Genomic DNA, 57,671 nt, shown 5'->3' with positions numbered 1-57,671 from the left:
CCGGCATCGACCAGCGCAGCCAGATGACGTCGCAAGGTCGCATCCGCCATGCCATGGGCGCGCAATGCCAGTTGCTTGTTGGAGGGAAACACGATCAGGCTGCTCTGCGTATTCAGTTCCGTTTCCGGATAGAATGACAGGAGCGCCGAAAGAACCGCCAGAGAGCGATCATTCAGGCCGAACAGCGTCTTTGCCTCACACAGCCAGCGATGCAGCTGCCACTTGTCGGCAACCGTTCCAGGCGCAATTTGCCGTGTGTTCTGTTGACTTGCCAGCAAGGCAAGCGTCATCCTTCGACTGCCAAACGGCGTCGAGGCCAATTGAATCTCCATTTTCTTTCACCTTCCACAAGGCAAAAGAAATCCACCCGCCGAAATGACGCTAATAGCACTTGACAGTGATTCGTGGATTTGCGATTCTCTAGCTGCTAAACCAATGAGAAGGGCTTCCACACGGCGACGTTTGGGGGCCTTTTTCTTTTGCTGTCTCGTTCCTTTTCCTGAACAGTTTCGACGCAAACACTCTTACAAATTCAACTGAGCATGTCCTAATCCGAACCGGTTCCCGTTCCCGTTCCCGTTTCCGTTTCCGGTTTTCGGGAAGACATGCCTTACACAATCAGACCGCAGCAAAGCCGCTGGTCAGTACGCTACTCACTTCTCCTCGTTGCGGAACGACGCATAAAGCTCATCCAGATTGCGAGAAAGCCATTCGGCAAAACGCGGCCCGTTGGCGGCACTGAGCGCCAATGTGGCCGACTTGCCATTCTGTTTGATAACCGCGCTGACGGACTTGTCAGAAGCCGTCCAGCTGGTTCCGGGCCGCAGAGCCGCCTTGGTGACGGGTTTCTTCTGCTTTCCGCCTTTCAGATAGCCATAGAGCTGCTCGAAACGATCGACAGACGACGCCTTTTCAAAGGCCGAAGTCGCCAGAAGTTCTTCCGCAGCATCCTTCTTGCCCGGTATTTCGATCAGCTTGCGCAATTCCAGCCAGCGATCACGCCCGATACCCTTGGCCGGACCCACGGCCAGGAGAATATGCTCCGGAATGGCCTTCGGAATGGTCAGCATCTTCGACAGGGTCTGGTAATCTACCGTCAACGCCGCCTGTATGGCTTCACGTTCGAAGCCCAGCGCCTCAAGACGCGCCGCAAAGAAGACACGCTCGATGAAGCTCAGATTGGCGCGGGCGGAGTTTTCCTGGCCCTGGCTCAGAATATGTTCCAGATCGGCGAGGGGCTTGATGACCGCCTTGACCTTGATACCAAGTTCCCGGGCAACCCGCGCACGGCGGTGGCCGAAGACGATCATATAGCGGCCGCTGGTCTCTGGATGCGGACGCACGAGGATAGGACTGTCCTGCCCACGCTCGCGAATGGCTTCCAGAAGTTCGCGATATTCCTCGTCATCCGTTTCAGGCAGGCGATCCGCCACGAAAGAGACATCCAGCTGTGCGGGATCAAGCTCGACAATGGTTTCGCCATCGAGCTTCTGGGCCGCCTGCTTTGCCAGTTCGTCAATCGATGCGGAAAGGGATTTGGCGGCACCGAACCGGCGCGATACGTTTTCGACCGGCTGAGAGGCCTGTTCAGCCGCCGGTTGGTCCCGCATAACGCTTTCAAATATGTTCTTTCGTGCCATTCCTGTATCCTCAAACCGGTCAGAGACCTGATTTTATTCAATATTCGCCGCTTTAGACGGCAGTCTAACGCCCCCATGCCTCATGAACGAGGCCGCGAATTTCCGAATTGACCGCTTCCATGGCTTCCATGGCGCGATCATAGGTACCGCGATTCATCGATGAACGCTCAACCTCGTAAAGCGTCTGCTTGGTAAGACCGGCATCGGAGATAGCCGTCGATTTCAACATCTGGTGCTTGAGCATATGCGAAGCGAGCATGCTTTGCATGAAGCCGACCATCTGCGCCTGCGGCACGTCGGTCGGTTCGTAACGGGTGATCAGATAGCGGAACCAGTCGAGCTGCACCGCGCCGCCGGCCTGACGGACCGTCTTGAGAATATCGCCGAGCATCAGCAGGAACTGCGACATGGACATCAGGTCGAGCATTTGCGGATGAACGGTAATCAGCACCGAAGTCGCTGCGGAAAGCGCCGTCAGCGTCAGATAGCCAAGTTGGGGAGGGCAATCGATGACCACGACGTCATAATCGCTGTCGACATCGGCGAGAGCTTGCGCGATGCGGTTCCAGAATGTCTTGCCCTCGCCGCCATTCTGCATGGCGAGCGGCGTGTCATATTCATATTCCTGCAGCTCGAGCATGGCGGGAATGATGTCGAGGCCGGGGAAGTTCGTCCGCCGGATAACCTCACGGATGGGTTTCCTTTCGGAATCGTAACGAATGGCTTCATAAAGCGACGGAAACTCGTCGAGTTCCGGCTGGATGCCGTGCAGGGCGGAAAGCGAAGCCTGCGGATCGAGATCGATGGCCAGCACGCGATGGCCGGTCAGCGCCATATGCTGCGCCAGATGCGCAGCCGTCGTCGTCTTCCCGGAACCGCCCTTGAAGTTGACGACGCCGATGACCTGAAGCTTTTCATTGCCGCGACGATGCGGAACGTAGCGCTTCACTTCGGCGCGGCCGTTCTGGTCGAGCCACTGGCGCAGTTCCTGAATCTGCTCGCCACTATAGGCGCGGCGGCCACCTGTTAGAATGGTCGGCTCGACACCCTTGCCTTCAAGATGTAATTTCTTGAGATTGCTGGGAGAGACACCGAGGAAATAGGCAGCCTCGGCCATCGAAAACTGGCGCAGCATGTTCTTGCGCGCATCCGGCGGAAAGTTTTCGTGACGCAGCAGATTGAGCTTGCGAGAAATCTCGCGCCCTTGCGATAATATCATGTCGTCAAACGACAAGGCTGCTGCCGGATTTGCGATATTCATTTGCTTGGTGTCCCTAGTGACGGCATTGGAACTGATACCGCCTAAATACCGTCATTATGTCCGATTCTTATTCTATCGCAAGGGGCAGCCGAATTAACAAAGAGTTAGCGCCGGTATTAAAATTAAGCGAAATTTTATCGATTCGCTGCCGGTTCTGCTATCCTTTTGTTTTTATGATCTTTTATCGGTTTTAGACGGCGGTCTATAAACCGGAACCCTGAACCAGCCTGGAATTTCAATCGAGAAGAGTCCTGTTTCCACACCGGAGCGACATCGCTTTATAGGGGACAAAGCTTGTTCGGCCGATTCTCTGCTAAGTTCCGGCGCCGTGATCATTGCGAAGCCGAAATGATACAAAGCGGCGCGGGGAACTGCCCATTTCGGCGTGTCAAAAGACGCGTGTTAAGGTCGTCTGAGGCCGAGGGGAGGCCGTGGCGTCTCCACTGGTCGGCACCACCTTCATTCTCCGTCGTAGATACGATCGTTCAAGACGGTCTGCGGTGGTCCGCTTGTTAACTGGGCCGCGAATAGCGGTAACCGATATTGGTCCGGGCTGCTGCGGCCAGCGTCGGGAAACGAAGGACTGAAATCCAATATTGAATAATAACCCCTGTGCAGTTCCTCCGATCAATCCAGACGGTGAGGCTGCGTTGCGCGGAAGGTGAAGGGGGCGTTCAGCATGCACCGGTTTTGAGCCGGGTTCACTTCTATGAAGTTCTGCCGCTGGGGCCACGCGCTGTTCTCCGGAAGAGGGGAGCGAGTGGTTTCACCCTTACTGCTTGTCCCGCTTCGTGCTTTCAGGGGGTGGATTTCTTAACCAAATCAGGCTAGCTTGGACAGTATCAGTCAGGTCCTGCCGACCTCCGAAGATTGAGCGCGCAGCGCCGCCTCCCAATCCCTATCGAAAGCCCCCTTGCGATCGTCGCTCGAACAAAACCTAAGGGGGTTTTAGGTTTAATACGGCTTCAAAAGGCGATAATTTTCAGCGGGATATAGAGCGGGATATGAGGTCTCCGAGGCGTGCTTTTTCATGCGCTGGTAAGCCTCTGAAGAACTCTGACAACTGTGCGATAAGCCTGATTGTTTACAGGGTGGCGGTCCTTGAACCGGACCATTCCGCGAGCGGTTCGCTAACACTGTTCGCAAAGCGAAACCGCCGGAATCCTTTTCCGCTCGGAGGCAGATTGTTCAAAGGTGCTGAACTGAGTGGGTTCCGCCTGCTTCGCTACCTTCATTCACGTCGCTTGCTTTATTCTCGTCCGTGTTTTCCCACCAGTCGCCGAGGGCATCGATGAGCGGCACCAGTCTTTCGCCCGCTGGCGTCAGGTCGTACTCGACACGAAGCGGATAACCGCCGAACTCGGTGCGCCGGACAATGCCGGCCTCTTCGAGCTTGCGCAGTTCCAGTGTGAGCATCTTGTGCGAGATCGTGGGATTATCCCGGCGAAGATCGCTGAACCGTTTTGTCCCTTCCTGAAGATAATAAATGAGCAGGGTCGGCCAGCGGCCGCTCAGGACCTGCATGACTTCTTCGATCGGGCAGCGGGAAACAAGGTCTTTCATCGGCAGCTCCTGGTTACAAAAAGGTGCGTAATTTACTTGGCGGAGCGATGTTTTATGGTCCGGCTTCGCTGCGCAGCGTGATCAGAAGACATCACGGAGAACACCAAACATGGAACCGATCCTTATATATGGCTTCCCGGCCGGAAGCTCCATGGGACTTGTCGCAGCTCTGGAATGGCTGGGCAAGCCTTACAGGCTGTGCCGGGTCGACATGCTGACCGAGATGCGGGAGCCTGCTTACAAGCGGATCAACCGCCGGGTCGAGACGCCCGCCTTCGTCACGGATGAGGGGCGGGTCGTGACCGAAAACATGGCTATCGCCGCCTGGTTGGAGGCGCGCGACACCGAGCGGCGGATCAGCTTCGATCCGTTGTCGCGCGAAGCCGACCGGATGCATCAGCTGATGGGGTTCATCAACACCGGCTTTACCGGCATGTTCGGCCCGCTTTGGGCTGCGATGGAAATGCAGTCGCCTGACCCTGCGATGAAATCGGCGCTGACCCGATGGGGTGGCGAACGCGTCATCGAGCGGCACGACCGGCTTGAAGAAATGATCGGTGCCACCCTTTTTCTGGTCGCCGACCGTCCGACGCTGGCGGACGCCCTGCTGGTTGGGGTTGCCCGCTGGCTGGACTTTCACCAGGTGGCAGACGCCGCACGCTGGCCGAAGCTTGCCGCCGTGAGAAGCCGTATCGAAGCCGATCCCGCTGTCATCCATGCAATGGCGCTGGAAAGGGGCGAGGCCTTGCCGGGCAACGGAGCCTTTCAGGGCCATGTCGGTCTGGAAGAACTGATCGAACAGTTTGGCGCGAAATAGCGATCACGATGCGCAGCGACCCCCAGCAACGGCAGCTGCGCATCACCCGGCAGCAGCGGGCGCTTCTCATGGAACCGGGAGTTGGCGGCTGATTGCTGCCATTCCTGTTTTTGAATGACGCCCACTGGAGTAGACGATATTATCCGGATATAGATCGGCCGGTTTTGATAATTTGCGATAGACAAGTCTCCGTTGAAGAGGAATTCTGGCGTTCTTTGGCAGCAGACAACGCAAACAACTTCGAAACGGCCATGACATCGATATTCAACGTCAGCCTATCCGGCAAATCCTGGAATGATGAGCAATAACAGGCCGCGACAAGACCCAGCCCTGTTGCGCCGCCTGCTCAGGGCCAAAGACAGGCTGGATGCCGCCTCGCATGAGCCCTGGCCGGTGCGCCGGCTGGCGCAGGTGAGCGGTGTCTCGGAGGCTCATTTCGCCCGCGCGTTCAAGATCGCATTTGGCGTGCCGCCGCACCGCTATCTCCTCTCGCGGCGCATCGAGCGCGCGAAGGCATTACTGCGTGACACCGACAAACCGGTGATCGAAATCGCGTTTATCACAGGTTGGGCAAGCCTCGGAACGTTCGGGCGCGTTTTCCGCGATATCACGGGCGAAAACCCCTCCGACCTTCGTGCCCGCGAGCGGGCGGGTTCGCACAGGCTGGAGCACGTGCCACATTGCTTTGTCAGTGCAGCGTATCGCCCGGACCTCACAATAGCAGTTTCGGAGAAGCGGCGCCAAGATAAGGCTGATACACAGAACCCATGACAACAGGAGAGCAGTCATGGAGAGAGCAGTGATGGACCAGGGAGTAGGGGTGGCGGGCATTTACGTGCGTGACCAGGATGAGGCCATTGATTTCTATGTAGGAAAACTTGGGTTTGCCGTTCACACCGACGTCAAGAACGGAGACTACCGCTGGCTGACAGTGCAGCACCCGGACCAGCCTCACTTCCAGCTTGGGCTGTTCCGGCCCCAGCCGCCCACTGTAGATGAGACGACCGCGCGATTGCTTGACGAGGTCGTCGCGAAGGGCGCGATGCCGCCGCTGGTGATGGTGGTCAAGGACTGCCACGCTACGCATGAGGCATTCGCGGCAAAAGGCGTCGAATTCATTCAGGAACCGATCAGCCGCTTCGGCAGCGTCGATGCGAGTTTCCGCGATCCCTCCGGCAATGGCTGGAAATTGGTTGAGGCGCGGTGAGGCTGCCTGACCTTGGTCATTTACGGGCATTTGCTGGATTTAATCCGGTGTAGACCGATGCCCTGCGGACCAAGGTGAGCGCGGCACAGGCGTAGCTGGCCGACAACCCGATTGTCGGCCGAACCAAAAACTCATCCAATGCTTAAGTGCCCAACCGGTACGCTGGTCACGAGAGAATGACAGGGATATTGGCTTCCTCGAGTATGCGGGCCAAAATCGGGGCTGGCGTTTCATTCGTTACCAGGGCGCTTACGTCGCGAACCGAACCAAGCTTCACCATGGCGCGCCTGCCGAACTTTGAGCTGTCGACTGCGAGCAATTTGTGTGCAGCTTGTCCAAGCGCTGCGGAAACGACGGCGACTTCGGTATGGTCGTCATCGCATAGATCGCCGTCATCATCGATGCCGCTCACCGAGATGATTGCATAGTCGAATTTGAAACGCCGAATGAATTCCGGTGTGTCTTCCTGAAACATTCCCCCATCGATAGGGCGCACGAAGCCGCCGGGAACAGCGAGCGTGAAATCCGTCTTCTCGCTGATGATGGCGGCGGATCGCAAGCTGTACGTGACGAGGTGCAGCCGCTCCCTGCTGACGAGCGCATTGGCAATCGCTTCACATGTTGTGCCGGTATCGAGGAAAACGGTGGCGCCATCGGGAATGAGCGCGACGACAGCTTCGGCAATTCGCACCTTCTCGTCGGCCCGATCATGTCTGCGCTGACGGTAGGTCACGGGATCGAGCGGCGTCAGTTGCGACACGCCGCCATGCAGTTTCCGGACTTTGCCCCGATGTTCCAGGTCCGCAATGTCGCGCCGCGCCGTCTGGGTGGTGACATGGAACCGTTCTGCGATCTCTTCAAGAGAAACATAATGGCTGTTTTCAATCCATTGCAACAATGCCTGCTGCCGGATTTCCTTCTTCTTGCCACCGGGACCGGAAAGTTCGCTCATGGTAGTCGTTATGTCCTTATGCGCCTGATCACTCTGATCCATCTCTCATTTCCAGGTTGAATGAGGCGAGGAAATCGTGGGGTTAAAATAGCAATATCTGGGTGAATCGATTAGCGAATAAAAATGTAATATTAATGACATTTACTATTAAGGACCGCATGTTTTGGAGTCCTCGCATCCCGGACAGGAGTAAAATGTAATAAAAGTGACATTGAACTCTGTCATTTCAGCATCGATTGAAGTTGGATGATCAATCCGGCTGTCACGTTGATGAAATGGAAGCACCTTCCAGGAAAAGGACCGAGGGATGGTAACGGGGACGACCAAACGCAACGGAAAACTTTTGGCTCTGACTGCGCAGCTTTTATGCGGTGTCGCAGTCGCAGGAATTGCTGCCGCTCCGGCGCGCGCAGCCGATAGCTATGACATTCGCGTCATGACGCTCAATATCTGGAACAAGTTCAAACAGAACCCGGGATTGACAGCGGACTTTATGGCAGCCGCCAATTTCGACGTGCTCGGGATGCAGGAAGTCAACGGTAGTACTTATGTCACGCGCATACCGGATTTCCTTCAAACCGCGGGTCGCGGCACTTACGGTAATGTGCAGGTCGGCGATGTCGGTATCATCTCCCGTTTGCCGGGCAAATTCGGCACGATCAATCTGGGCGGAAATACGCAAGGTCGCTATGTCAGCTATACTCAGCTGGACGCCCAGGGCTCCCGTCCGCAGACACTCGTCGGTACGGTTCATCTCGATTATGCAGATGGATCGACCGGTCGCGTGAATGAAGCCAAAGCCCTCAACACGTGGGCAAAAGGAGCCATCCAGCCGATCATGGTCATGGGCGACTTCAATGCGGGGGATGTTTCCGAGCGCGGCCTTCATCACATCGATGCGCAGATCAGACTGATGCAGCAATCTGACGGCAACACCTTTTATCGCGATCTGACGCGGCAATATGTTCTCAACGCCGATCAGCAGACGATGCGTTCGGTCATTCAGGAAGCATATGTCGGACAGGACATCGACACCCTGTCGTGGAAGCAATGGGGCGACGCTCTTTCCGCCGCCTACAAGGCCGGGAAGAATGTCGGGCTGCAAGACGAAACCTATGCGGTAGCCAACAACACGCCGGTTACGATGAATGTGCTCAAGAAGCAGTACATGCTGCTCCAGACGGATGCGGTCCGCGAAGACTTCAAGCCGCATGATCTCAACGATGGCAGCACCACATGGCCGTCGGCAGGCGAGGACGCAACCAATACCTGGGCGAGCTGGGATCGTGCCAAGATTGATCATTTCCTCGTCTCGCGGCCATTCGGAAAATGGTATGAGATTGTGGATGATCCCAATGATCCCTACACGGGAGTGATCAAGGACGTAAAAGTCACCCGGCCGGGCCGCCAGCCGGAAGCAATCTCCGACCATGAACCCGTTGCGCATGATTTTCGATGGGTTGGCCCGCAGCTCCAGACTTACTCGGAAAATGAAACCAGCAAGACGCGTCTCGTTTGGGGCGCCAATGCTTACGGCTTCGCGGAAAAGAACAAGGAATTTGTTCTAACCCGAAACAATCAACGCAGAGATCTCTATCTGGGCCAGATTTCGGATGCCAATGGCAAACCGATTCTGACCGATCTGACGCTTGACGAAAAGAAGACATTGCTGAACTGCGACAGCACGGATGGGCGCTTCCAGCAGGCCATCAAGGACTATTGCATCGACGATCATTCCTTTATCGGCGAAACGGCTGTCACCGACGGCGGGACGATCCTCGTCAGCGAAGATGCGGCTCTTGGCAATGCCGATGCTCGCCTGCGTCTCATTGATGGCGGTCTGCGTATAACGGGCAGCGACATGAAAACGCTGGATCGTATCGTGTCCCTTGAGGGACTTGGATGGATCGACATCGCGGAGGCAGACAACCGCGTGACGCTGCTGCAGCAAGCCACCGGGGAGGGCGCGCTGCTCAAGCGCGGAGCCGGTACGCTCGTTCTGGGCCAGGCAAACAGCTATACGGGCGGAACCTTGGTGGAAGGCGGAGTGCTTCAGGCTGGCGTGGACGGGGCGTTCGTCGACAATACGGCCTTCTCGGTGAATGGTGGCAAGCTCGATCTCAACAGTTTCAGTGTGAGCATGTCGTCGCTGATGGGCGAGGGCGGGACATTGAGCCTTGGCTCGGCAGCTCTGACCGTAGACCAGTCCGCCAATACCCGTTTCGACGGCAATATTGATGGTACTGGCAGTCTCACGAAGTCCGGCACTGGTGTTCTGGTCCTGAATGGTGCCAACACCTATACAGGCGGCACGACTGTGAAAGAAGGTGGGCTGGTCATTGGCGATGCATCCCATTCAGGTGCATTCCTTGTCGGGACAGCCAGCGTTGAAAACGGCGCATATCTGGCTGGCGCAGGCTCAGTTGGAGGCCTTTATGCCGGCGCTGGCAGTATCATCGCACCGGGCAATTCTATCGGCACGCTGAAGGTCGATGGCAATCTGGCCTTTGATGCGGGAGCCACTTACGTTGCGGAAATTGATGCTTCCGGTAAAAGCGACCGCATCGATGTGAGCGGAACGGCGACGCTTGGTGGCGCGAAGGTCTATATAGAAAAAGCCGCCGGCACCTATATGCCCGGCAAGAGCTACACCATTTTAAGTGCTGAAGGCGGCATTCTGGGTACGTTTGGCGATTTGAGCCAGAACATGCCTTTCGTCGATCTTGGCCTGGCCTATGATCCCAACGCAGTCTACCTCAACATCGCACGCAACGACGTCGACTTCGCTGCTACGGCAAAGACAGGCAATCAGAAATCGGTGGCCGTGGCCGTCGAGGGTCTTGGTGCTGGTAATGCGGTCTACGATACGGTTGTCATGCAGGACAGTGAAGAGGATGCGCGTCGCGCATTCGACGCGCTTTCGGGGGAAATCCATGCTTCGACGCGAACTGCGATCATCAATGACAGCTCGATCATTCGCAATGCCGTCATGGAACGCGTTGACGCGGCGTTTGGCGGTAGTGGGCAGAGTGCTGCCTCATCATCCGTCGCAACAGACATGGTTTCATCGCAGGTTTCGGCACCGCGCGCCGCAATCTGGGGGCAGGCACTTGGCCAATGGAGTGAAACCGGGGCGGATGGAAATGCTGGCAAGCTGAAGCAATCAACCGGCGGCTTTGTTGCAGGCTATGACGCGGAAATCGTCGAGAATTGGAGGCTGGGCGCTCTCGCGGGCTATAGCCGCACCAGTTTCGATGTGAATGATCGCAACTCGTCTGGCCACAGTGACAACTATCATCTGGGAATCTACGGCGGCACCCAGTGGAGCGCGACCACGCTCAAGGGAGGTCTTGCCTATAGCTGGCACAAGATCGAAACTGATCGCCTTGTCGCTTTCCCGGGCTTTTCAGAAAGTCTTGATGCCGATTACAGCGCAGACACCTTTCAGGCATTCGGCGAACTCTCGCATCGTTTTGATGTGAACGGAACGGCGATTGAGCCATTTGCAAATGTTGCGGTGGTACGCCTGCAAACCGGGCGGTTCGATGAACATGGCGGGAATTCCGCGCTCCGGATTGGAAAAGAAACGACGACAACCACGTTTACCACAATTGGTCTTCGGGCTTCTGCCCCAGTCGTATTCGGCAGCATGAATGCAAGGCTTAGCGGTACGGCTGGCTGGCAGCACGCCTATGGCGATACCGTTCCGACGACAGCAGCCTCATTCGATACCGGAACGGTATTTGACGTGGCCGGTGCGCCAATTGCGAAGGAAACCGCGATTATCAAGGCTGGCTTTGATATTGATCTCGGCAATCAGACGACGCTGGGTCTTGAATATACAGGTCAGTATGGTGCGAGCTTCAATCAAAACGCGGGCAAGGCCCGGCTTAGCGTAAAGTTCTAAGTTTATTCAGCACTGTTTCTACCGCCAAGGACATTAACTTGGCGGTAGAAGCCTCTGGCCGTGTCCAATGGAGTTCGGCTTCATGCAACGAGCGCATGATCGGATAGAGGAAATGCAGCATAGATTGCGGCGGTTCAAAGCTCTGTCACATTGCTGAGAGGGGAGCCTATGCTGCCGTTGAAACCGCGATAGCGCTGGTGGCTGCGGGCGAGGTGCGCCTGCATCGCCTCGCGAGCGGCCTCCGCATTCCCGGCACTGATAGCTTCGCAGATTGCACGATGTTCAGTCACGCTATTGCGGATATAGTCGGGTGTAATCAACGAAGGATTGAGATCGCTAGAAAATGCTGGCTGGGGGAGGATCTTCAGGCTCATGACGCTGAAAAACTCGATAAAGGCCTGATTGTTGGTCGCCTCGGCAATCGAACGGTGAAAGATGTAATCCAACTCATCGAGCGCGGCCTCATCGTCCACGGACGCCTCGAATTTTTTGAGCGCTTCCCACATATTGGCCTCCTGCGCCCAGGAGCGCCGCTGCGCGGCCAATCCCGCAGCATGAACCTCAAAGGCCATGCGCAATTCCAGCAGATCCATGAAGGGCAGCGACAACCTTGCCAAAGGTTCAAGCGGCGAAACATCGTCGCCTGAAAAACGCAGCCTTTCGAAATCGCGGATGAAAACTCCGACGCCGTGCTTCACTTCCAGCAGGCCATCAGAGCGAAGTTCTGCAATGGCTTCACGGATGACCGTGCGGCTGACGCCAAGCGTCTCGCCAAGCTCCACCAGCGTAGGCAGCTTGTCCCCGGTTTTAAAATCCCCATCGCGAATGAAGGCCCTAAGATTATCAATCGTCCGTGCGGTAAGCGTCTTCAATGTCCGTCAGTTCCAGTTGGCCGATCAGGTTGTCTGTCATTGATACGATGGCCTGAACAGAATTACAAGATAATATCACTCATATAGAGATATTATCTTATCGGGTTAATATGCAGAATTGTGCCCCTGGGTGTAACCTCTCTTTCGCAGAATGGTATTACTAATTTTCGGCGATGAGGGTCATGGGGCGCAAATTTTCACCATGATTTTTTTGACGGATAATATGCGTATGGCACGGTCGAGTGCTGTTAGATTATTGGAAGTATTATGTTAAATGGCGATCTCGCCGCTGGCTTCGCATCATGTCGTTCCCAAAAATATCCATCTTGACAAGTGATAATATTTTAGCAAACCTATCATCATAACAAAGGGCCAAGTCATAATATCACTTGACGAAACTCTGAGGTTGTCGGTCGGAACGGCGCGTTGGCACCAAGTGCGAGGGCCCAATCCTCCAGCCTCATGGACCGGGTGATAGAACACGTGCTCTCAAATGGTCTTGAACGGACGTATGCGCCCGCCGGTCATATGTGCGTTCCGGCGAGAATAAGGGGAAACAGAATGGGACTGGTTTCAGCCAGACTGAAGGAACTGGGTCTTATCCTGCCTGAAGTGGGGGCGCCGAGTGGCGCCTATGTACCATACAGGCTGAGTGGTCATACGTTGTATATCTCTGGTCAGGTGCCGCGTGTCGATGGCGTTGACTGCTATCTGGGATTGGTTGGCAGCACCATGAATGTCGAGGAGGCTTACCAGGCAGCGCGCGTCTGTGCGCTCAATCTGCTGGCGCGGGCGGCGGCCGCCCTCGATGGCGATCTCGATCGCATTTCCGCCTGTCTGCAACTGCGGGGCTTTGTGAACGCCGTGCCTGATTTCAAGGATCATCCGGCAGTGATCGATGGTGCTTCCGATCTTCTGATCGCGGTGCTTGGGGAGAAGGGGCATCATGCCCGCACAGCCCTTGGCGCAGGTTCCCTGCCGCGCGGTTTTGCCGTCGAGGTGGACGCCATCTTTGAAGTCCAGCCTTGAGCGCCAACTTCCTTTTGCAAATATAGACGAAGCGAGAATGAGATGTCTGACAAAGCCATCACGATGAATGGGGTCAACAAATGGTATGGCCAGCTCCATGTTCTCAAGGATATCAATTTGGAGGTCGACCGCGGTGAGCATATCGTGCTGTGCGGTCCATCCGGATCGGGCAAGTCGACACTGATCCGCTGCATCAATTATCTGGAAGAAATCCAGGACGGTATCATCGATGTAAATGGCACCCGTCTGGGACATACTGGCGCCAATGTCGATCATATTCGCCGCGATGTCGGCATGGTATTCCAGCAGTTCAACTTGTTTCCGCACATGACAGTGCTGGAAAATTGCATGCTGGCGCCGCGCCGCGTGCACAAGAACTCGCTTCCCGAAGCCCGGGAAAAGGCGATGCATTTCCTGAAGCGCGTTCATATCGCCGAGCAGGCCGAAAAATACCCGGCGCAACTCTCCGGCGGTCAGCAGCAACGCGTCGCCATTGCGCGGGCACTCTGCATGGGTCCGAAGATCATGCTGTTCGATGAGCCGACTTCCGCGCTCGATCCTGAAATGGTCAAGGAAGTGCTGGACACAATGATCAGTCTCGCTGACGACGGTATCACCATGATCTGTGTGACCCATGAGATGGGCTTTGCCCGCGCGGTCGCTCATCGCGTCATCTTCATGGATCGCGGCGAGATCATCGAAAGCGCGCCGCCAGCCGAATTCTTCGGCAATCCGAGACACGAGCGCGCCAAGGCGTTTCTAGGCCAGATTCTGAACCACTAAAAAACAAAGGGGAACCGGCCGCGAGCGGGAGAATAATTTGATGCAATACACATTCGACATGGGACCGGTCCTGGCAGCCTGGCCCGCGCTCCTCAACGGTGCGATCCAGACGCTGAAGATTTCATCCATTTCCATGGTCCTCGGCCTCGCGCTGGGCATCGTCTTCATGCTGATGCGGATGAGTTCGGTGCGGGTGATTTCGCTCACGGCCTTCGGCTATATCGAACTGATCCGCAACACACCGTTTCTGGTGCAATTATTCTTCATCTTCTTCGGCATGCCTTCGCTGGGCGTGACCCTTTCCGCTGAACAGGCGGCCATTCTCGCCATGACGCTCAATTGCGCGGCATATGCGGCAGAAATCGTGCGCGGCGGCGTGGAATCGATCAAGGCGGGCCAAATCGAAGCTGGCAAGGCGCTCGGGCTTCATACCTTCGACATCTACCGGTTCATCATCTTCCGCCCGGCCATACGCGCTGTATATCCCGCGCTTTGCAGCCAGTTCATCCTCATGATGCTCAATTCAAGCCTTGTCGCGTCGATCTCCGCGGAAGAACTGACCTATGTCGGACAGATGATAGATTCGGAAACCTTCCGCAGCTTTGAAATCTATTTCGTGCTCGGCGTCATCTACCTGGCCTTGTCGCAATTCTTCTCGATCGTTCTGCAAATCATCGGCAGGACCTATTTTTCCTACCCGTCGAAGTGAGGTCCCAAGATGATCCGCAGTTTTGGTTTCTCCGAATTTCTCTTCATTCTCGACGGCGCTAAATGGACCGTCATTCTCTCCCTCCTTGCCTTCACTTTCGGGGGGATGGGCGGGCTGGTCGTAGCACTGGGACGCACATCCGCGAAAAGATGGCTGCGCTATCTGATGGCGACCTATATCCAGATTTTCCAGGGTACACCGCTGCTGATCCAGCTGTTCTTCGTTTATTTCGGCCTGCCCATCCTGGGTATCCGCGTCGACATCTGGGTGGCGCTGATCATTGGCCTGTCGCTGCATGCCAGTGCTTTTCTGGGAGAGATCTGGCGCGGCAGCATCCAGGCTGTTTCCACCGGACAGGACGAGGCTGCCCGTGCGCTCGGTATCGGTTATTTCCATCGCATGAAGGATGTCGTGCTGCCGCAAGCCTTTCGCATTGGCCTTCCGGCGACGATCGGCTTTCTGGTCAATCTGATCAAGGGAACGGCGCTGGCAGCACTGCTCGGACTGACTGAACTCACCCGTTCAGGACAGTTGATGGCCAACATCACTTTTGAGCCGATGAAGGTCTACGGCACCGTGGGGCTCATCTATTTCATCATCTGTGTGCCACTCACTTACTACAGCGCCCGGATCGAAAAGCGGCTGAACGCCACACGCTAGTCAACGATAAAACAAACCAGAGGTAAGAACATGATCAACGCAGTTTTCAAGAGTTCCGCGATCGCACTCAGCCTTGCAACCAGCCTCGTCGCATCGGCCTTGTCCATTGGTGTGGCTGAAGCGGCAAGCCCGGAGGAAATCAAGGCCAAGGGCGTGGCCGTCATCGGCGTGCAGATGGATCAGTTTCCATGGGGCTTCATCGATGAGAACGGCAAGAATGGTGGCTTTGACATCGATGTGGCCAATCTTATTGCCGAGGAACTGGGAGTGGAGGTCAAGTTCGAGCGCGTGACAGGACAGAACCGCATTCCGCTGCTGACCAACGGCATGGTCGATTTTCTGGTGCCCTCGATGACGATCACGCCCGAGCGCGCAAAGGTTATCCAGTTCGTGCTTCCCTATTCGGCCAATGACATCACGGTCTGGGGGAAGAAGGACGCCGAAATCAACAGCAACGAGGATCTCGCCAAATACACGATCGGCGTCAATCGCGGCAGCGCTTTCGAGCCGATCCTCAAGAAGGCAGCCCCTGCGGGAACAAAAATCAAGGGCTTTGACGACGACGCCGCCACCGTGCAGGCGCTTCTGTCGGGCCAGGTTGATGCGATCCTCGGAAGTCTCACCTACGGCCTTGTGATCGAGAGCACAGGTAATGGTGACAAATATGTTCGCAAATACAAGGCAGCGGACAATATCCAGGCCATGGCAGTGCGCAAGGGCGATCAGGCCATGCTCGATTTTCTCAATGATTTCGTGACGCGCCACAATGCAGATGGTTCGCTGGATACGCTTTATAAGAAGTGGATCGGCGTCGACCGTCCGAAGCTGCCAACCACGCTTGAAGGGGTGGATTTCATCGGCAAGCAATAACGCCAGCACATAAGGTTCCCCGGTGCGGGTGAAACGCACCGGAACATCCAAAGTCTCCAGTATCCAATGACATGAACCCGCAAGGCCTTTTGCGGGAACCGGTAAACACGTGCCTGAACCAAGCCGTGACAGCACGCAACGTACTCGTCCCTTTCCGGGATATCTTTCTGGGAGTTAAGCAGAAAATGACGATAGATGGCAAACTGATCAGGGTGGGTGTCGATATCGGCGGAACCTTCACCGACGTGGCAATGGAAGTGGGTTCCACCCTCCATTCAACCAAGGTGCTGACGGATTATGCATTTCCCGAAAATGCCATCATCAAAGGCATTCGGGAAGTGGCTGAAAATGCTGGAGTGAAGCTTGATCAGATCGACACTGTCATTCACGGAACGACGCTTGCCACCAATGCACTGATTGAGCGACGCGGTGCGAAAACCGCACTCGTGACAACCAGGGGCTTTCGCGATGTGATTGAAATGCGCACGGAAAGCCGTTTCGAGCAATATGATCTCGATATCGTGCTGCCCGCGCCGCTTGTTGCGCGTAACGACCGGCTGGTTGTTAACGAACGCATCGGCGCCCGTGGCGAGGTTTTGAAGCCGCTCGATGAAAAGGAAGTCGATGCGCTTTGCGACCGCATCATCGCGGAAGGCTACGAAAGTGTGGCCGTCGGTTTCATCCATTCCTATCTCAATGGTGAGCATGAGCGCCGTTTCCGCGAGCGTCTTCTCGCCAGAAAGCCCGGTCTTTCCGTATCGATTTCCTCCGAAGTCTCGCCGCAGATGCGCGAATTCCAGCGTTTCAACACTGTCTGCGCCAATGCCTACGTCAAGCCGCTGATGGCATCTTACCTCAACCGGCTTGTCGGACGTCTTCGCGAAGAGGGCCTTGTTGCGCCTGTCTTCATGATTCATTCGGGCGGCGGTATCATCAGCATTGAAAGCGCCATCGAATTTCCTGTTCGCCTGCTCGAATCCGGCCCCGCCGGTGGCGCGATCTTCGCGGCCCACATTGCCGCCAATCACAAGCTCGATCAGGTCGTCTCCTATGATATGGGCGGCACGACCGCAAAAATCTGCCTCATCGAGCAGCAGATGCCCAAAACCTCCAAAACCTTTGAAGTGGCGCGTACCTATCGCTTCAAGAAGGGAAGCGGCATGCCGATCTCCATTCCAGTGATCGAAATGGTGGAGATCGGTGCGGGCGGCGGCTCGATTGCAACCGTCGATTCCATGCGCCAGATCCGCGTCGGACCGCACAGCGCGGGATCGGAACCCGGCCCTGCCTGCTATGATCGCGGCGGCACCCATCCAACCGTTACCGACGCCGATGTCATTCTGGGCCGCCTCGACCCCGATACATTTGCGGGCGGCACGATGCAACTCTCACGCTCTGCGTCGGAAAAAGCCATGGATGCCGATATCGGCTCCAAGCTTGGTTCCGACATTGCCACTTCCGCCTATGGTCTGAGCGAAGTGGTAGATGAAAACATGAGCAATGCCGCACGCATGCATGCGGTTGAAAACGGCAAGGAACTGTCGGAATTCACCATGATCGCCTTCGGCGGTGCCGCTCCAGTTCACGCAGCGCGCCTGTGTGAAAAACTCGGCGTGACCGATCTTCTCATTCCCCCCGGAGCCGGTGTTGGTTCGGCCATCGGTTTCCTGCGTGCGCCCTTCGGCTTTGAATCGGTACGCAGTGCATACAGCCGCCTGAGCCGCTTTGAAGGCAAAGCCATCAATGCGGTCATCAAGGAACTGGTGGAGGAAGCAACCTCCTTCGTTCGATCAGGCGCGCCTGACGCAGACCCGACGCTCGAATGCACCGCTTACATGCGCTATGCCGGACAAGGCTGGGAAGTGCCGGTTACGATTGAAGTCCGCGATTACAGCGATGCGGACGCGGTGCTGTTCCGCACGCTTTTTGACGAATGCTACGAGCGGTTCTTCGGCCGCGTGATCGATGATCTCGATGTCGAGATCGTCAGCTGGTCCTTGCGCGCAAGCGCAGACGCCGCTGCCCCGACCCCCGCAAAGCCGGTCCAGAAACAGGAGCAGGCCGCCATATCCGCCACGCGTCAGGTGTTCGACGTTCTCGAAGAACGCTTCCTGGAAGCTTCGATCGTCGAGCGCGAAGCCATGAAGCCGGGCGAGTGGATTGCCGGTCCCGCCATCATCACGGAACGCGAAACCTCGACCGTTGTGACCTCCAGCCGCGAAGCGATCATGCAGGCCGATGGATGCCTGCTGCTACGCGCCAAGGCTGCCTAGAGCGGTTCCTGTTCTGACAGAATCCCCGGAACCGCTCTAACTATTTGTTTTATCGCATTATCCAACGCAAAACCGTTTCACGCTTTTGCTGGAAATGCTCCAAGGAGCCGTCTCACATGACAAAGAAACCCATTTCCGATGTTCATATGCAGATCATGTGGAACCGCCTGATTTCCGTTGTCGAGGAACAGGCCGTCACTCTGATCCGTACCGCCTTCAGCACCAGCGTGCGTGAATCCGGCGACCTTTCTGCAGGTGTCTTCAACCGCGCAGGCCTCATGATCGCGCAGGCTGTGACCGGTACGCCCGGCCACGTCAATGCCATGGCGGAAGCGGTCGGCCACTTCATCAACGACATAGGTCGCGAAAACATCTACGAGGGCGATGTCTATATCACCAACGACCCATGGAAAGGCACGGGCCACCTGCATGACTTCACGGTCGTGTCGCCGAGCTTCCGCAAGGGTGAGTTGACTGGCTTCTTTGCCTGTACGGCCCATGTGGTCGATGTTGGCGGACGCGGCTTCGGCCCGGATGCGAACGAAGTTTATGAAGAAGGCATTTTCGTGCCGATCATGAAATTTGCCGAGCGCGGTGTGGTCAACAAGGACCTCGTCAATATACTGCGAAACAATGTGCGCGAAAGCCATCAGGTCGTCGGCGACGTCTATTCGCTCGCAGCCTGCAATGAAATCGGTCATCGCCGCCTGATGGACATGATGGATGAATTCCAGCTCGATGATCTGGAAGGCCTGGCCGATTTCATCTTCAAGCGCAGCTATGATGCGACGCTTGAACGCCTGGCCAGCCTGCCGCACGGCACCTACTCCAACGTGATGCGCGTGGACGGTTACGGCGATCCAATCGACATTGCCGTGCGGATAGACGTGCATGCCGATCATATCCTTGCGGATTTCGCCGGTACATCGGCACCGAGCCCCAAGGGCATCAACTGTCCGTTGATCTATTCTGCCGCCTATGCCTGCTATGGCCTGAAATGCTCGCTCGCCCCGGAAATTCCCAACAACCATGCCTCATTGCTGCCGTTCAAGGTGACTGCGCCGAAAGACTGCATCCTGAATGCGCAGCGTCCGGCTCCCGTTTCAGTGCGCCACGTGTTGGGCCATCTGGTGCCCGATGCAGTGCTCGGTGCCGTCCACAAGATGCTGCCGGGAAAAGTGCCCGCCGAAGGTTCCGGCGCGCTTTGGAACCTGCATGTCAGCGCACGCCCGCTCACCGGCAAGGATGCGCCGAGGGACGGAGGCCACCGTGCGGAAGTGCTGTTGTTCAACAGCGGGGGCACCGGCGCGCGGTCGCATCTGGACGGGTTGAACGCCACGGCCTTTCCAAGCGGCGTGCATTCGATGTCGATTGAAGCAACCGAGCATGTCGGGCCGGTCATTTTCTGGCGCAAGGAACTGCGCGATGGTTCGGGTGGTGCCGGTCAGTTCCGCGGTGGCCTTGGTCAGGTGGTGGAAATCGCTCCAACCGAAGGACACGAGATTTACTTCAACGCAATGTTCGACCGCATCAAGCACCCACCGCGCGGCCGCGAAGGGGGAGAGAACGGAGCCGCCGGGGCGGTCCTTCTCGACGATGGCACGGTGTTGAACGCCAAGGGACGCCAGCATGTACCTGCCGGTCGCACGCTCATCCTTCAACTGCCCGGAGGTGGCGGTTATGGCTCCCACGACAAGCGTGATGCGGAAGCCGTCAAACGCGACCGGGATTTTGATTATGTGGTGAATGGATAGTCCTGAACGTCATCGGAAGCCGCCCCATGAGGGCGGCTTCTTTCATCTGACCAATAAAAGAGTATTCCCATGCAGTATGAAAATCGCCGATCATCGGGCATCAAGGCGTCTCCCAGCATGGCCGTCTCCATGGCCGCCAGGAAACTGCGCGCCGAGGGCCGGGACATTGTGGATCTTTCTCTAGGGGAACCTGATTTTGAACCGCCCACCCACGTTCTGGATGCCGCCCATGCGGCGGTGAAAGCCGGCGGCGTGCGTTATGGTGCGGCCGCTGGCACGGAATCGCTTCGCAAGGCCATCATTGTCAAGTTCAGTCGCGACAACCAGCTTGAATTCAGCATCGATGAACTGACCGTGGCCAACGGTGCCAAGCAGATATTGTTCGACACGTTTCTGGCAACGCTGGAAGAAGGGGATGAAGTGATCATCCCCACGCCATGCTGGGTATCCTATGCTGATATTGTCGCGTTGCATGGCGGCAAGCCGGTCTTCGTGCCTTGCGGACCGGAAACTGGTTTCAAACTGACCGCGAGCCGGCTTGCAGCGGCAATCACGCCCAAATCCCGCTGGCTGATGCTCAATTCCCCATCCAATCCGACAGGCGCCATTTATAGCGAAGATGAATATGCGCAACTGGCCCATATTCTCGAAAAGCACGAGCGCATTCTCATTCTCTCCGATGAAATCTATGAGCATGTCCTGTTAAGCGAGGTGCCTTTCATCTCTTTCGGGACCGCATGTCCGCAGCTTCGCGAACGCACTCTCATTGTCAACGGTGTCTCCAAAACCTATGCCATGACGGGCTGGCGCGTCGGCTATGCCGCAGGACCCAAAGCACTTGTTGCCGCGATCAACAAGATGCAATCGCAAAGCGTGACCTCCGTATGCTCTATCGCGCAGGCGGCGGCACAGGCAGCCCTTGACGGTGATCAGGCCTTTGTTGCGCAGGCCGCAGAAATCTTCAGCCGCCGCGCCGATCTGGTGGCCGGCCATCTGGCGCAAATTACGGATATCGATTTCCTCAAGCCCGACGGCGCCTTTTATGCTTTCATCGGCGTCGAAAAGCTTTTCGGCCGCAAAACCGGTGCGGGCAATGTTCTTCAAACCGATACGGACGTAGCGAAATATCTGCTTGAGGAATTTGGCGTTTCCAGTGTGCCCGGTATTGCCTTTGGAGCCCCGGGCTTCATCCGCCTGTCGATTGCGGCTTCGGAAGAAGAACTGGTCAAAGCCTGCACGCGTCTCAGGGAAATGGTCGCTTCCCTGATGTGAGGCATCAAAAAAGCCGCAGCCAAGAGCTGCGGCTTCTGTCTTCAAGTCAAGGTTTCAGGCGGCCTGCTTGCGGGCATGATTGCCGATCAGAGCTTCAAGCATGCCTTCTTCTTCCCTGGTCAGATCGGAAAGAGGGGCACGAACCGGACCGGCAGCAAAGCCCTGCAGGCGAACGCCGGCTTTGACTGCGGCAACAGCATAGCCCTTACGACGGCTGCGGATCGCCATAAACGGGTAGAAGAACTCATTGAGGATGCGCTCGCAGCTTGCGCGTTCGCCTGCTCGCAATGCCTTGTAGAATTCCACCGCCAGGCCCGGAACAAAGTTGAAAACCGCCGAGGAATACGTGGTGAAGCCCGCGCCAAGATAAGCTTCGGCGAAGAGTTCCGCCGTTGGCATGCCGCCGAGATAGGTCAGCCGGTCGCCCATCTTTGCGGTAATCTGGCGAACCAGACCGATGTCGCCGACGCCATCCTTGAAACCGACGAGGTTAGGGCAGGCATCGCAAAGGCGGGCCAGCGTGTCAGCCTGAAGAACCGAATTGTCACGGTTATAGACCATGACGCCGATACCGATTGACTGACAGACGCGCTTGACATGCTCATAGAGCCCTTCCTGCGGGGCATCGATCAGATAATGGGGCAGAAGCAGGATTCCGTCGGCACCGGCTTTTTCTGCTGATTTCGCAATCTCGATGGCTACCTCGGTGCCATAGCCGCAACCAGAAACGATGGCCGTATTGCTGCCGCCCGCAGCCTCTTTGGCGGCTGAGACGATTGCCGGAATTTCGTCGGGTCGCAAGGAGAAAAACTCACCCGTACCTCCTGCTGCGAACAGCACGGGCGCGTCGAAACCCGAAAGCCATTCGACATGCGCCTTATAGCTTTCAGGCGCAAAATTCCCTTCCACATCAAAATGCGTGACCGGAAACGAGAGCAGGCCAGCGCCCAGTTTCTGTTTGATTAGTTGCGGTTCCATGTGTCGATCCCTTCTGGAAAACTACACATAGGACCTACCCGATTCAGATGATAAGTGTCAACAACTTATATTATAAGTTATGGCGCTCTCTGCAGAATGGCCCGATAGCGGGTCTGGCTGCCCTTCAAATGCCGGCGCATGGCATCACGCGCACCGTTCTCGTCACCGTTGAATATGGCCTCTATGATCTGCGCGTGTTCCCTATGCAAATGGGCGATATAATCACCGGGACTGGTGTCTGCACCCGACTGAAGTGCTGCACGGGGAATGACGCCACTGCCGATCATTGCCAGAAACTCGCGGAAGCGCGGATTGTTGGCGGCATCTGCAATGGCAAGATGCAGGGCAAAATCTGCCTCGCTCGTGGATTGACCGGATTCGAGGCAGGCCAGAACCTGCCTGTGACAATTGATGATGGCTTCTTCCTGTTGCGGCGAACGACGCAAGGCGGCAAGTCCCGCAGCCTCGACTTCCACTCCGGTGCGTAGTTCCAGGAGTTCTATGACGGAAGAAACGCGCTCATAGTCAAGGTTTTGGAAGGGAACTGTTTCAGGCGGCTGCGGCTCGAGCACAAAGACACCCGCACCTTGCCTTGCTTCCACCAGCCGGTCGGCCCGCAAGGCTGCGATTGCTTCGCGAATGACCGTGCGACTGACGCCAAAGGATTCAGTAAGCCGTGCTTCGCTCGGCAACTTCGTCCCGGGCGTTATTTCGCCCGACTGTATGGATCGCCGCAGCTGTTCACTCACTTTGGCGACAAGATTTCCAGTTGAACGGGATGTGTCCTTGTCTTTGTTCGTCACCGCAAACTTTCCTTGGTTGTGCTTCAATCGTGTAGCAATTCTGATTATGCAGAACAAGACTGCATATGAAAGTCGTATGACGTATTGACCGCCATCTTCAAATACATATTATGGTTTCATTAACTCATCAGAAATGGAAATGACAATGATTTTCAAGCCGCACGGATGCCATCTGATCGCCGGTGAATGGGTGGCGGGGGAGGCGACATTCGCCTCGACACCTGCGACGGGTTCATCGCATGAATTTGCGGTCGGCACGCCTGCTCTTGTGGCGCGCGCCTGCGAAGCGGCGGAAGATGCTTTCTGGACTTATGGTTACACAAGCCGCGAAGAGCGCGCTCAGTTCCTTGAGGCCATCGCCGACGAAATCGAAGCGCGCGCTGCCGCCATCACGGAAATCGGCACGCAGGAAACCGGCCTGCCGGCGGGCCGACTTGAAGGCGAGCGTGGGCGCACCACCGGCCAGCTCCGCCTTTTTGCCACCCATATCCGCAAGGGTGACTATCTGGATCGCCGCGTTGACGAGGCCCTGCCGGACCGAAAGCCAGCGCCACGCCCGGAAATCCGGCTGATGCAGCGTCCGATTGGCCCGGTTGCCGTTTTCGGCGCATCCAATTTTCCCCTCGCTTTCTCTACCGCCGGCGGTGACACGGCAGCCGCCCTTGCCGCAGGCTGCCCGGTCGTCGTGAAAGGCCACTCCGCCCATCCCGGGACCGGCGAGATCGTCGCCGAGGCCATTCATGCCGCCCTCATCAAGACCGGCATGCCCAAGGGCGTGTTCAGTCTCATTCAGGGTGGTGACCGCAAGGTCGGTGAAGCGCTGGTCACGCATCCGCTGATCAAGGCTGTCGGCTTTACCGGCTCGCTTGGCGGTGGCCGCGCTCTGTTCAATCTTTGCGCACAGCGCCCGGAACCGATTCCTTTCTTCGGCGAGCTTGGCTCGGTCAATCCGATGTTCCTGCTGCCGGAAGCCATGAAGACCCGCGCGCCGTCGCTGGGCGAAGGCTGGGCCGCGTCCTTGACCATGGGTGCCGGTCAGTTCTGCACCAATCCGGGCATCGCCGTGGTTATCGACGGATCGGACGCCGACAGCTTTGTGCAATCCACCCGCAGCGCTTTGGAAAAGGTCGCGCCGCAGGTCATGCTGACCGATGGCATTGCCAAGGCTTATCAGGATGGCAAAGCGCATTTCGACAGCCGCAACTCCGTCAAGCCTGTGCTGACGACGGAAAGCAAGGGCCGCGAAGCCTCGCCCAATCTCTATGAGACGACGGGGGACGCCTTCCTCGGCGATCACACCATCGGCGAGGAAGTGTTCGGCCCGCTCGGCGTTGTGGTCCGCGTCAAGTCGGTCGACGACATGGTGCATCTGGCCAAGGGTTTTGAAGGCCAGCTGACGGCAACCTTGCATATGGACAAGGACGATGCCGCTTCAGCCCGCAAGCTTCTGCCGGTTCTGGAACGCAAGGCCGGACGCGTTCTGGCCAACGGTTTCCCGACCGGTGTGGAAGTGGTCGATTCGATGGTGCATGGCGGGCCTTATCCGGCCAGCACGAATTTCGGCGCAACCAGCGTTGGAACCATGTCCATCCGCCGCTTTCTGCGCCCCGTCAGTTATCAGAACATTCCGGCTGATGTGCTGCCGGCAGATTTCGAGTGAAGCTTCCTTATCATTGTTGAAACCACATGCATCAGGCCGTATCGGCCTGATGCTTCCTCTTGTGGAATTATTCGCGGCCGGAACCGAGGGCATGTATGGAAAGAATATCGAACTTCGTTTCGCATCGATCCGGTTTCCAACGCTCTTCAGCCGATGGCTGGCGAGATTTTCAGTGCTCGAAGCGCATTGAGAATGACAGCGACATCGATCACCTCCTGTAGCAACGCACCCTGAACGGGTGACAGATAGCCGAACGCTGCTGCAATCATGGCGATCACTGAAAGGCCGATGCCTGCCACAACGCTTTCGACGGCGATGCGCCTTGATCGCTTCGCGATCTCTATGCCGGTCCGCAGCCTGCCTATTCTGTCGACGAGAAGAACGATGTCGGCGGCTTCGGCAGAGGCAGCCGCTCCCCTTGCACCCATCGCAACGCCGACATCCGCCGCGGCGAGCGCAGGTGCGTCGTTCACGCCGTCGCCGACCATCATCACGGGGCCATACTTGCGCTCGCTGAGAACGGTCAGCACCTTTTGATCGGGTGAAAGTTCGCAGTAGATGGCATCGAGCCCCAAACCCTTGGTGACGCGTCTGGCCACCGCAGCGCGATCGCCCGTCGCCAGCACAATGCGCCTCACACCATCCTTGCGTAAACCTTTTAGCGTAGAGGCCACATCGCCGCGCAAAGGGTCGGCCATGACTATATAGCCCGCAACAGCGCCGTCTATTGCGACTGCCACCAGCGCTGCTCCCGCTTCAGTGCCGGGAATTTCGACCAGCTTTGCGCCGGCTTGTCTTGCAACGAAGCTGTGCCCGCCGACGATGACACTTCTGCCATCGACCCGGCCAGCCACGCCGTCCCCCGCCAGTTCGCTAACGTCGGTCGGCAATACAAGATCTATACCGCGTTCCTGAGCGGCCAGTACAAGCGCCTGTGCCATCGGGTGTTTCGACACCTGGTCAAGGGAAGCAGCGAGCCGCAATATCTCGTCTTCACCGAATCCCGGCTCAAGGTGGATCGAGGTGATTTGCGGACGGCCATCAGTCAGCGTTCCGGTCTTGTCCAGCACCAGCGTAACGATGCGAGCCATATTCTCCAGCGGACCAGCACCCTTCACCAGCACCCCGAAATGAGCGGAACGCGATAGCCCGGCAACAAGCGCGACGGGCACCGCCAGAATGAGCGGGCATGGGGTGGCAACGACGAGAACGGCGACCGACCTTATCGGATCGCCCGTGAACCACCACGCTGCGAAGGCGATTACGATGGTTACGATCAGAAAACCGATAGACCACTGATCCGCCAGTCTCGACATCGGGGCTTTGGAAGCCTGTGCCTCTTCCACGAGGCGCACGATGCCCGCATAGGTGCTGTCCTTCGCTTCGTGTCTGGCAACGATATCGAAGGCATCGCCGGCATTGACCGATCCGCTCAGCACATCGGCCCCCTGGGCTAGCGAGATCGGAAGTGCTTCTCCCGTCAGTGCCGAGGTGTTTACGAAGGCCCTGTTGGAAGCGATACGCCCGTCGACGGGGATAACATCTCCCTGACGGATCAGGAGCCGGTCGCCCGGACGAACCGTGTCAACGGCAACATCCTCGAGACGATCATCAATATAACGCATTGTGGTTCGGGGCGCGCGGGACAGCAAGGCATGCATCTCACGGCGTGCCCGCCCTTCGGCAAAGCTCTCAAGGAAAGCTCCGCCGGTATACATGAGCGCGACAATCGAGGCCGCCAGCATTTCCCCAAATGCCAGAGCGGCCGACATGGACATCGCCGCGACGATATCCAGCCCGAACTCCCCTCGCCATAAACTCCTGAGAATTTCGGCGAGCAAAGTCGCCAGTACAGGCAGGGTGGCGATAGCCCAGATCAGCCGTGCACCGTAGGAGTAACCCGAAAAGTAAAAGCCCAGCCCGAGCACAAGTCCGCAGACGGCAAAGACCAGAAGGATTGTCTTCGATCGATCTTTCCCTGAAAACCGCATCTCCAAAGTCTCCCCAAGGACAGAAGGACCGATTGTAAAGCATTTTGGCGGTCTTGACGCTGACTATGATCAATCCTGTTCTTACACTCGCTGAAGCTTGGCAGAGATCATCAGGCCAAGCTGGCCGATGCTATCGTGATGCCCTTGCTCCGTCCCAAGTCAGTATCTGAATGCGGTCAGACAATCTGAAGGCCCATGATCGCCATTGTGGGACACTATGCGTTCGCCTGAGCCGCCTAGCTTAAGCCCACGTTCCCTGCGCTCGCGAGCAATATTTCTCTATTACGACGCGACTGAATTCTTTTCCATTTCGGCAGGAAAGACGCTTCGCGCTACCGTCGATGTCCTTGGCATTTCTCGGTGCTCGCGGCATAGCTGCGCCCAGAGTTGGGGCGCGCTTCAAGCCGGATGAATTGTTGCAACGGATGTCCAGGATGGTCATGCTGTGTTGACCGGGCGAAATGACGATGTTTATTATCGGAAAATTTGAACGCACAATAAGAGACGATAATGAAAATCTTCATCGCCGGTCTGGATACCGAAACGAACACTTTTTCGCCAATGCAGACAGGTTTCCAAGCTTTCACTGAAAACCTGATTGCTTATGGAGATGCCACTTCGAAGCCACTCAATTGCTGCTCATCGCAATTGTCTGTCTGGCGGGATGCCGCAGAAAGGAAAGGTTGGAGTGTCGTCGAAAGTCTTTGCGCAGTGGCCGAGCCTGGCGGCAGAACCACCCGCGCCGTTTACGAACATTTCCGCAAAACAATTCTTGATGATCTTCAGGCGGCAATGCCGGTGGACGCAGTCATGCTTGCGCTTCATGGTGCCTGCGTTGCGGACGGTTATGATGACGTCGAAGGAGACCTCATCTCCCATATACGTGGCCTTGTGGGCGCTCATGTTCCGATAGCTGTCGAGCTGGATCTGCATTGTCATATTACTGAGCGCATGATCGACAATGCAACGATGATCGTAACTTACAAGGAATATCCACACACCGATATTGAGATCGTAGCCCGTCAGCTCTTTGCGATACTGGAACGAACGCTCACGGGTGAAATCGAACCTGTCATGGCGGTCTATGACTGCCGCCTCATCAGCATCTTTCATCCGCACCGGCAACCGTTGCGCGGAGTTGTGGACCGGATGAAGGCGATGGAAGGGAACGACGGCGTACTGGCTGTCTCCTTCGGCCATGGTTTTCCATGGGGTGACGTTGCGGATGTGGGCGCGAAGATGCTCGTTGTCACCGACCAGGATCGGCAGAAGGCTGCTCACATCGCCGAAAGCTTCGGTCGAGAGATATACAGTGCACGGGAGCAAATGCGTGGCGCATACTTGTCCGTCGATGAGGCGCTGGACCGTGCATTGGAAGCGAAAAATGGTCCCGTTGTCTTGGCCGATGTTTCAGACAATGCTGGCGGGGGCGCCCCGGGCGATTCCACTTTTATTCTGCGGCGCATTATTGAACGCGGAATTGAAGACGTCGCCTCTTGTCTTTACTGGGACCCGATCGCCGTGCGGATGTGCCGGGAAGCGGGAGAAGGCGCCTCTCTCGCGTTGAGGATTGGGGGCAAGGTCGGCGAAGTGTCGGGTGCGCCGCTGGATCTCACGGTCACGGTCCGGCGGATTGCTTCGGACATTACGCAACGGTTTGGCCCCACGCCGCTGGGCATCGGCGAGGCCGTCTGGGTCAGCGCGGGGAGTATCGATATCGTGTTGAATACCATCCGCACGCAGACATTTCACCCCGAATGCATGACAGGGCTCGGACTTGATCCCTCGAAAAAGAAGATTGTCGTGGTGAAATCGAGCAACCATTTCCGGGCTGGTTTCGAACCTATTGCGGGCGAGATACTCTATGTTGGCGCTCCCGGTGCGCTACAACCACGTTTCGAAGATTTGCCTTTCACAAAACTGGAAAAACCATACTGGCCGAGAGTTGCGGATCCGCTGGCTCAGTAGGGCATCATGTTGCTTTACGGCGAGATGTAAATTACGCGCTCATGTCAGTGACGCGATATACCTCTTGAAAACAGAGTTGATCGGGATGCCACTCGAATTTGAGATCAAGCGAATGGAAAACTTCGGATGAATGATGCGAAATCCAGCCTCGGCGACATCCTGAGAGACATCCGAAGCCGCAACCATTGGACCCTGGCTGAAGTAAGCGCGATGACCGGGCTTGCAGTATCGACCCTTTCGAAGGTTGAGAACAACCAGATGCAGCTTACATATGACCGGCTTATCCAGCTTGCTCAGGGCATTGGTGTCGATATTGCAGAGCTTTTTGGCGCTGTGGCCACCCCGGATGAACTTTCAAATGTGATGGGCCGGCGTACATTCACAAAGTCCGGCGACGGCCGTTCGATCATCACGCAGAACTACGACTATCTCTATATTTGCACGGAGATCTACAAGAAGGCGATGGTCCCGATCCTCGCTGTGGCGCACGCTCGAACACTTGAGGAATTTGGGCCGCTCATCCGGCACAAGGGCGAGGAATTCATCTATGTGCTTGAGGGTGAACTGGAACTCCACTCAGAAATTTATGCACCTCTTCGTCTCAAGAAAGGCGATTCCGCCTATTTTGATGCGATGACTGGACACGGTTATCTAAGCGTGAGCGAAGAGCCCGCCCAGATCCTGTGTGTCTGTTCAACGCCGGAAACGGAACTGGTTTCTACGCTGGTCAATACGCAAACCATCAAATTCAAAGCGGATTGACGTCTTCGATAAGGCTTGAATCTCATCGGCATCTTAGGGAAATTATTTTCTTATAAGAAAATAATTTGATTGCCTCTCCGGCTGTGCAAATCTGGTTCCATGACTTTCGGGTACAGTGGAACAAACTGGCAGGCACGGGGCTTGCAGTCAGATTGCCGGAGATAACTTTGACTGAACCAGCAGTGGCAATTGAAACATTCAACCGTCCTTATCCCGTCGACATTCAGACACCTTACGTGGAAATCGACGAAGACCGGCTGATACGCAACCTGAAGGAGATGCAGCAAAAGGCGGACAAAGCCGGGGTGCGGCTGCGGCCTCACATCAAGACCCACAAGAGCCTCATGATTGCCAACCGCCAGCTTCAGCTTGGCGCAATTGGCGTCACTGCTTCCAAGCCGGATGAAGCGCTGGTCTTTGTCGAGGGCGGCATTCCCTCCGTAACCCTCGCTTATCCCATCGTGAGACCGGATTCGATCGGTCGCCTGATACGCAGTGCGCAGATTCGAGATACCGAGCTTATGTTTATCGCCGCTCACGAGATCGGCATTCAGGCGATTGGGGCTGCCGCAGAAGCACATGATGTAAAGCTTGGCGTTTTTCTGAAAGTCGATGTCGGTCTCGGGCGCGTCGGCGTCAAGCCGCAGGACCCCGCCGCCGTTGTGCTGGCTCAAAAGATAGCACAACACCCTTATCTTGCATTCGCAGGCCTTTTTTCCCATGCAGGCCATGCCTATGGCAGCAAGTCCGCCGAAGAACTGGCAAATATTGCCAATGCGGAAGCGCAGGCCCTCCTCCACCTCGCAGAACAGTTGAAGGAGGTGGGCGTCGAAGTCCCCGCAATATCCGTGGGGTCGACACCGACTTGCCTCGGCGCGCCTATTCCGTCCGGGATAACGGAGATACGGCCGGGAAACTACGCCTTCCTTGACCGGACCGCGCTTCGCCTTGGCATAGCATCGGGTGATAACATCGCGCTTTCCATCATTGCCACCGTTGTTGCCCACAACGACCATCATTTCATTATCGATGCAGGTTCCAAATCCCTTTCATCCGACCTTGGTGCACACGGCTCTGGTGGCGGCGGCTTTGGGCTGGCCGTCAGTGTGTGGGGTGACACGTCAGAGATGTGGGAAATTGAACGCCTTTCTGAAGAACATGGGTTCGTTCGTTTCAGTGACACCCCGCCCCCTGTCGGCAGTCGTGTTCGCATATTTCCCAATCATTCCTGTGCAGTTATCGCCCAATTCGACCAGGTCGCCCTGCGACAACCGGACGGAAGAACACGAACCTTGTCGACCGAGGCCCGAGGCCATCAGACCTGATGCGGTGACGCCTGCGCTTTGGCTTTATCTGGAATTAAGGAAAGAGGACTGAACATGACGAAAGAAGTTGAATGGGCACGTATGACCGCACCGGACCTGCGCGAGATTGCAGGCAAGCCGGGTGCCCTTGCTATTCTGCCTGTGGGATCGCTTGAGCAGCACGGCCCTCATCTGCCGGTCATTACTGACACGACGAGCGCTTCGGCAGCCGCCATCCGCGCCGCGCGTCTCGTAGCTGAGGAGATTCCCGTCGCTGTCCTCCCCGGCCAATGGCTTGGCATGAGCGAACACCACCTGCCGTTTGGCGGCACTATCACGCTTGATTACGATACTTTCAGCCGTGTCATCCGATGCATAGCCAGATCATTGAAAACACTTGGGTTTTCACGTCTCCTGATTGTCAATGGACATGGCGGCAATATCGATCCGCTTTCGGTCGCTGTCCGCGAACTGGCTGTTGAATTTGCGATGCCAATCGTGGCCACCACACCGTGGATGCTGGCAGGCGACGAAGCACGAAAAATCTTCGAGGTAGATAATGGACCCCATCATGCCTGTGAGGGGGAAGCTTCCGTCATGCTTGCCATTGTCGGTGATGCCGTGAGGACGGACAAGTTCGGACAGGCATTCGGCAATCAGCAGCATCCTGTCGACGTACCGGCAGACGTTTCGCGCTTCTATTCCTTTGCCGAGCGTGCGCCGGTTACCGGAACATGGGGAGATCCGCGCAGCGCCACGGCCGAAAAGGGAGAGCGTTTCCTCGATCTTCATGCAAGGGAACTCGTGAAACTGATCCGTAATGATGTGCTCTGGACCAAACCGGATTCCGTTTGGACACCTGGACGCGGCCTCGCGACAACAGAAGGGCGAGCCGACTAACTTGCTGGGCAAACGGCAACTCGAAAAGAAAACACGATTGTGGGAACAAAAATGAAAATGAAGTCGAAAACAACACGCAAAACTCTGCTGTCACTGTTGGCGGCGGCAGCATTGTCCAGCGTAGCGCTAGCCCCGGCAATGGCAAAGACGCTGGTCTATTGTTCCGAGGGCGCACCGGAAGGCTTCGATGCCGCGCTCTACACGACAAACAGCACATGGGACGCTTCTGCCGAAACGATCTACGACCGGCTGACTGAGTTCGAAAGCGGCACGACCAACGTCGTTCCCGGCCTCGCAGAAAGCTGGACCATCTCTGACGACAATCTCGAATATACGTTGAAGTTGCGGCAGGGGGTGAAGTTCCATTCGACCGACAGCTTCACGCCAACCCGTGAATTCAACGCGGACGACGTTCTGTTCACCTATAATCGCCAGCTCGACAAGCAGCACCCGTGGAACAATTATTTCGTCGGCGCAGGTTGGGAAATGTTCAACGCCATGGACATGCCGGTGATTATAAAGAAAGTGGTCAAAGTCGATGACCATACCGTCAAGTTCGTTCTCAACCAGCCGGATGCATCCCTTCTGGCGAAGCTCGCCCTTAACTTCGGCTCGATCATGTCGGCAGAATATGCCGAGCAATTGGCGAAGGCCGGGCAGCGCGAGGATCTCGACCGCAAGCCGGTGGGCACTGGTCCGTTTCGTTTTGTGGATTATCAGACCAATGCAGCAATCCGTTTTGCTGCCAATGCAGACTATTGGGGCGGTGCGCCCAAAGTTGACAACCTGATCTTCGTGATCACGACGGACCCCGCCACCCGTATGCAGAAGCTTCAGGCAGGTGAGTGCCATATCGCAGCCTATCCCGCGCCGGCGGATGTCGCACGGCTGAAAGCCGATCCAAACCTTACTGTTATGGAACAGCCGGGACTGAACGTGGCTTATCTCGCCATGAACACGCTGGACGCTCCATTCGACAAGGTGGAAGTACGCCGCGCCCTGAACATGGCCATTGACAGAAAGGCAATTGTGGAAGCTGTCTATCAGGGCATGGGACAGGTTGCTCAAAGCGTCCTGCCACCCAGTATGTGGGGCTATAATGGTGATATAAAGGGGTATAGCTACGACCCTGATGGAGCAAAGAAGCTCCTCGACGATGCGGGCGTCAAAGACCTCAAGATGAAAATCTGGGCGATGCCGGTCAGCCGGCCTTATATGCCAAATGCGCGGCGTGCGGCTGAGCTTATGCAGGCGGATCTCGCCAAGATCGGCGTCGGTGTGGAGATCGTCTCCTACGAATGGGGTGAATATCTCAAGAAGGCTCGTGACAAGGATCGTGACGGGGCGGTGGTGCTCGGAGGCACCAGCGATAATGGTGACCCTGACAATCTGCTCAGCTATTTCTTCAGTTGCTCCGGCGTCGGTGGAAGCAACAACGCCAATTGGTGCTACAAGCCGCTGGAAGATATTCTGCAGAAGGCGAGAGTGAGCTCTAACAAGGATGAGCGAACCAGGCTCTATCAGGAGGCACAGGCAATCGCCATCTATCAAGCCCCATGGGTTCCACTTGCGCATTCAACGGTCGTATTGCCGATGTCCAAGAACGTGAAGAATTACGTTATGGAGCCACTCGGGTCGCACCGCTTCGAGAAGGTCGACATCGCGGAATAAACAATGCACCACTTGCCGACGCTGGCTTTACAGCGTCGGCAACAATTGGATTCTGCTATTTATTGGCTGCGCAGACGTTCAAGCATGCAGGCGATCACTCGGTTTGCACAAAAAGCACAGTTCTGTATGCACGGGTGCCGTTGTTCCGGCAAAAAGCACTGCTCCTGAATATGGCATCACAATGTCGCTGCCGTCGGCGCGTTTCCCGATGACTTCCCCTTTTTCAACTTTTTCGCCAGCCGCAAACTGCTTCAGCAAGTGATCATCTTCGTGATCGGCCAGAATAGCATCGCTGATTTCAAGCACCGATGACGGGTGCACCATGGCTGGCTGTGCGGAGATCAGGCCGAGCGACGCCATTCCGTTGACGACACAATCATAACCGACTTGTGGTCCGTTGGGATCGAGATGCTGACCGCATTCGACAGTCACGCCGTAGCCCCCCGCAAACCGCATATATTCAGTGGTGCCGATGGCATGCAGGGACGACAGTCCTTCGGTGACGCCCGCTTCACGTTTCTGCTCAAGTGCCTTTTCGTGCGCTGGAAGCCAACCATGGATAATGATTGGAAGGCCAAGCGCCTTGGCGAGCTTTTCTTCCGCCTCCTGATGCGCGAAAGGTTCGAGCGTTCCGTTGTTGTTGCGTGGCCCCATGAGAGCAAGCGGTGGACCTTCTGAACTGAAGGAATGAAGATCGATCAGCACGTCGTGGGCGCGCAGCAACGGACAGATGACATTGGCCACGCGGTCTTCGTTATCCTGGGGGATAGCGGCTTCGGAAAGATTGCGGTTGAAATTGCGATCGCCGAAGCGGGTATCGTTACGAAAGGCAAGTCCATTCACAACCGGCACAAAGGTCACCGTGCCGCATTCCAGGCCCCTTTGTCCGGTGCGGAACTCGTGGATCAGGCGTGTGATGGCGTGGGGGCCGCATGGTTCGTTACCATGGACAGAACCGGTCACAATAAGGCGCGGACCGGGCTTCAGGCCATGGAATGTAACTGTCTCTATAGCGGTGGGCGGGGTTGTCACCCGGGGTTCGAGGGTCATTTGCGCCCCGTCGACCGATGCGATATCGATAACCATTCCGGGGCGCACCCGGCGCGCCAGTTCCGTCAGATGTTCGTGGGCAACGACGACACAGCCAGATGTACCGCTGAAATCGGGGCGGGCCGCATGTATGAAAATTGCAGAACCGCCGCGTGCATCGGGCAGGGCATCATTCCATCCGACAGGGATAATCAGATCGAAGAGCCGCTCACCCCGACGGGAGGCTTGGGTTTCATCAGTTTCAAAAACCAGCTGGTTGTAAAAGGGACTGTCTGGATCTTCCACCCAGCGGTAGTTTTCGGGCTTGGGCAAAAAGGGGAAATCGAAACTGCGTGGTTCATCACCAAAAACCGCAGGATCGTAAAAGCCATAACGCAAAGGATAGCGACCGCGGGGTGTTTTTCCATCACCTTCGCGCTTCAGGTGCGGCTCCACCAACCCATTGCGGCCTACCGCGCATTTGACAGTCCACTCGTCAATAGTAAGCAGGCCGATATGCGGGTTCTGCTGGTCTTGGCCGGTACGAACGACAATTGTAGGCTGTTCAAGCGTTCCGACCAAAAATGGATTCTGACTCATGATCTTAGCCTTGTTTTAACAAGTGACAACGGGCTCGGTGGAAGGAACTGCCGGCGAGTTGGTGAAAACGGGAATATCGCCAGAGCGGCAAAAGAATGGCAATGGACAACGAGGATGGAAGGCACAACCTTGCGGAGGGTCGACAGGCGAGGGAGCCTCGCATCTCATGCGGTGCTTGCTGACAGTTGGAGCCAGAAGATCAGGTATCGAAGCGATCAATGGTTGAGTGCGTCAACTGTTCCTGTCGCCAACAGCCCTTCAGCCCATCCGGAAAGGCCTGATCTTCTCTGAAGACAAGAGAAATCATCCAGTTTGCGGATGACTGCCTTATCATAGCCAACCTGTTTCAAGAATGCTGCGCAGCGGCGTTTACGAAGGCGTCAAATAGCCGGCTGCCGGGATGCTCGGCAGTACCAAATAATTCAGGATGCCACTGTACTCCCATCGCAAATGATTGTGAGGGAATTTCAATCGCTTCGATTACGCCGTCGGATCCGCGAGCGGTGACAGTTACCTCCTTGGAAATATCAACAAGTGCTTCGCGATGGAACGTATTCACGTTAAATTTGTCCACCTGCAATATTCCAGCCATTTTTGTTCCCGCCGAAACAGCAACTTCATGCAGAAGATCAGCTTGATCGTGATTGATTGCATTCGGCAGGCTCGCGTGGACGTCCGAAACCATCCGACAGCCGTTCAGACAACCCAGCATCTGCATCCCATTACAGATGCCCAGTACAGGCTTATCCCTGGCAAGAAATCCCTTCATCAGGGCGACTTCCACTTCAAGACGATCAGAAAATGGGAAAGCAGACCGATCCCCTTCCACGTACCAGGAATCGGGAAATTTTATTCGAGCACCGATGCTTAAGAAGCCGTCGAATTCCTGGGTAACCCGATCCACTATATCTGAGAGGTAGGGTATGCCGTATGGAACGCCGCCAGCCCGGTGTATGGCTGCAAAATAATGTTTCGAAATGTCGTACCGATCTCCACCGGCACTGGTGTTTTCTCCCATTATTACTGCAATGGCGGGCTTGGGATTCCCGCTTTTACGTTGATTGTTCAATTTCAGCACCATCATGTTGTTATCGGGATTAAAGCCGCGCAAACTTTATATTGCCTTCGCGGTAGTCGGGGATGCCAAGTTAGGACATTCTCTCTGATAGAGCTCGGTTATTTTCTGTCTTGTCCGGATCAAACGGGATGCTGGGCCATCCAACAGATATTCGGCCGCCTGTGGGCGGCTATTGTAATTGGAGGACATCGATGCTCCGTAAGCTCCTGCGTCGTGAAACACCAGATAGTCACCGACATGAGCCGGTGGCAATTCTCTCATTTCCACGGTGCCATCTTGTTGTTGTGTAAAAACATCTCCTGATTCACACAGGGGCCCGGCAATGACAGTCGGGCGCGAAGCTTCAGTCTTCCGGGCCCTACTATTAGCCGACAAAACTGAAATATGGTGATAACTGCCGTAGAGAGCCGGACGCATCAGGTCGTTGAAGCCCGCATCGACCAGAGTGAAATGATTGTCGCCCATCTGTTTGGTGGCACGCACCTCCGCCACGAGAACCGCCGACTGTGCTACCAGAAAACGACCGGGCTCAATCTCAAGACGCACCGAATGGCCTAGTTTTTTCTCTGCCTGCCGGCGGGTCTGGTCCCAAAGATTGAAATAGTGTGCGACGTCGATGTCCTGGTCCCCATTCTTGTAGGGCACAGAAAGACCCCCACCAGCAGATATCGCCTCAAAATCGTGGTCCACCGATGAAATTATATCGGTCATGGCTTGGCAGACGCGCTCAAGGTGGCGATAGTCGACGCCTGAACCGATATGAAGGTGGAAGCCTACCAGATGGAGACGGTAACGCTCTAACAAGGTAATCGCTTGGGCAAGTTGTCCATGCCAGATGCCGTGTTTGCTGTTTTCTCCGCCGGTGTTGGTCTTCTTGCTGTGACCGTGCCCGAAGCCTGGATTGATACGCAGCCACACACGATGACCAGGTGATCTTTCGCCCAATTGGTGCAGCATGTCCAAAGAGCCTGCATTGACTTCAATCTTCTCCCGCACAACATAATCGAGGGTATCACGGTCAAAAAGATCGGCAGTGAAAACGATGCCCGCGGCGCCGGTGGCTGTAGCGGCTGCTGAAAATCCCGCCTGTTGCGCTCGTTTTATTTCACCGTGAGATACCGCATCAACGTGCACGCCAGCCTCGCGCATGAGCGACAGAATATTGACGTTGGAACATGCCTTCTGCGCAAATCTGACAATATCGAAAGGGGCAAGACGATCAATCTGCCGACGAATTACATCAGCATTATAGATCCATAACGGCGTCGCATATTGGGCAGCCAGCTCGCACAACGTGTCTTGAGGGAATTCACTCTTCATTTTATCACTTTCAGATGGAATATCAGATACGGTCGGTGAGAGTGACCGAGTGAGACAGCGCTTTTCGCTCGCCTTCACCGATGGAGGTTGGATGCGATGTACCCGTCGAAGGTTACGTCTACCGGGCCCGTCAGCATGAAAGTCTCGCCATCAAAAACTTCGACTTCAAGCTGACCACCGGGCGCATAGACTGTAACCTTGTCGCTCGATATGAGACCGGCCCGTCTTGCGGCGAGGACAGCGGCACACGCGCCGCTGCCGCAGGCTTGCGTGAGGATGCCTGGACGTTCATAGACGACGAGCCGGATCGAATCTGGGCCGGTAACTTCGGCCACGCCGATATTTGCCTGCTCGGGAAGATAGCCACTTTTTTGAACGGGATCGGCAAGCGCGGCAATGTCGAGCCCACCCAGGTTTTGAACAAAATAAACGAGGTGGGGATTGCCAATATTGATTGCGATTGGGCTAACCAGCGGTCCGCTCTCCAATTGGGCACCCGCAGATTCGAGGGAACCCGCCAGAGGAATTTCGGGCCAGTCCCATTTGGCGTTACCAATACTGAGGCTAACCTTGTGATCGCCGGCCCGTTTCGCCCGGATCGGCCCACCGAGTGTCTCGATGACAGCTTCGTCTCGCTCTGTCTCTTCCATAATCAACCAGGCTGCGCAACGGGTAGCGTTCAGACATGTTTCCGCTTCTTGTCCATCAATATTGTAGATGCGAAGCCGAACGGAAGCCTCAGGTGATTCAGGCGCTTCGAAAACCAGTAGCTGATCGCCGCCGATACCGACGTGGCGGTTGCAGACCCACTGGATATAGTCGGAAGATTTCCGAAATGGGGTACTGCGACCGTCAATGACGACGAAGTCGTTGCCAAGCCCGTTGCATTTGATGAAGTATTGTTTGCCTTCGTCTGACCGTGGAATAGCGAGCCGGAACGACGTCATTGTATCTACTTCACTCTTTCCATTTATTGGAGGAACGATCCGTCGTCTTCTTGACCACCGACAGGTTGTTTTGCGACCGTCCAGTGTCCCCATTTTTCGGTAAGGCTAACAGAGCATGACATGCCGTCAAATTCCTATTAATCATGATAATAGTCATTTATGATATGTTGTGAAAATCGTCGTGGAGGGGGACCATGCAACTGACGCACCGGCAGTTGGAAATATTTCAGTCATTGATGCAGACTCTCAATGTGACCGAAACTGCCAAGCAATTGAACTCGTCCCAGCCAACAATCAGCCGTGAGTTGAAAGCGCTCGAAGCTGACCTTGGTTTTACGCTTTTTCAACGCGAAAAACGTCGTCTTGAGATGACGCCACAGGCGGTAGCGCTCAATGTGATTGTGCAACGCTCATTTGTCAGCCTCGCCGAGATTGCCCGGACAGCACGTGCCATCCGCGGCGAAAGGCTCCAACGCGTGACTGTGGCGTGTCTGCCAGCATTCGCCCACGCGCTTATGCCACAGGTGGTTCACAACTTTCGCAGCATCTATCCCGATGCTTCTCTCAAAATTCATTCGCTGGAGGAAACCGCATTAACACGTGATCTCCTCAGCAAGTTTTTCGATCTTGGAGTCGTCGAAGGTAACGTCGCAGGCAACACGAACTCCATTATCAATCTCTACGCAGGGGATTTGCTGTGCATCATGCCGCGCAATCACACCCTGGCACAACACGACGTGCTTGAGATGGCTCATTTCGATCGTCATGATCTCATCTATTATTCCGAAGAAGATTCCTATCGCCGCCAGATCGACGCGCAGTTCGATGCAGCAGGCATTGCGCGTAATCTGGTCGTAGAAACAACGACGGCAACCTCGATCGGCACAATGGTTGCCGCCGGAATTGGGGTCTCGATTATTAATCCACTAAGTGCGCTGGCTTTCGAAAGCGCGGGGGTTGTTCTCCGGCCGCTCGCCCAACCCATCCCTTATTACCTGAATATATGGCAACCGGACCCTTTGCGTAGAAGCCAGCTAGGAGAGCGTTTCATCGAGACCATCGTTAACACGATGAATTCAACTGTTGACGCCCTTATCGCGCGAAATCTGTGCGCTCCACGGTCGAATTGAACAACAGCGGAAAACATATCCTGCTTGAATGAAACTATCATCAAACGATATTTTCCAAGTTTTGTTCATGAAGATATAGTCTACACCCGGCTTGCATCGTATAGGAGACCTGTATCTAAGATGAAAATTGGAATAGGTGGCTTTCAGCACGAGACCAATACTTTCGCACCCGGTACAACAGGTTGGGCCGAGTTCAACACGCCCGGAGGGTGGCCTCCACTGACATTGGGAGCCGCTATCCCCGAAGTCACGAGGGGACGCAATCTGCCTATTGCGGGCATGATAGACGAGGCAATTTCACAGAACGTCGAATTCCACCCGCTTGTCTGGTGTCAGGCCGAGCCGGGTGGAACCGTCGAGCGGCTGGCATATGAGCAAGTGGTCGCCCTTTTTCTTGATGCGATTGCATCGAAAGGGCCTTTCGACGGACTATTACTGGATCTCCATGGAGCGATGGTCGTCGAAGACATAGGAGATGGAGAAGGCGACTTCTTGCGTCGTATCCGCGAGGCTGTCGGGCCTGAAGCCCCTATCGCCTGTAGTCTCGACCTTCACGCCAATATCAGCCCGGAAATGGTAGGCCACAGTGATTTCATGTCCGCCTACCGCACTTATCCTCACGTCGACATGAGAGAAACAGGACGGCGGACAGCACAGGTTTTATTCAACATGTGCAGAAGTGGCACGCGTTTTGCCAAGGCGCTGGTTCAAACGCCCTACCTCATTCCCATTCCATCTCAATGTACATTGGCTGAGCCGACATCCTCGATTTATACCCGGCTGGAGCAAATCGAGCGCGAGCATCGTTTGCATCTCAGTTTTGCGCCTGGGTTTCCGCCCTCCGATACCTTGGATTGCGGTCCGGCGATAGTTGGATACGGCAGGGAAGAAGCCCCCGATCTCGACCGGCATATGCAGTCGCTTGCCGATTGCATCCTGAAGGCAGAAACAGACTACGCCAGAGACCGCGTATTCAATGAAGGAGAAGGTGTCAGTCTGGCGCTGGAAGTGGCGCGTTCAACGACAAGGCCGGTAATTCTCGTCGATACACAAGACAATCCCGGCGCCGGTGGTACGGGTGACAGCACCGGCCTGATCCGCCAACTCTTGGAGCAGAGGGCAGGAGATGCAATCGTCGCTTTTGTTTTCGATCCCCAAGCCGCAGAGATTGCACACCGGCAGGGGACTGGTGCCCGGTTCAAGACGGAAATTGGCGGGCGTTCAGGGCCGGATGGCATTACGCCACTCAAAGCAGAGTTCGAGGTCCTTGCTCTGGGAAACGGAAAATTCAATGGAACTGGTGAATTCTATGCGGGGAGCGCAATTGACATTGGTTTGACGGCTTTGCTCCGAATTTCCGGTACCGGTGTTTCTGTAATCGTGGGCAGCAGGCGGTCGCAGGCAGGAACACAGGCCATATTCTTTCATCTCGGCATAGATCCAAAAAGGGTAGGAATCATCACCCTTAAAAGCTCGGTACACTTCAGGGCAGACTTCCAGTCGATAGCCGAGCGAATTATTGTGATAAAGAGTGCGGGATTTAATACGGCCGATCCATCTGAACTACCGTATCGTAAAATCCGGCCCGACCGGCGTCTTTGTCCCGAACCATCGTCCATAATCTCAACACCGTAAGGATTAATCCATAACACCTGAAATGAACCAGTTCTCGGTGTTATGAAAATCGATCAGTTCCGGTTAAATCGGAATCGCGGAAATGCTCTTGCGGTGAAATTTGCATTCACCGAACCACATATTTTGCCAAGTTATCGTATCGCCGTCTTGAGACAGCACAAGCTGAGCTACCTTATCGTCTTTGCCCCACCAGCGTTCCGGAGCCTTCAGCGAACGCAAGGGATATGTACCGGCAGTATCGGCTTCCATGAGGCAATATTGGTAGTCCGGCAAGAGCTCAAGCGAAGTCGTCAAACAGCCGTTGCGGGCTTCGATCCGCAAAGCACCCATCGGTCCGCCTTCAAAAACGCCGGCAATGGAAGCATCAACTGGAGCCGGCTTCATATTGCGCCAAATGGATTTGCGATATTGTGATTGCCTTCCCGCCAAGGAAGAAACCGCTTGCCCATAAATTGTCGCAACCGCTTCTGCCTCACCACGATCGAGCGCCACGGCAAGATCGGCAGCTGCATTGCGGAAATCTTCAATCTCTGTGCCGCTTGCATTGATGGAAATGAAGATTCCGAACCCGCTATCGGGCACCAGACGAGTGAGAGAAAGTACACCGCCAATAGCGCCGGTATGATCCACAACAGTTAAATCGTTACCGCTGCCTATGCGCCAACCGAGGCCGTAGCCAAGGAAAGTGTTCTCCGGGGTGGTTCGGGAATGAATGCGCTTTAGTTCTGCAAGCCTGGCCGCTGGCAGAACCGCGGCGCCATTTGGATGAGCGTTCAGATTGAACAACAACCACTGGGCGGCGTCATTGGGGCTTTGTGAAACCGACCCCGCTCCGATGAGGTTGGAAAGCTTTTCCAAGGCGACAGGTAGCATTGCATCGCCATTTCGCACATGCGGTCGAGCGAAACGCGGATCGGTTTCCAGATCGGGCCGATCAGCGGATGCCGTGGTCATTCCAAGGGGCTCGAATATATATGCCGCTGACGCATCGGCAAATGTCTTGTCGCTCACCCGGTTACATACTTCGGCAGCGACGGTGAAATGGAGATTTGAATAGGAATATCGATCGCGAAAAGGGGCGATCATTGGAACACCCCCAGCGCCGTTGACCACTTCTTCAAAAGACAGGATGGAGCCGTACTCTACAGCGGTTGCCTGGCCTATGCCCGTCCGATTGGAACACAGGTCCCGCAACGTTACCTGTTCGGAAATAACCTGGGGACCAAATGCAAATTTCGGCCATATCTCCTGGATCGGCCGATCCCAGTCCAGCTTTCCTTGTTCCGACAGGACCGCGCATAAAGTGGTCGTAAAAGCCTTTGAACAGGATGCAACGGCAAACAGGCTATCCGCCGTGACGTTGCGCTCGGTGCCCGCCTCCAGAACGCCGATGCCGCCCGTATAGAGAACCTTTCCCTGGCGAACGATGGACAGTCCTATGCCGGGAATACTAAGCGGCCCGCTTTGTTCGCGCAAAAACGTTAGCAGGCGATCAACGAGAGTATCATCGGAGATGCGGGTCATAGGTATCCAATCCGTTCAAAGCCGATCGAAGCTCGATCATGTTTTTAAATGGCCAGTGAAGCTGCGGCGCAGTGCAAAATCTTTCCAGTCTTGAAGCTCGTCAAGCTTCCGCGGGCACTTCGCTAAGCTTGACGCCTGGAAAATGGCAAGCGGCATGATGCAGACCGACATCCCCGGAAAGTACTGGTTCGTCGGTTCGGCAAATATCCCGTGCGCAGGGGCATCGAGTGTTGAAACGGCAGCCCTTGGGCAGGTTCATCGGGCTGGGTATTTCACCCTTCAAAAGCGGGCGGGCCCTGTTGCGCTGGTGCGGATCAGCACGGGGCACGGCGGAAATCAGGAACTGCGTATAAGGGTGCTGCGGATTGTTGAAGATTTCTTCCGTCGTACCCACTTCAACCAGACGCCCAAGAAACATGACACCGACACGGTCGGCGAATTGTCGTACGACACTCAGGTCATGCGTAATAAATAAGTATGTAAGCTGTAGTTGTTCTTGCAAGTCTCGAAGGAGATTAAGAACCTGGGCCTGGATCGAGACATCCAAGGCAGAAACAGCTTCATCGCAGACAATGAATTCCGGATTGTTGGCGAGCGCACGTGCAATACCGATGCGTTGGCGCTGCCCCCCGCTGAACTGGTGCGGATAGTGATTGATCAGATGCGGACGCAGACCGACCATATTGAGGAGCTCTTTACAACGCGTCTCAATTTGCTGGCTGGTACCGAAATTGTGCGCGCGCAACGGCTCGGCCAGAATATCCCTCACCCGCATTCGCGGGTTCAATGATGCGTAAGGGTCCTGAAACACAATCTGGATCTGTTTGCGCAGTTCGCGCATTCGTGCTTCGTCAAGCGCATAAATATCCTGGCCTTTAAAGCTTACCGTACCGCTACTGCGCTCCAGAAGCCGCAAGATGACGCGTCCAAGAGTAGACTTGCCGCAACCGGATTCTCCGACCAGTGCGAAGGTCTCCCGCTCATAGATTTCCAGCGAAACGTCATCGACTGCGCGAACCACTTTCTCGTCAAACGAAAACAATCCCTTGCCGAGCCGGAAGTGCTTGCTCAGTTTTTCGGTGGAAATGAGAACCTTGTTCATAGAGAGGCTCCTGCTTTGTCATGCAGCCAGCAGCGTGCTTTGTGCCCATTCTCCAATAGGTTCAGATCAGGCGCCTTAAAGCTGCAAACGGACATGGCATCACTGCAACGGGGATTGAAACGGCAGCCACCAGGAAGTCTGGCCAGATTGGGCACCATACCGTTGATGCTCTTCAGACGCGTACCGTCCGGCTTCTCGTTGGCCTTCGGTATCGAGGCCAGCAGGCCACGGGTGTAAGGATGAGATGCACGATCGAAAACATCGTATACATTGGCCTGCTCGATGATCTGACCCGCATACATCACATTCACTTCGTCACACATTTCGGCGATGATGCCCAGATCATGAGTGATCATGATGATGGCAGTGCCGACGCGGTCGCGCAGTTCCATGATGAGACGCAGTATCTGCGCCTGCGTCGTGACGTCCAACGCTGTTGTCGGCTCATCAGCAATCAGCAATTTGGGTTCACAGATCAATCCCATGGCTATCATTGCCCGCTGGCGTAGGCCGCCCGATAATTCATGCGGGTAGGCGTCCAGGCGGGCTTTCGCTTCGGGAATGCCAACCATCTCAAACATTTGCCGGACTTTGTCGCGAACGTCGCGTTTAGAAAAATTGCCATGAATCTGCAGCGGTTCACCCACTTGCTGCGCCATGGTTATGACCGGGTTGAACGAAGTCATCGGCTCTTGGAAGACCATCGACATGTCGCGGCCTCGTTTCGAGCGGAGTTGATCTTTGGTGAGGGTTGTCAATTCCACGCCATCCAGCATGATACTGTCAGCGCTAACGGTCGCGGGGGGTGATGGAACCAGCCCCATCAGGGACAAAGCCGTCATGCTTTTGCCGGAGCCGGACTCTCCCACCAAACCGACAATCCGGCCCTGCCCGACATCAAAAGATACATTGTCGAGGATGCGGACTGTTCCGCGATGTGACTTGAATTCAGTGCGCAGGTTGCGCACTCTCAACAGAGGCCTTTGATCGGTCATATCAGCCGCCTTAATCTTTCATGTAAGGATCGAGAGCGTCACGCATCCCATCGCCGATGAAGTTGAATGCCAGCACCGTGATCAAAATTGCCACGCCGGGCATGATGGCAACGAGAGGAGCAGCAAAGAGATATTCCTTTCCCTTGGCAACGAGCAGGCCCCAACTTGCTTCAGGGGGCTGCACACCAACGCCAAGGAAACTGAGACTCGATTCCCACATGATCGCTTCAGGAATGCTGAGCGAGAACAGAACGATCAGCGTAGGCACTACATTGGGAAACAGATGCCGGAACATGATCGTTGTCTTCTTCGATCCGTTGGCGCGAGCGGCCTCGATAAACTCCTTTTCTTTCAATGCCAGCGTCTGGGAACGTACAACTCGGGCTACACTTGCCCAGCCGACCAGGCTGAGAGCTATGAAGATGTTGAACAAATTCGCGCCAAGTGTGTACATCACCACCATTGCCAGCAATAGCGACGGAAAGGCGATCATCATGTCGGCAAGGCGCATGATCGTAAAATCGATCCGTCCGCCATAATAGCCGCTGACGATGCCCATGATGGCGCCGATTATCAACGATATGAAGCTCGGAACGATGCCGACCACAAGCGAAATGCGCGCACCGTAAAGTATGCGTGTTAAAACGTCCCGTCCAAAATTATCAGTGCCGAGCCAGTGTGTGAGCGATGGCGACAGGAATTGCTCGTTCATATCGACGCGATATGGATCATGAGGACTTATATAAGGTGCAAATACTGCCGTCAGCACCAGAACGACGATAATAATCAAGCCCGTCATTGCCATTCGATTGCGACGAAATATTCGAACTGTGTCGCGCAGAAAGCTGGCGCTCTCCGTTTCTTCGACATAGGCGTCGTTTGCCTGAGCGAGTTCGGTCATTTCGCCCCTCCCTTCATCTGATGGCGAATACGGGGGTCAAGAACGGAATAAAGTATGTCAGCAACCAGATTGCCGATCAGTACCAGTACAGTGGCAAACAGAACCGACCCCTGAAGTAGAGGCATATCGCGCGCCTGAATTGCGTTAACTGATATGCGGCCAATACCCGGAATGCCGAAAATCGCTTCCGTAATGACTGCGCCAGACAACAGTCCGGCAACTTGGATTGCCATGATTGTCACAACGGGAATAAGAGCATTTTTAACGGCATGGCGAAGGATGACGAAAATCTCGCGCAGGCCCTTTGCGCGCGCTGTTCTCACATAGTCGTTTCGCATGACTTCCAGCAGGCTTGACCGCGTCAAACGCGCGATAACGCCTGCCGAACTCCAGCCCAGCACAATAGCTGGCAGAATGACATATTTGAAGCCGTAGAAGCCCGATACCGGAAGCCATTTCAACTGCATGGCAAAAATATACTGCAACAGGAGCGCGGACCAGAAAACCGGCATCGAAACGCCCAGCAGCGAGAAACCCATGAAAAAATGATCGAGCGCTGAATCGCGCTTTACGGCTGACAGGATGCCGACCGGAATGCCAATCATCCATGATACGAGGGCCGCACAGGCCGCCAGATAAAGCGTGTTGGGAAACGCTTGAAGGATCAGGGTCGTGACATCGCGATTGAGCTTTATGGAAACACCCAGGTCGCCTTGAACCGCAGCGAACAGAAACCGGAAGTAACGAGTGATCAGTGGATCATCAAGATGCATCTGAGCTCGCACGCGCTCTATAACTTCAGCGCTGGCATGCTCTTTCATCAGCAAGGCGATTGGATCGCCTGGAATGATATTCATCATGATGAAGAGCAGTACGGTCACGCCGATCAAGACGGGAATGGAGACCGCAATACGCTTAATCAGAAAGGTCAGCATTGCGTGGAGGCTTTCATCTGTATGGCTAAGATAACGCCGCACGAGCATTATCTTCGGCTGACATGAATTGACGAGCTGGAGCTGGCTCATCAATTCATGCTGGGATGGAGCTGTAAGAATGGAAGTATGACCGAGGAGTAGGCATGACTCCTCGGCCAGTATGATTAGTCTTCAACTTCCATCTTATAGTAGCTCATGCTTGTCCATCCGTTCCATGGGACCACAAAATTCTTCACCCGCGGCTGTACGACAAACAGATGGTTGAGACTATACATTGGAACCCACGCAGCATCCGTCTGGACAATACGCTCGGCGAGCTTTGCATACAGTTCGCAGCGCTCGTCGGGGTTGGTCATGCTCCGGGCTTTTTCGATGCCGTCGAAAACTTCTTGATCTTCGTTATTGAAACCACGCACCGAAGTGCCGGTCTTGCTAAAGAAGGTGTAGAAGAAGTTATCCGGATCATTGAAATCGGCAGACCAGACCTGGGAATAATTGTTGATGGTGCCGCCTTTGCGCATGGCGAAATATGCCGATTCATCAACGACTTTGATTTCAGTGTTAAAACCGGCTTCTTTCAACTGCGCCTGAACGAGCTGATTCAGGTCAACCCACTTTGACGACCAGCTGCTCACTTGAGAAAAGGCAATGTCCACCCCGTCTGGATAACCTGCTTCGGCCAGCAGTTCCTTGGCCTTTTTGGGGTTATATTCAATCGGCGTGGCCGGCTTGTAACAGGTGAGACCGCTTGGAAGAACACCATTCTCGAGCTGTCCTTCACCATAGAACATCTTGTCTAGTATTTCCTGACGGTTAATACCCATCTGGAAAGCTTTTCTCACCCGCACATCGTCAAAGGGCTTAATCTTCTGGTTGATGTGGTAATAATCCAAGCCGGCAATCGGACCCTTTCGAATCTGGTCCTTCCATTTTTCGTTCTTCATAAAATATGGAACTTGCGTGATAGCTGAGTCCGTATCGAAAACGTCTATCTCGCCAGATTCGAACAACATACGCATGGTTTCCGCGTCGGGAACAACACGGATGAGAACGCCATCCAACTTGGAACGGCCTTTGAAATAATTCTCATTGGCTTCCATCATCTGGCTGTCGTTCAGATTATACTCTTTCAAAATGAACGGGCCGGTACCGTTAACAGTCTCAGGCGACAGACCATATTTGTCACCGAGTGGCTCGGTAAATTTGCGATTATAGATTGATGCCTGTGGACTGGCGAGCAGTGCAATGAAAGCCGAATAAGGTTGGACCAGAACAATCTTGACTGTATATTTATCAACAGCCTGCAAACCTGAGACGGACTGCGCTGAGCCATCAAGCCGTTCTTTCGCCCCTTCGACGAAGTCCAGGATATCGGTGTTCAACGCTTTGGTTGCAGGATTCAGCATGCGGTCATAGGTGAACACGACATCGTCGGCTGTCAGTTCCTCGCCATTATGGAACATAACGCCTTTGCGCAAATGCAAAGTGTAGGTTTTCCCGTCTTCAGAGACTTCCCAGCTTTCAGCAAGCGATGGAACGATTTCCGACTGCCCGGGAGCTACCGTTTCTGCTTCCACCAGCCGGTCATATACATTCAGCGGAATTGTATAGTCATTCGTCGTCATCTGGACGTCTATGGTCCGAGGATCGTCAGAATTCGCCAAACGTAGTATCTGATCAGCGAGTGCTGGTGACATCAAAGTCAAATTGACCAATCCGGTGGCCACTAGCAATCTAGCTCTTGTAAGCATTCTATCCCCTTTTATACATTCAACCCGAATATTCGGTTGTGTTTTGTTTTTCAGGCTTTGTGGTTCATTTCCAATGTAGACTTAAATATATTGGAAAAAATAATCATAATATCCAATAATATTTGAGTTTATTTAATTCTCCTGCGTCGAATTTACTTCATTTGCAATTGAAGGCGCGACGTCGCCGACCGAAGATAGATCGATGGCCACAAATTGAAGCAACCCTTGCATCTCCTTGAGAGCACATGGCGTTGAATACAGCTGCCCTGTGCTCCGGTTTACGTAGCCAGGTATCGCTAATCACTGGTCGCAACTCTCATTTCCCCATTTTTAGTGAAAAGCATGCGGTAGGTGGGTACAAATGTAAAATCCCAAATGGGTATGGTGTTATTCAAACCTGATATGAATCTACTAACTAAGAGACGGCCTATCTCCAAGAAAGATATGTTAGAAACAGCAGTGGATGGTTAGCCTTAAGCATTCTGTTCTCAGGCTCAGCGGACCCCGTTAAATTACAGAGTATCCGCGAGCCGTTCGAGCAGGAATGAGGGAGTTCAATCCCTGAGGAAAAACTCTTCGCGCTCAATAAGGGTTCAATATGAAGCATGACGATCGGCGTTCCCACTGTGGAAGTCGCGCCTGATATCGGCTGGCGCTGCAAGTCTTACATTGCGTTGATTGGCAACCTTATGAAACAGCCGGCGGAGTACAGCCCGCTTGGCAGGCTGAGGGTAGCAGCGCCGCCAAGCTTGCACTTAAGATTGGCGCACGTAATGCGTTGGACTGATCTGGTTCATTGGTAGATGAATTGGCACAAAATCCGGCGCCCTTACGGCACTCGGAATTTCATCCGACATAGGTTCGCGGCCGATTGGACGCCGTGCGGGGTCGGCAACAGGAACGGTCGAAAGCAGCTTCTTGGTATACGGGTGCTGAGGATTGTTAAAGACCGAGCGGCGATCTCCGATTTCCACGATCTCGCCCAGATACATGACTGCAACCCGATGTGCGATGCGTTCGACGACAGCCATATCATGGCTGATAAACAAGATTGCGATACCGATATCCCGTTGAAGGTCCATCAGCAGATTGATGACTTGCGCCTGAATTGTCACGTCAAGTGAAGCAACAGCTTCGTCCGCGATGATCAGGCGCGGATTGAGCGCCAGTGCGCGAGCAATACAGATACGCTGGCGCTGACCACCGGAAAAGGCGTGCGGGTAGCGGTCAAGGTGGTCAGCCGGGAGGTTGACCCTGGCGAGCAGATCAACAGCCCGTTCCCGCAGTTGTTTTGTTCGTCCTGCCCGATGGACACGCATGGGATCAATCAAGGCCTGTTCTATAGTCATGCGCGGGTTGAGCGATGAGAACGGATCCTGAAATACCATCTGTGCTTCGCGACGAAATCGTGTGAGCGCCGCTTTGGATGCGCCGATGAGTTCGGTTCCATCATACCGGATCGAACCGGACTGCGGTTTGTCCAGTTGCATGATGCTCCGTGCCACCGTGGACTTGCCGCAACCGGATTCGCCCACCAGCGCCAAGGTTTCGCCGGGGAAGATATCAAAGGAAACACTCTCGACCGCATGGACACGGCCGGTAGTACGTCCCAAAAGGCCGCCCTTGAGCTCAAAGCGTGTAATGAGGTTACGAACTTCAACAAGAGGAGCTTTAGCAATATTTTGCATGGCAGCATCATTCATTGCGCCACCTCCGTCAGAACCAGATCTGGCTCGTAAACAAGGAGAGGAAATTTTTCAGGTCCGTCCTTATCTGCCATGCTGCCAAGCCGCGGGACAGCCGAGATCAATGCTTGTGTATACCGATGCCGCGGATTGTTGAATATCTCGTCGACAGGTCCGGTCTCAACTATCTCCCCCTTGAGCATCACACACACGCGATCCGCGATTTCTGCAACAACGCCCATGTCGTGGGTGATGAACAGAACTGCCATACCGATTTCCCGTTGCAGCGCTCGCACCAGATCCAGTATTTGAGCCTGGATAGTAACGTCCAGCGCCGTCGTGGGCTCGTCGAGGATCATCAACGACGGCCGACATGCCAGAGCCATCGCGATCATCACCCGTTGGCGCATACCGCCAGAAAGTTGATGCGGATATTGGTCCAGCCGCCGCTCGGCATCGGGCACACGGACAAGTTTTAGAACATTTAGCGCTATCTGCCTTGCATCATTTGGCGTTTTTTTCTGGTGCCTGATAACGGCTTCCGCAATCTGATCCCCGACGGTGAAGACGGGGTTCAGGCTAGACATAGGATCCTGAAAGACGATTGAGAGTTCAAAGCCGCGCAGCCCCTCGACACGCCTTTCGGAAAGTTTTACCAGATCTGCAATCGAACCGTCCTTCAGCCGCATCAGGATTTGGCCATCAGTAATCCTCGCACCATCAAATTCAGTCAGGCGCATTACCGTCATCGCCGTCACGGATTTCCCCGAGCCGGATTCTCCCACCAGCGCGAGGGTTTCTCCATGCCCGATCTGAAACGATACTTTGCGCACGGCGCGCACGGGCTTTGCAGCGTTCGGGGCGAAACACACTTCGAGATTTTCAACGGACAGGATGATGTTGTCGGGAAGGGCTAAACTACTTGTCGATATCCTGGTCAAACTGGTTCCCCTTGCGATTGGCCCGCTTTTTGGGAACATCTAATGCTTTGTCCAAAGCTCGTGTCAACATACCGTCTTCGTAACAAATGGCTTGCCGCGGGGACAAACAGCTGGCGGGAAGAGACCAACCATGCCTATTCAATCAAAAAATCCGGCCGAGAGTGCTTCTGAAAAAGGTTATGCAAACTTTGCATTACCCTCTCTGTTTTCGCATGGACACTCTCAGCGCAGCTTAAGTGCGGGATCGATTAGGCTGCGCGCGCGGCTCTGGTTTTCTGCGAGATATTTCCAGAATGCCTCTGCATCCCGGTCTTTCGCGCCAGCGCGCCGGAAGATTCGAATTTCTATCTCCAAGGACATTTGCTGGCCGCCGATTTGAGTCAATTCGTTCTGGCTGATCGATTTCTGCACACATATCTGGGGCAACCACGCGATCCCTTGACCGGCGATAGCCATTTGTTTGAGGCCCTCCGCAAGCGAGGATTGATACACGGTGCTGAGGTTGAGCGGACGTCGCCAGCGTGACTGGATGAGAGAAATGAGCTTTCCCAGATAGCCGTCATTCCATGAATAGGAAAGGTAAGGAATTCTTTCGCCCTCAACCGTGTCCAGATCGTAAAGAGGTTTGCCTGCTGCATCAGTTCCCGAGACGAGGATGAGACGATCTTTTCCAATCTGCAAAGATTCGAACGGCCCCGCTTCGAGAACGGGTGGCCCATCAGGGTGGTCATAAGTAATCGCGAAGTTACATTTTCCAGAAGACAGGTGTTCAATACATTCGAGAAAATCACCCGTGTGCATACTGCAGCGAACAGGGGAACTCGGAAATCCGGAACCGCTGATCCAGTTCGGGAAGAAGTAGATCGCCAGTGTGTGCAGGGCGGCGAATGTAAGAAGCTGCGAATTGGCGCCCGCAACATTGTGGCAATCGGTGCGAAGACGGTACATGTCTCTAACGAGTTCCTGACAGCGCGGTACGAACATGTTACCAGCACTTGTCAAATGCACCGGATAGGTACTTCGATCAAGAAGATCTGCGCCGACCCATGACTCCAGCGACCTGATGCGCCGACTGAACGCTGGCTGCGAAATATTTCGCGATGCAGCAGCCGTGGAGAAATTCCGCGTCGCAACAATTTCCAGGAAGTCCTCGAGCCAAGCTAGCTCCATAACGACCTCATGCGTTATTTGCATAATTCATTCTAACTACGCATTGGACACCGATGCAAGTGTGCTCCTAGCTTAAATTCAAAAGAAGACTGCAAGACCAAATAGGGGAACATATCCATGAAACGTGCTTTGGCTCTGGCCCTTTCCTGTGGCCTTGGCCTGGCGGTGGCGCCTGCTGTCGCGCAGACCAAGAATCCAGGAACATTTGTCTTTCTTTGGACTGACGATATTCAGTCCTTCGATCCGGCCTATATTGCAAATACGCCCAGTTCCTACGGCGTGCTGAACGTCTATAGTCGCCTTCTCAATTATAACGGTTCACAGATTTCGGAATTTGTGCCCGCCCTTTCCAGCGAGGTGCCGACGCTGGAAAACGGACTTATAAAACAGGGCAGTGACGGATCGATCAGCTATACGTTTCCCATCCGCAAGGACGTCCACGCTCACAAAGTAGGGATTAAGGGTAGCGACGGTAAGATAACCTGGCAAAACTACGACGGTTTGGCGGGTGACCAGAAGGCGAAGATAGAACCTGGATATGGCCAGATCACACCTGAAGACGTGCGATACTCGCTGTTGCGGGCTATTCTCATGGGTCAATCATGGATGTCGAACGCCATCACCGAGGTGGTAACAGCCGGGAAATATCCGGATGTCACGAAGTGGGTCGAGACCGAGGCAAATGTCAAGGATATCAAAGACGCTGATCCTCAAGCCCTCCGCAATGTTTATGACCAGCTTGCATCACAAATTACCGTCGAAGGGGACAATGTCGTCCTGAAACTTCCGAAATCCTTCCCGGCTACGCTCGGTGTTCTGGCTCTCCCTTTCGGTGCTTCCATTGTTGACAAGGAATGGGTTGCTTCGGTCGGCGGGTGGGATGGCAATGGTGATACGTGGATAAAATATTATCGTCCCGAGCTTGGCGACGACCCGTTGTTTGCCCAGGAAAACGGTACCGGGCCTTTCATGCTCGAAGAATGGGATCGTACTGATCGCCGCATCACGCTCAAGCGGTTCGATAATTACTTCATGGGACCAGCAAAGCTCGAGCGCGTGGTCATGCGCACGGTGCCGGAATGGACGACACGACGCCTGCAACTCCTTTCGGGGGACGCCGATTTCGTCACGGCTCCCGTTGAATTTCTTGATGAACTCGGCAAGACCGAGGGTGTCAAGGTTGTTGACGGACTGCCTAAGGTTTTCAGTCGCGGACTTTATTTTGCGTGGCCTTTGGATGACGCGGACAATCCCGCACTCGGCAGCGGCAAGCTTGACGGAAACGGTATTCCGCCGGATTTCTTCGCCGACATTGATGTGCGCAAAGGTTTCAACTACGCACAGAACTATGATGCGCTTATCAAACAGGTTCTTCTGAACAAGACCGTCCAGTCGCGTGGCCCGACCGTGCGCGGCATCATGGGCTATCGTGACGATTCTCCTATCTATAGCTACGATCCGAAGAAGGCCGCAGAACATTTCAAGAAGGCTTTCGGCGGCAAGCTCTGGGAAACAGGCTTTACCTTCACGGCCTATGTACAGGAAGGCACGCCGCAGGGTACAGCCGCATTGTCTGCACTGCAGCAGGGTTTGCAGCGCATCAATCCCAAGTTCAAGATGAAGATCCAGTCGCTGCCTTGGGCATCGATTTCGGACAAGCTCAATAATCGCGAAAAGCCGGCGTCTCCGCTGACCTATATGGGCTGGGGCCCAGACTATTCCGATCCAGGTGGTCCGCTCGGTGCAGCAACTTACTATCTTTCACCAACAGGTCTCGTTGGCGGCATGCTCGGCGATGGTTATCGGGGGCTGATGGCCGAAAAATTCAAACCCTTGCTGGACGAGGCTTGGGCTTCCTCTGACCCTGCCGTTCGCGAACCAATCTATGCAAAACTGCAGACGATGTCTCACGACTACGCAACCACCCAGTTCCTCTGGGAAGATTTCGGCTACATCGTTACCCGGAGTAATATCGACGGTTACGTACATAACATGATCCTCTACGGTGCCTGGGATTTTTACCCGGTGACCAAGGCTGACTGAGCCCTTGCTGAAACGTGCCGGGCGATACGATCGCCCGGCTCTTTTCCCCAACTCCAAGCGAAACGGATTCTGGTGTGCTGAATTACGCTTTGAGGCGGTTGCTGACGCTTCCCGTCGTCCTTTTTGCCTTGTCATTGATGCTCTTCGCGCTGCAGATGTCGCTATCGCCAACACAACGGCTGGCGGCTTACGCTCCTTCGCCTGACTTTCTCAAAGGGGGACAGGAGAGCATCCGGCGCATGATCGAACAATACGGGCTTAACGATCCCTTCCACGTTCAATACGGCAGATGGATCGGTAATATCATGACCGGCAATCTCGGTTGGTCCGAGACTGCACGTCAACCTGTATCCCATGCGCTGACGTCTCTTTTGCCTGCAACACTGGAGCTGGTTCTACTGGCCTTCATTCCAAGTTTTCTGCTTGCGATCTATCTGGGCTCGCGTGCGGGCATTTATCTCAACAAATGGCCGGATCACCTTATCCGTATATTCACCATTCTGGGGTGGTCGTTTCCTGTCTACGTCTTTGGACTGTTGATGCTGCTGATTTTTTATTCCGCGCTTGACTGGTTTCCGCCGGGAAGGCTCAGCCAATGGGCGCAAGCGACTGTCATGTCCCCGGATTTCACCAGATATACCGGCGCCAATACCATTGATGCGATCCTCAATGGCAATCTTCAGATATTCTGGGATTCCCTTCGTCACCTTGCAGCCCCTGTCATTACGTTGACCTATGTCAATCTCGCCAGCATGACCCGTGTGATGCGAACCTCGATGCTGGAGACCCTCCGTCAGGATTATGTGCGTACTGCACGAGCCAAGGGTATGCCTAAACGCGTTGTGGAACTGCGCCATGCCCGCCGCAATGCGCTTCTACCCGTTACCACAATTGCTGGCATGGAGCTGGCGACGATGATGGGCGGCGTCGTTATCACGGAAACCATCTTCGATTATGCCGGGCTTGGTCAGTTCGCCGCCAAGTCTGCCGCCAATCTGGATTTTCCGGCAATTCTCGGCTTCAGCCTCTATTTCGCGATCGTGCTTGTACTAATGAACCTGATCGTTGACCTGATTTATCCGTTACTCGATCCAAGGGTGAAGACACGATGAAATTGCTGCGATATCTGCTGCGTAATCCTGTCTCGCTCATTGGAGTCCTGATTTTGCTGGCCTTTGTGCTGGTGGCAATATTCGCGCCGGTACTGGCGCCGCCGCAGGAATTCCAGATGTCGGTCTATGACACGCCGCGAGCCGGCTTTCTGGCGACACCGCAACCGCCCTCCGCCGAAGCGATCTTCGGGACCACGGAAGGTCAGTATGACATCTATTATGCAGTCATATGGGGCACCCGTACGGCCTTCAAGATCGGCCTCGGTGTGGTCGCCATTTCCGTGTTGATCGGAACATTGATCGGTTCTGTCGCCGCCTATTACGGCGGTGCAGTCGATGAGATTCTGATGCGCATTGTCGACGTATTCATGGCTGTTCCATTCCTGATTGCAGCCATGGTCCTGACCGCCCTTCTTGGAAAGGGCATCGGTCCGATTACGATCGCGCTGACAACTTTTGGCTGGATGGGATACGCCCGCGTCATCCGCAGCGAAATCCTGCGTATTCGTGAGATGGATTATGTCCATGCCGCCCGAAGCTATGGAGCCGGAGATCTTCGTCTTATTGCGTTGCACATTCTGCCCAACGCCTTTTTTCCCGTCCTTGTTCTGGCCACCATGGCGACGGGCTCAATGGTACTTTCGGCTTCAGCGCTCAGTTTCCTTGGTGTCGGCACTGAGGAAGGCTATGCAGACTGGGGGCAATTCATCGCGTATTCGCGAAACTGGATCGTGGGTCAGCCGGGAAACCCTTTCCAATACTGGTACACGCTGGTCTTTCCCGGCGCTGCAATCTTTCTCTTTGTTTTGTCATGGAACCTTGTCGGCGACGCGCTGCGAGATGTTCTTGATCCTCGCCACTCAAGCTGAACCTCGGGAGTATTGTTGTGTCCAAGCTTTCAAATCAATCAATTGAACTCTTCGAAAGCCTTATCCGCCATGAGGTGGAAGACAAGACCATACCTTCAATTTCCTATGCACTTGTTGATCGGGACGGATTGCTGGCGGAAGGGCATATTCAGCATCCCGAACGACATTTCGAGATGAATGCTCGAACATGTTTCCGTATCGGTTCGATTACCAAAACCTTCACTTCGGTCGCGATTATGCAATTGGTCGAGAAGGGCCTTTTAGACCTCGACGTGGATGTTTCTGAATATCTTCCAGGTTTTCAGCCTATCAATCCGTTCGTCGGTCGTGAAAGTGGGCCTTTCGGCTCCCATATCAGCCTTCGCAAGTTGATGAGTCATACCGCCGGTATCGTCCGGGAACCCAAAAGCGGCCATTATCTTGACGCCCATCGCCCTCCGCTTGCAGATACAGTGGCCGAGCTTGCAACTTCAACACTCAAACAGGACCCCAGCGCCGGAACCATGCATTATTCCAACGCCGGAATTGCGGTAGTTGGACTGGTTATCGAGAAGGTAACACGCAAGAGCTATGCAGACTATATAACTGACAATATCCTCAAGCCTCTCGGTATGTATGACACCTCCTCGGGTATGGCAGAGGGTATTCGCGAACGTCTCGCGCCTGCTGAGATGTGGACTATAGACGGGGATAGTCCCGCGCCGGTCTTCAGCCTCGGTGGTTCTCCTGCTGGAAACATTTTCTCAACTAACCGTGACATGGCAAGCTACGCGAGATGTCTTCTGCGCGGTGGTTTTACGCCCAATGGTCATTCCGTTATCAGCCCTGCTTCATTGCGGGAGATGTGGACGCCGATTGGAAGGCGACCAACCGGCCACGACCGAACCCAGAACGGCTATGGACTGTGTTTTGGTGTTGGCGACATGGATGGCTGGACTTCAGTTGGACATGGCGGAGCGGTTTATGGTTATGCATCCCAGATGACCTTGCTCCCCCGTGCTGGATTTGGCGTTCTTATCTTTGCCACACTGGATTTTGCCAATCAGATTGCCTCGCGCCTGGCTGGCGATGGTTTGCGTATTGCATTGTCGGAAAATGGTATGGGCAAGCGCCCGCACGGCGTCCAGGTGCCGCCCGCTATAACTGACGAGCAGTTTGCCACCCTTCCAGGCCTTTACCGTCAGGTTGAAAGTGGTGAAGTTATCGAGGTAAAGGAAAAGGCAGGCAAACTCTATCTCATGGGAGAGGGTGTGCCTCTGCAAATTCGTCCGAAGTCCAAGAACCATTTTGTCATTGAC

Annotated in this window: 45 protein-coding genes and 1 pseudogene (2 of these 46 cut by a window edge); 24 read left to right on the top strand and 22 right to left on the bottom strand. The window is 55.0% G+C overall.

Features of this window, described 5'->3' with window-relative positions; genetic code table 11:
- From repC to ACOWVS_RS12015, 4 genes are all read right to left on the bottom strand, one after another.
- A protein-coding gene (gene repC / locus ACOWVS_RS12030) for a plasmid replication protein RepC (protein ID WP_006469589.1) crosses the window boundary here: on the bottom strand, window positions 1–332 show its 5' portion. It extends 850 nt beyond the left edge of the window; the window shows 332 of its 1,182 coding nt (coding positions 1–332); its start codon is at window positions 330–332; its stop codon lies beyond the left edge, outside the window.
- A 321-nt stretch (window positions 333–653) separates the two neighbouring features.
- Window positions 654–1,640, bottom strand: a complete 987-nt coding sequence (gene repB, locus ACOWVS_RS12025; protein WP_006469590.1) for a plasmid partitioning protein RepB — start codon at window positions 1,638–1,640, stop codon at window positions 654–656.
- Window positions 1,641–1,704: 64 nt separating this feature from the next.
- On the bottom strand, window positions 1,705–2,901 hold the full coding sequence (repA, locus tag ACOWVS_RS12020; protein WP_006469591.1) for a plasmid partitioning protein RepA: 1,197 nt from the start codon (window positions 2,899–2,901) through the stop codon (window positions 1,705–1,707).
- A gap of 1,188 nt (window positions 2,902–4,089) precedes the next feature.
- Window positions 4,090–4,464 (bottom strand): winged helix-turn-helix transcriptional regulator, encoded by a 375-nt coding sequence (locus tag ACOWVS_RS12015; protein ID WP_006469592.1) that lies wholly within the window; start codon window positions 4,462–4,464, stop codon window positions 4,090–4,092.
- 109 nt (window positions 4,465–4,573) lie between these two features.
- Here ACOWVS_RS12015 and ACOWVS_RS12010 point away from each other — a divergent pair, with 109 nt between their 5' ends.
- From ACOWVS_RS12010 to ACOWVS_RS12000, 3 genes are all read left to right on the top strand, one after another.
- Window positions 4,574–5,281: a glutathione S-transferase family protein gene (locus tag ACOWVS_RS12010; protein WP_006469593.1), complete on the top strand. Its 708-nt coding sequence runs from the start codon at window positions 4,574–4,576 to the stop codon at window positions 5,279–5,281.
- A 294-nt stretch (window positions 5,282–5,575) separates the two neighbouring features.
- Window positions 5,576–6,052 carry a helix-turn-helix transcriptional regulator gene (locus ACOWVS_RS12005; protein ID WP_006469595.1) on the top strand — a complete coding sequence of 159 codons (477 nt, stop codon included), beginning with the start codon at window positions 5,576–5,578 and terminating at the stop codon, window positions 6,050–6,052.
- A 16-nt stretch (window positions 6,053–6,068) separates the two neighbouring features.
- Window positions 6,069–6,488 (top strand): VOC family protein, encoded by a 420-nt coding sequence (locus ACOWVS_RS12000; RefSeq protein WP_235693760.1) that lies wholly within the window; start codon window positions 6,069–6,071, stop codon window positions 6,486–6,488.
- Between the two features lie 166 nt (window positions 6,489–6,654).
- Here ACOWVS_RS12000 and ACOWVS_RS11995 read toward each other — a convergent pair whose 3' ends face one another.
- Window positions 6,655–7,482 (bottom strand): DeoR/GlpR family DNA-binding transcription regulator, encoded by an 828-nt coding sequence (locus ACOWVS_RS11995; protein ID WP_006469598.1) that lies wholly within the window; start codon window positions 7,480–7,482, stop codon window positions 6,655–6,657.
- A 265-nt stretch (window positions 7,483–7,747) separates the two neighbouring features.
- Here ACOWVS_RS11995 and ACOWVS_RS11990 point away from each other — a divergent pair, with 265 nt between their 5' ends.
- Window positions 7,748–11,347, top strand: a complete 3,600-nt coding sequence (locus tag ACOWVS_RS11990) for an autotransporter domain-containing protein (RefSeq protein WP_075041750.1) — start codon at window positions 7,748–7,750, stop codon at window positions 11,345–11,347.
- 134 nt (window positions 11,348–11,481) lie between these two features.
- Here the strand turns inward: ACOWVS_RS11990 and ACOWVS_RS11985 are convergent, their stop codons facing one another.
- Window positions 11,482–12,219 carry a FadR/GntR family transcriptional regulator gene (locus ACOWVS_RS11985; protein ID WP_006469600.1) on the bottom strand — a complete coding sequence of 246 codons (738 nt, stop codon included), beginning with the start codon at window positions 12,217–12,219 and terminating at the stop codon, window positions 11,482–11,484.
- A 561-nt stretch (window positions 12,220–12,780) separates the two neighbouring features.
- Here ACOWVS_RS11985 and ACOWVS_RS11980 point away from each other — a divergent pair.
- From ACOWVS_RS11980 to ACOWVS_RS11945, 8 genes are all read left to right on the top strand, one after another.
- Entirely contained in the window at window positions 12,781–13,248 is a 468-nt protein-coding gene (locus tag ACOWVS_RS11980) for a RidA family protein (protein WP_039853397.1), read from the top strand.
- A gap of 42 nt (window positions 13,249–13,290) precedes the next feature.
- Complete coding sequence (locus tag ACOWVS_RS11975) at window positions 13,291–14,031, top strand: amino acid ABC transporter ATP-binding protein (RefSeq protein WP_006469603.1); 741 nt, start codon at window positions 13,291–13,293, stop codon at window positions 14,029–14,031.
- Between the two features lie 40 nt (window positions 14,032–14,071).
- Window positions 14,072–14,740, top strand: a complete 669-nt coding sequence (locus ACOWVS_RS11970; RefSeq protein WP_006470770.1) for an amino acid ABC transporter permease — start codon at window positions 14,072–14,074, stop codon at window positions 14,738–14,740.
- Between the two features lie 9 nt (window positions 14,741–14,749).
- Entirely contained in the window at window positions 14,750–15,400 is a 651-nt protein-coding gene (locus ACOWVS_RS11965) for an amino acid ABC transporter permease (protein WP_006469605.1), read from the top strand.
- Between the two features lie 30 nt (window positions 15,401–15,430).
- Window positions 15,431–16,270 carry a transporter substrate-binding domain-containing protein gene (locus ACOWVS_RS11960; protein ID WP_075041749.1) on the top strand — a complete coding sequence of 280 codons (840 nt, stop codon included), beginning with the start codon at window positions 15,431–15,433 and terminating at the stop codon, window positions 16,268–16,270.
- Between the two features lie 185 nt (window positions 16,271–16,455).
- On the top strand, window positions 16,456–18,543 hold the full coding sequence (locus ACOWVS_RS11955; protein ID WP_006470768.1) for a hydantoinase/oxoprolinase family protein: 2,088 nt from the start codon (window positions 16,456–16,458) through the stop codon (window positions 18,541–18,543).
- A gap of 116 nt (window positions 18,544–18,659) precedes the next feature.
- Window positions 18,660–20,297, top strand: a complete 1,638-nt coding sequence (locus tag ACOWVS_RS11950) for a hydantoinase B/oxoprolinase family protein (protein WP_006470767.1) — start codon at window positions 18,660–18,662, stop codon at window positions 20,295–20,297.
- A gap of 69 nt (window positions 20,298–20,366) precedes the next feature.
- Window positions 20,367–21,569: a pyridoxal phosphate-dependent aminotransferase gene (locus ACOWVS_RS11945; protein WP_006469607.1), complete on the top strand. Its 1,203-nt coding sequence runs from the start codon at window positions 20,367–20,369 to the stop codon at window positions 21,567–21,569.
- A gap of 54 nt (window positions 21,570–21,623) precedes the next feature.
- Here ACOWVS_RS11945 and kdgD read toward each other — a convergent pair whose 3' ends face one another.
- Together kdgD and ACOWVS_RS11935 are read right to left on the bottom strand one after the other, a co-directional pair.
- On the bottom strand, window positions 21,624–22,547 hold the full coding sequence (gene kdgD / locus ACOWVS_RS11940; protein ID WP_006469608.1) for a 5-dehydro-4-deoxyglucarate dehydratase: 924 nt from the start codon (window positions 22,545–22,547) through the stop codon (window positions 21,624–21,626).
- A 77-nt stretch (window positions 22,548–22,624) separates the two neighbouring features.
- Window positions 22,625–23,350, bottom strand: a complete 726-nt coding sequence (locus ACOWVS_RS11935; RefSeq protein WP_006470766.1) for a FadR/GntR family transcriptional regulator — start codon at window positions 23,348–23,350, stop codon at window positions 22,625–22,627.
- Window positions 23,351–23,495: 145 nt separating this feature from the next.
- On the opposite strand from ACOWVS_RS11935, the gene ACOWVS_RS11930 reads away from it, so the two are divergent.
- Window positions 23,496–25,010 (top strand): aldehyde dehydrogenase (NADP(+)), encoded by a 1,515-nt coding sequence (locus ACOWVS_RS11930; protein ID WP_006470765.1) that lies wholly within the window; start codon window positions 23,496–23,498, stop codon window positions 25,008–25,010.
- 146 nt (window positions 25,011–25,156) lie between these two features.
- On the opposite strand, the gene ACOWVS_RS11925 is transcribed toward ACOWVS_RS11930, so the two are convergent.
- Entirely contained in the window at window positions 25,157–27,001 is a 1,845-nt protein-coding gene (locus ACOWVS_RS11925) for a heavy metal translocating P-type ATPase (RefSeq protein ID WP_006470764.1), read from the bottom strand.
- 510 nt (window positions 27,002–27,511) lie between these two features.
- On the opposite strand from ACOWVS_RS11925, the gene ACOWVS_RS11920 reads away from it, so the two are divergent.
- From ACOWVS_RS11920 to ACOWVS_RS11900, 5 genes are all read left to right on the top strand, one after another.
- Window positions 27,512–28,969, top strand: a complete 1,458-nt coding sequence (locus ACOWVS_RS11920) for a M81 family metallopeptidase (protein ID WP_006469613.1) — start codon at window positions 27,512–27,514, stop codon at window positions 28,967–28,969.
- Window positions 28,970–29,095: 126 nt separating this feature from the next.
- Window positions 29,096–29,731, top strand: coding sequence for a helix-turn-helix domain-containing protein (locus tag ACOWVS_RS11915; protein ID WP_006469614.1), 636 nt, complete (start codon window positions 29,096–29,098; stop codon window positions 29,729–29,731).
- Window positions 29,732–29,898: 167 nt separating this feature from the next.
- Window positions 29,899–31,056: an alanine racemase gene (locus tag ACOWVS_RS11910; RefSeq protein WP_039853400.1), complete on the top strand. Its 1,158-nt coding sequence runs from the start codon at window positions 29,899–29,901 to the stop codon at window positions 31,054–31,056.
- Between the two features lie 54 nt (window positions 31,057–31,110).
- Window positions 31,111–31,935, top strand: coding sequence for a creatininase family protein (locus ACOWVS_RS11905; protein WP_006470762.1), 825 nt, complete (start codon window positions 31,111–31,113; stop codon window positions 31,933–31,935).
- A 57-nt stretch (window positions 31,936–31,992) separates the two neighbouring features.
- Window positions 31,993–33,606, top strand: coding sequence for an ABC transporter substrate-binding protein (locus tag ACOWVS_RS11900; RefSeq protein ID WP_063621279.1), 1,614 nt, complete (start codon window positions 31,993–31,995; stop codon window positions 33,604–33,606).
- 78 nt (window positions 33,607–33,684) lie between these two features.
- On the opposite strand, the gene ACOWVS_RS11895 is transcribed toward ACOWVS_RS11900, so the two are convergent.
- The 5 genes from ACOWVS_RS11895 to dapF all read right to left on the bottom strand — a co-directional run bounded on the left by ACOWVS_RS11895 (window position 33,685) and on the right by dapF (window position 38,580).
- Window positions 33,685–35,235 carry a L,D-transpeptidase family protein gene (locus tag ACOWVS_RS11895; protein WP_063621214.1) on the bottom strand — a complete coding sequence of 517 codons (1,551 nt, stop codon included), beginning with the start codon at window positions 35,233–35,235 and terminating at the stop codon, window positions 33,685–33,687.
- A gap of 15 nt (window positions 35,236–35,250) precedes the next feature.
- Window positions 35,251–35,454 (bottom strand): hypothetical protein, encoded by a 204-nt coding sequence (locus ACOWVS_RS11890; RefSeq protein ID WP_075041748.1) that lies wholly within the window; start codon window positions 35,452–35,454, stop codon window positions 35,251–35,253.
- 127 nt (window positions 35,455–35,581) lie between these two features.
- Window positions 35,582–36,319 carry a gamma-glutamyl-gamma-aminobutyrate hydrolase family protein gene (locus ACOWVS_RS11885; protein ID WP_235691685.1) on the bottom strand — a complete coding sequence of 246 codons (738 nt, stop codon included), beginning with the start codon at window positions 36,317–36,319 and terminating at the stop codon, window positions 35,582–35,584.
- A gap of 30 nt (window positions 36,320–36,349) precedes the next feature.
- On the bottom strand, window positions 36,350–37,633 hold the full coding sequence (gene lysA / locus ACOWVS_RS11880; protein ID WP_006470760.1) for a diaminopimelate decarboxylase: 1,284 nt from the start codon (window positions 37,631–37,633) through the stop codon (window positions 36,350–36,352).
- Window positions 37,634–37,707: 74 nt separating this feature from the next.
- On the bottom strand, window positions 37,708–38,580 hold the full coding sequence (gene dapF / locus ACOWVS_RS11875; protein WP_006470759.1) for a diaminopimelate epimerase: 873 nt from the start codon (window positions 38,578–38,580) through the stop codon (window positions 37,708–37,710).
- 194 nt (window positions 38,581–38,774) lie between these two features.
- Here dapF and ACOWVS_RS11870 point away from each other — a divergent pair, with 194 nt between their 5' ends.
- Window positions 38,775–39,710 (top strand): LysR substrate-binding domain-containing protein, encoded by a 936-nt coding sequence (locus ACOWVS_RS11870; protein WP_006469623.1) that lies wholly within the window; start codon window positions 38,775–38,777, stop codon window positions 39,708–39,710.
- 24 nt (window positions 39,711–39,734) lie between these two features.
- Window positions 39,735–41,345, top strand: a complete 1,611-nt coding sequence (locus ACOWVS_RS11865; protein WP_006469624.1) for a M81 family metallopeptidase — start codon at window positions 39,735–39,737, stop codon at window positions 41,343–41,345.
- 63 nt (window positions 41,346–41,408) lie between these two features.
- On the opposite strand, the gene ACOWVS_RS11860 is transcribed toward ACOWVS_RS11865, so the two are convergent.
- From ACOWVS_RS11860 to ACOWVS_RS11825, 8 genes and pseudogenes are all read right to left on the bottom strand, one after another.
- The gene (locus tag ACOWVS_RS11860) at window positions 41,409–42,869 is read right to left on the bottom strand and encodes a serine hydrolase domain-containing protein (RefSeq protein ID WP_006469625.1); all 1,461 of its coding nucleotides are present in this window, start codon (window positions 42,867–42,869) and stop codon (window positions 41,409–41,411) included.
- Window positions 42,870–42,969: 100 nt separating this feature from the next.
- On the bottom strand, window positions 42,970–43,971 hold the full coding sequence (locus ACOWVS_RS11855) for an ABC transporter ATP-binding protein (RefSeq protein ID WP_006470757.1): 1,002 nt from the start codon (window positions 43,969–43,971) through the stop codon (window positions 42,970–42,972).
- Window positions 43,968–44,966, bottom strand: coding sequence for an ABC transporter ATP-binding protein (locus ACOWVS_RS11850; RefSeq protein ID WP_006469627.1), 999 nt, complete (start codon window positions 44,964–44,966; stop codon window positions 43,968–43,970). Before ACOWVS_RS11850 ends, ACOWVS_RS11855 begins: the two co-directional genes overlap by 4 nt.
- 10 nt (window positions 44,967–44,976) lie before the next feature.
- Complete coding sequence (locus ACOWVS_RS11845) at window positions 44,977–45,867, bottom strand: ABC transporter permease (RefSeq protein WP_006469628.1); 891 nt, start codon at window positions 45,865–45,867, stop codon at window positions 44,977–44,979.
- Complete coding sequence (locus ACOWVS_RS11840; protein ID WP_235691686.1) at window positions 45,864–46,892, bottom strand: ABC transporter permease; 1,029 nt, start codon at window positions 46,890–46,892, stop codon at window positions 45,864–45,866. The genes ACOWVS_RS11845 and ACOWVS_RS11840 overlap by 4 nt, the downstream gene beginning before the upstream one ends.
- Before the next feature lie 74 nt (window positions 46,893–46,966).
- Window positions 46,967–48,427 carry an ABC transporter substrate-binding protein gene (locus ACOWVS_RS11835; protein ID WP_006470753.1) on the bottom strand — a complete coding sequence of 487 codons (1,461 nt, stop codon included), beginning with the start codon at window positions 48,425–48,427 and terminating at the stop codon, window positions 46,967–46,969.
- 881 nt (window positions 48,428–49,308) lie between these two features.
- Window positions 49,309–51,218 (bottom strand): annotated as a pseudogene (locus tag ACOWVS_RS11830) (ABC transporter ATP-binding protein).
- A 183-nt stretch (window positions 51,219–51,401) separates the two neighbouring features.
- Entirely contained in the window at window positions 51,402–52,349 is a 948-nt protein-coding gene (locus ACOWVS_RS11825; RefSeq protein WP_006470752.1) for a LysR substrate-binding domain-containing protein, read from the bottom strand.
- Between the two features lie 117 nt (window positions 52,350–52,466).
- Between ACOWVS_RS11825 and ACOWVS_RS11820 the strand changes: the two genes are divergently transcribed.
- The 4 genes from ACOWVS_RS11820 to ACOWVS_RS11805 all read left to right on the top strand — a co-directional run.
- Window positions 52,467–54,392 (top strand): ABC transporter substrate-binding protein, encoded by a 1,926-nt coding sequence (locus tag ACOWVS_RS11820; RefSeq protein WP_006469634.1) that lies wholly within the window; start codon window positions 52,467–52,469, stop codon window positions 54,390–54,392.
- Between the two features lie 239 nt (window positions 54,393–54,631).
- Entirely contained in the window at window positions 54,632–55,504 is an 873-nt protein-coding gene (locus ACOWVS_RS11815; RefSeq protein ID WP_006470751.1) for an ABC transporter permease, read from the top strand.
- Complete coding sequence (locus ACOWVS_RS11810) at window positions 55,501–56,373, top strand: ABC transporter permease (RefSeq protein WP_006469636.1); 873 nt, start codon at window positions 55,501–55,503, stop codon at window positions 56,371–56,373. The genes ACOWVS_RS11815 and ACOWVS_RS11810 overlap by 4 nt, the downstream gene beginning before the upstream one ends.
- A 17-nt stretch (window positions 56,374–56,390) precedes the next feature.
- A protein-coding gene (locus ACOWVS_RS11805) for a serine hydrolase domain-containing protein (protein WP_006470750.1) crosses the window boundary here: on the top strand, window positions 56,391–57,671 show its 5' portion. The gene runs 390 nt beyond the window's last position; the window shows 1,281 of its 1,671 coding nt (coding positions 1–1,281); its start codon is at window positions 56,391–56,393; its stop codon lies off the right edge, out of view.

The sequence above is a fragment of the Brucella sp. IR068 genome (genome assembly GCF_049065885.1).
In the GTDB taxonomy this organism is placed as follows: domain Bacteria; phylum Pseudomonadota; class Alphaproteobacteria; order Rhizobiales; family Rhizobiaceae; genus Brucella; species Brucella intermedia.
This window is presented reverse-complemented; position numbering and strand designations above follow the sequence as displayed.

Coding starts and splice junctions, on each gene's coding strand:
- repB (WP_006469590.1), bottom strand. CDS start 1,640: ATGGCACGAAAGAACATATTTGAAAGCGTTATGCGGGACCAACCGGCG.
- ACOWVS_RS11995 (WP_006469598.1), bottom strand. CDS start 7,482: ATGGATCAGAGTGATCAGGCGCATAAGGACATAACGACTACCATGAGC.
- ACOWVS_RS12000 (WP_235693760.1), top strand. CDS start 6,069: ATGGAGAGAGCAGTGATGGACCAGGGAGTAGGGGTGGCGGGCATTTAC.
- ACOWVS_RS11980 (WP_039853397.1), top strand. CDS start 12,781: ATGGGACTGGTTTCAGCCAGACTGAAGGAACTGGGTCTTATCCTGCCT.
- ACOWVS_RS11825 (WP_006470752.1), bottom strand. CDS start 52,349: ATGGAGCTAGCTTGGCTCGAGGACTTCCTGGAAATTGTTGCGACGCGG.
- ACOWVS_RS11960 (WP_075041749.1), top strand. CDS start 15,431: ATGATCAACGCAGTTTTCAAGAGTTCCGCGATCGCACTCAGCCTTGCA.
- ACOWVS_RS11840 (WP_235691686.1), bottom strand. CDS start 46,892: ATGAGCCAGCTCCAGCTCGTCAATTCATGTCAGCCGAAGATAATGCTC.
- ACOWVS_RS11975 (WP_006469603.1), top strand. CDS start 13,291: ATGTCTGACAAAGCCATCACGATGAATGGGGTCAACAAATGGTATGGC.
- ACOWVS_RS11885 (WP_235691685.1), bottom strand. CDS start 36,319: ATGATGGTGCTGAAATTGAACAATCAACGTAAAAGCGGGAATCCCAAG.
- repA (WP_006469591.1), bottom strand. CDS start 2,901: ATGAATATCGCAAATCCGGCAGCAGCCTTGTCGTTTGACGACATGATA.
- ACOWVS_RS11920 (WP_006469613.1), top strand. CDS start 27,512: ATGAAAATCTTCATCGCCGGTCTGGATACCGAAACGAACACTTTTTCG.
- ACOWVS_RS11835 (WP_006470753.1), bottom strand. CDS start 48,427: ATGACGACGAATGACTATACAATTCCGCTGAATGTATATGACCGGCTG.
- ACOWVS_RS12010 (WP_006469593.1), top strand. CDS start 4,574: ATGGAACCGATCCTTATATATGGCTTCCCGGCCGGAAGCTCCATGGGA.
- ACOWVS_RS11945 (WP_006469607.1), top strand. CDS start 20,367: ATGCAGTATGAAAATCGCCGATCATCGGGCATCAAGGCGTCTCCCAGC.
- ACOWVS_RS11845 (WP_006469628.1), bottom strand. CDS start 45,867: ATGACCGAACTCGCTCAGGCAAACGACGCCTATGTCGAAGAAACGGAG.
- ACOWVS_RS11925 (WP_006470764.1), bottom strand. CDS start 27,001: ATGCGGTTTTCAGGGAAAGATCGATCGAAGACAATCCTTCTGGTCTTT.
- ACOWVS_RS11905 (WP_006470762.1), top strand. CDS start 31,111: ATGACGAAAGAAGTTGAATGGGCACGTATGACCGCACCGGACCTGCGC.
- ACOWVS_RS11815 (WP_006470751.1), top strand. CDS start 54,632: ATGATCGAACAATACGGGCTTAACGATCCCTTCCACGTTCAATACGGC.
- ACOWVS_RS11850 (WP_006469627.1), bottom strand. CDS start 44,966: ATGACCGATCAAAGGCCTCTGTTGAGAGTGCGCAACCTGCGCACTGAA.
- lysA (WP_006470760.1), bottom strand. CDS start 37,633: ATGAAGAGTGAATTCCCTCAAGACACGTTGTGCGAGCTGGCTGCCCAA.
- ACOWVS_RS11930 (WP_006470765.1), top strand. CDS start 23,496: ATGATTTTCAAGCCGCACGGATGCCATCTGATCGCCGGTGAATGGGTG.
- ACOWVS_RS11915 (WP_006469614.1), top strand. CDS start 29,096: ATGAATGATGCGAAATCCAGCCTCGGCGACATCCTGAGAGACATCCGA.
- ACOWVS_RS11860 (WP_006469625.1), bottom strand. CDS start 42,869: ATGACCCGCATCTCCGATGATACTCTCGTTGATCGCCTGCTAACGTTT.
- kdgD (WP_006469608.1), bottom strand. CDS start 22,547: ATGGAACCGCAACTAATCAAACAGAAACTGGGCGCTGGCCTGCTCTCG.
- ACOWVS_RS11950 (WP_006470767.1), top strand. CDS start 18,660: ATGACAAAGAAACCCATTTCCGATGTTCATATGCAGATCATGTGGAAC.
- dapF (WP_006470759.1), bottom strand. CDS start 38,580: ATGACGTCGTTCCGGCTCGCTATTCCACGGTCAGACGAAGGCAAACAA.
- ACOWVS_RS11955 (WP_006470768.1), top strand. CDS start 16,456: ATGACGATAGATGGCAAACTGATCAGGGTGGGTGTCGATATCGGCGGA.
- ACOWVS_RS11895 (WP_063621214.1), bottom strand. CDS start 35,235: ATGAGTCAGAATCCATTTTTGGTCGGAACGCTTGAACAGCCTACAATT.
- ACOWVS_RS12015 (WP_006469592.1), bottom strand. CDS start 4,464: ATGAAAGACCTTGTTTCCCGCTGCCCGATCGAAGAAGTCATGCAGGTC.
- ACOWVS_RS11870 (WP_006469623.1), top strand. CDS start 38,775: ATGCAACTGACGCACCGGCAGTTGGAAATATTTCAGTCATTGATGCAG.
- ACOWVS_RS11970 (WP_006470770.1), top strand. CDS start 14,072: ATGCAATACACATTCGACATGGGACCGGTCCTGGCAGCCTGGCCCGCG.
- ACOWVS_RS11990 (WP_075041750.1), top strand. CDS start 7,748: ATGGTAACGGGGACGACCAAACGCAACGGAAAACTTTTGGCTCTGACT.
- ACOWVS_RS11810 (WP_006469636.1), top strand. CDS start 55,501: ATGAAATTGCTGCGATATCTGCTGCGTAATCCTGTCTCGCTCATTGGA.
- ACOWVS_RS11965 (WP_006469605.1), top strand. CDS start 14,750: ATGATCCGCAGTTTTGGTTTCTCCGAATTTCTCTTCATTCTCGACGGC.
- ACOWVS_RS11820 (WP_006469634.1), top strand. CDS start 52,467: ATGAAACGTGCTTTGGCTCTGGCCCTTTCCTGTGGCCTTGGCCTGGCG.
- ACOWVS_RS11855 (WP_006470757.1), bottom strand. CDS start 43,971: ATGAACAAGGTTCTCATTTCCACCGAAAAACTGAGCAAGCACTTCCGG.
- ACOWVS_RS12005 (WP_006469595.1), top strand. CDS start 5,576: ATGATGAGCAATAACAGGCCGCGACAAGACCCAGCCCTGTTGCGCCGC.
- ACOWVS_RS11900 (WP_063621279.1), top strand. CDS start 31,993: ATGAAGTCGAAAACAACACGCAAAACTCTGCTGTCACTGTTGGCGGCG.